Origin of the sequence: Azospirillum brasilense (assembly GCF_008365405.1) — a bacterium.
Taxonomy (GTDB): domain Bacteria; phylum Pseudomonadota; class Alphaproteobacteria; order Azospirillales; family Azospirillaceae; genus Azospirillum; species Azospirillum brasilense_D.
In genome coordinates, this window is sequence record NZ_QOKV01000016.1 from 55,938 (window position 1) to 112,221 (window position 56,284).

A 56,284-nucleotide genomic window follows, 5' to 3' on the forward strand; every position below is an offset into this window, starting at 1 on the left:
GGATGGAGGCGGACAGTTCGTTGGCTGCTGCGGCGACGGTCTGGGCGTTCGCCAGCGCCTGGTTCGCCGCGGCGGCGACGGTTTGGGAGTTGTCGCTGACCATTCCGGCGGATGCGGCCATCGCCTCGGCGTTGCTGGCCATCTGTTCGGCGTGCCGGGCGACCTGCTCCACGGCGGTGCGGGTTTCGCGCTCCACCGTGTCGGCCATGGCGGCCAGGGCTTGGCGCCGCTCCTCCTCGCCGGCCGCGCGGGCGCGTTCCTGTTCGGCGCGCAGGCGTTCGTTGTCCAGGCCGGCTTCGCGGAAGACGCGCACGGCATCGGCCATCTGGCCGATCTCGTCGCCGCGCCCCTCGAAACCGACCTCCGCCCGCAGGTTGCCGGCGGCCATGCCGGTCATGGTCAGCCGCATCCGGTCGATCGGCCCGACCACGGCCCGCCGCAGGAAGACGATGGAGGCGGCGATCAGAAGGAGCGTGATCATGGCTGTCGTGACCAGCAGGGTCTTCAGTGTGGCGGCGGAGGCTTCGATGTCGGTGACCGCCGCGTCGAGGCCGTTCAGCCGTTCACCGCGCACCTCCTCCATGGTGGAGAGGAGCCGCTCCATCTCCTTGTCCATGCTCTCGGCCACCGCGTCGAATTGCCCCATCATGGCGTTCCCCGCCGCCGGGCCGCCGTCGACGTAGGCGCGGGACATGCGCTGGCCCAGTTCATAGAAGGGGGGGAAGGCGGCCTGGGTGGCGGCGATGCTCCGCACCATCTCCGTCAGCCCCAACTCGCGCGCGATGGCATGGGCGCTCTCGGCATGCCGGGCGAAGGCCCTCGCGTGCTCGTCCGCCTTCGCCGGCCCGTCGTCCAGCCCGTCCAGCCCGCGCGTCGCCGACACGTCGGTCAACCACTGCTGCACCTGCGCCACGTCGTAACGGATGTTGGCGATCAGCTCGCTCAGCGGCACCACCTTGCGGCTCACCTCGTCGGCGGTCTGGCGGACATGGGACAGGTGCCGTTCCTGCCACGATGTTTCGGTCCCGACGAGGAATGTTGCGATCGCCATGACGACAAAAACAAACACAGAGACCAGCGTTGTCTTTCGTTTGATGGTCATGGCGTGCAAGAAGTTCATAACAATGCTCCATTCCATATATTGCTGCCGCGGACTTGCCGCTGTCGGATGTGTCGAATGGACAATTCATCCAATCAAACTTGGAATCAAGTTTACCGTTGATCCTATTACGAAGCCCTGATGTACGCTCGCCTTATGAACAAGGTCTGTAGTCCGCGTGAGCGGGCCATGCGCGATGATTGGACGCTTGGACACGAGGATTCGTTCGAAAGAATATTGTGCGGAGGTTCCGGTTTTATTTGTGCTCGAATGTATGAAATGTGCAACCTGCATCGCCTGATTTTATGTCCAGGTTCTGGTGATTTTGTTGCTTCATGCAAAGAAAAAGGCCCTCCCCCGCGAACGGGGGAGGGCCTTCGATGCGCGCCGGATGGCGTGTCGGTTTAGCCGGCGGCCTTCGCCTTGGCCTCGATGCGGCGGCGGTGCAGCACCGGCTCGGTGTAGCCGTTCGGCTGTTCGCGGCCCTTGAAGACCAGATCGCAGGCGGCCTGGAAGGCGACGCTGCCGTCGAAGTCGGCGGCCATCGGGCGGTAGAGCGGATCGCCGGCGTTCTGCTTGTCCACCACGGCGGCCATGCGCTTCATCGTCTCCATGACCTGCGCCTCGGTGGTGATGCCGTGGAGCAGCCAGTTGGCGATGTGCTGGCTGGAGATGCGCAGCGTGGCGCGGTCCTCCATCAGCCCGACGTTGTTGATGTCCGGCACCTTGGAGCAGCCCACGCCCTGGTCGATCCAGCGCACGACGTAGCCGAGGATGCCCTGGGCGTTGTTGTCCAGCTCCTGCTGGATCTCCTCCTCCGACCAGTTGGGCCGGTCGGCCAGCGGGATGGTCAGGATGGCGTCCAGGCTGGCGCGCTCGCGGCGGGCCAGCTCCTCCTGGCGGGCGGCGACGTTGACCTGATGGTAGTGCAGGGCGTGCAGCGTGGCCGCGGTGGGCGAGGGCACCCAGGCGGTGTTGGCGCCGGCCTGCGGGTGGGCGACCTTGGCGGCCAGCATGTCGGCCATGCGGTCGGGCATCGCCCACATGCCCTTGCCGATCTGGGCGTGGCCCTTCAGCCCGCAGAGCAGGCCGGTGTCGACGTTCCAGTCCTCGTAGGCCTTGATCCAGGCGGACGACTTCATGTCGTTCTTGCGGATCATCGGGCCGGCTTCCATGGCGGTGTGCATCTCGTCGCCGGTGCGGTCGAGGAAGCCGGTGTTGATGAACACCACGCGCGCCGCCGCGGCGCGGATGCACTCCTTGAGGTTCACCGTGGTGCGGCGCTCCTCGTCCATGATGCCCATCTTCAGCGTGTTGCGCGCGATGCCCAGAGCGTCCTCGACGCGGGCGAACAGCTCGTCCGCGAAGGCGACCTCCTCCGGCCCGTGCATCTTCGGCTTCACAATGTAGACCGAGCCGGCGCGGCTGTTGAGGCGGGCGCCCTTGACGTCGTGCAGCGCGATCAAGGAGGTGATCATGCCGTCGAGGATGCCCTCCGGCGCCTCGCTGCCGTCCTTCAGCAGGACCGCGCTGTTGGTCATCAGGTGACCGACGTTGCGGATCAGCATCAGGCTGCGGCCGGGCAGGGTGATCGTCTCGCCGTTGCGGCTGGTGTAGCTGCGGTCGGGGTTCAGCCGGCGCTCCACCGTGCCGCTGCCCTTGGGGAAGCTGGCGGTCAGGCTGCCGGTCATCAGGCCCAGCCAGTTGCGGTAGGCCAGCACCTTGTCCTCGGCATCCACGGCGGCGACGGAGTCCTCGCAGTCCTGGATGGTGGTCAGGGCGGATTCGAGCACGAGGTCGGCGACGCCCGCCGCGTCGGTCCTGCCGATCGGGTGGCTGCGGTCGATGCGGATTTCCATGTGCAGGCCGTTGTCGGCCAGCAGGATGGCGGTCGGGGCGGACGGCTCGCCGGTGTAGCCGACCAGACGTTCCGGTTCGGCGAGGCCGGTGGCGCGGCCGTCCTTCAGCGCGACGACGAGGCGGCCGTTGTCCACCGTGTAGCCGGCGGCGTCGGCGTGCGACCCGTCGGACAGCGGGGCGGCGCGGTCCAGCACGTCGCGGGCGAAGGCGATGACCTTCTCGCCGCGCTTCGGGTTGTAGCCGGCGCCGCGCTCCGCCCCGTCCGCGTCGGGGATGGCGTCGGTGCCATAGAGCGCGTCGTACAGGCTGCCCCAGCGGGCGTTGGCGGCGTTCAGCGCGTAGCGGGCGTTCATCACCGGCACGACGAGCTGCGGGCCGGCGGTCGTGGAGATCTCCGGATCGACGTTCTCGGTCGTCACGGCGAAGTCCGGGCCTTCCGGCAGGAGATAGCCGATCTCCTTGAGGAACTCGGTGTGGGCGGCGCGGTCCAGCGGCTGGCCGCGGCGGCTGCGGTACCACTCGTCGATCTGGGCCTGGAGCGCGTCCCGCTTGGCCAGCAGCGCGCGGTTGCGCGGGGCCAGATCGTGGAGAATCGCGTCAAGGCCCGACCAGAATTGCTCCGGCGTCACGCCGGTGCCCGGCAGGGCTTCGTTCTCGATGAAGCGGTGAAGCTCCGTGGCAACCTGCAAGCCGCCAACCTGAATGCGTTCCGTCACCATTGCTGCTCTTTCCTTCCGAAATCGTAGACACCGCGGTTTTTCGGTTTGTCGTTCTTTGGCTGACGTTTTTTCACCGCAAGCCCGCTCCGGTGTCCGGCGCGGGTTTCGCGCGACAAGGTACACATTCGCGGCGTCGCGGTCTTCCCCCGAATTGCCGCGCTGCGGCGGTTGCGCGGGGAACTCCCCCAAAGGCCCGCCAGCGCCTATGTTGGGTGGCATGAGCATATCCGGCCATGCACCCCCGGCGGCGGGCACGCCCGCGCGGGAGCCGCTGTCCGGGCTGGTGGAGCGGGTGACCTTCCACAGCCCGGAGACGGGATTCTGCGTGCTGCGGCTGAAGGTGCGCGGGCAGCGCGACCTCGTCACGCTGGTCGGCCACGCCGCCACCATCGGCGCGGGGGAGTTCGTGCAGGCCAGCGGCGCCTGGGTGAACGACCGCAACCACGGGCTCCAGTTCAAGGCCGACTTCCTGCGCGCCACCCCGCCGACCACGGTGGAGGGGATCGAGAAGTATCTCGGCTCCGGCCTGATCCGCGGCATCGGGCCGGTCTACGCGAAGAAGATGGTCAAGGCCTTCGGCGAGGCGGTGTTCGACGTGATCGAGCAGGAGCCGGACCGCCTGCGGCAGGTCACCGGCATCGGGCCGAAGCGGGCGCAGCGCATCATCGCCGGCTGGGCCGACCAGAAGGTGATCCGCGAGATCATGATCTTCCTGCACAGCCACGGGGTCGGTACCTCGCGCGCCGTGCGCATCTTCAAGACCTACGGGCCGGACGCCATTCGGCTGATCACCGAGAACCCCTACCGGCTGGCCCGCGACATCCGCGGCATCGGTTTCAAGACGGCCGACGCGGTGGCCGCCCGGCTGGGCATCGAGAAGACCGCGATGATCCGGGCGCGGGCCGGCATCGGCTATGCCCTGGCCGAGGCAACCGACCAGGGCCATTGCGGCGTGCCGGTGGCCGAGCTGATTCCCATGGCCGTGAAGCTGCTGGAGATCGACGCCGCCATCCTGGAGGAGGCGGCGGAGCTGGAGCGGCAGGACGGCGCGGTGGTCGCCGACAGCCTGGGCGGCGAGCCCTGCCTGTTCCTGGCGAGCCTGCACCGGGCGGAGCAGGCCATCGCCGACCGGCTGCGCCGGCTGGCCGGTGGACCCGTGCCCTGGCCGGAGATCGACGCGGAGAAGGCGATTCCCTGGGTGGAGGCGAAGGCCGGGATCACCCTGGCCGAGGGGCAGCGGGAGGCGCTGCGCCAAGCGGCCACGTCGAAGCTGCTGGTCATCACCGGCGGTCCGGGGGTGGGCAAGACGACGCTGGTGAACAGCATCCTGACCATGCTGAAGGCCAAGAACGTGTCGATCGCGCTGGCCGCCCCGACGGGACGCGCCGCCAAGCGGCTGAGCGAGAGCACCGGCCTGGAGGCACGGACCATCCACCGCCTGCTGGAGACCGACCCGCAGGCCGGAGGCTTCAAGCGCGACGAGACCAACCCGCTGGACTGCGACCTGCTGGTGGTGGACGAGACCAGCATGGTCGACGTGCCGCTGATGAACGCCCTGCTGCGCGCCGTGCCGGGGCGGGCCGCGCTCCTGCTGGTCGGCGACGTGGACCAGTTGCCCTCGGTCGGGCCGGGGCAGGTGCTGGGCGACGTGATTGGCTCCGGCGCGGTGCCGGTGGTGCGGCTGACCGAGATCTTCCGGCAGGCGGCGACCAGCCGCATCATCGTCAACGCCCACCGCATCAACGCCGGCCAGATGCCGGAGACGCCAAGGGCCGGGGAGGACAGCGACTTCTACTTCGTCGAGGCGGCGACTCCGGAGGCCGGGGTGGCGAAGCTGATCGAGATGGTGCGCGACCGCATCCCCCGCCGATTCGGCGCCGATCCGGTGCGCGACGTGCAGGTCCTCTGCCCGATGAACCGCGGGGGCCTCGGCGCGCGCTCACTGAACATCGAACTGCAGAGGGTGCTGAACCCACCCGGCGAATCCCGAGTCGAGCGATTCGGCTGGACCTTCGGTCCCGGCGACAAGGTCATGCAGGTCGAGAACAACTATGACAAGGAGGTCTACAACGGCGATCTCGGCATCGTATCCGTCGTCGATCCGGAAGAAGGGACGCTGATCGCGACCTTCGATGGACGCCCGGTGACCTATGATTTTGGAGAATTGGACGAGATCGTCCTGGCCTATGCGACGACGATCCACAAGAGCCAGGGGTCCGAATACCCGGTGGTCGTCATCCCGGTGGTCACCCAGCATTACACGATGCTCCATCGCAACCTGATCTATACCGGTGTGACGCGGGGTAAGCGGCTGGTGGTCATGCTCGGTCAGCGCCGCGCGCTCGCCATGGCGGTGCGCGGGACGCAGGGGCGGCGACGCTGGACGAAACTGGGGGAATGGCTGTCGCCTCTATGACCCTTGGCGGAAGACAACCATGTCGGGATTTTGTCACAAGCGTATGCGCGCGGGGTTTGCGGCGCCGATCCCGCTGTGCGGCGTGCGCCCTGCGGAACGCTGTAGAAAATGTCTTAAGCTGTTCAATTGGCGAAAGAAATCTCCTCCGCTCCAGGGGCGGGGCGGACGCGGTGGCCCACAGCCGGGCGGAGTCGGCACCGGGCGTCTTCGGGACCGGTACCCCTTCCGAATGGACGCGTTTCCCCCTGGCCGAATGTCGCAGGAAGGGTCGTCTGGCCTTTGGCGTGCTTGACGGATGGCTCGTACCCTGTGACAAAGATAATTCGGCATCCTTTATGAGCTTGAAGACACATGTTCGACCGCCCGCCCCGCCAGGGCTACCGCGCTCCCGAGATCACCAAGGCCAACGTCACCGCCACTGTGAAGTGGTTCAACCCCACCAAGGGGTTCGGCTTCGTGTCCCCCGAGGACGGTTCGCCCGACGCCTTCCTGCACGTCTCCGCGGTTCAGGCCGCCGGCTATGACGCGCTCGACGAAGGCGCTACCATCGTTTGCGACCTTGCCCGCGGCCCGAAGGGTCCGCAGGTTGCTTCCATTCAATCCGTGGACACGTCCACCGCGTCCCGCGCGCCGGCCCGTCCGGCCCGCGCGGGCGCTGGCGGCGGCTTTGGCGGCGGCGGCTATGACCGTGGCGGCTACGGCGGCGGCGGCGGCGGTTACGACCGCGGCGGCTGGGGCAACGACGCCGGCGGCGGCGAAGAGGTCGACGGCACCGTCAAGTGGTTCAACGCCGACAAGGGCTTCGGCTTCATCACGCCGAGCACCGGCGGCAAGGACGTCTTCGTCCACGTGAACGTTCTGCGTCGCTCCGGCATGCAGTCGCTCCAGGAAGGCGATCAGGTGCGCGTGACCGTCCGCCAGGGCCAGAAGGGTCCGGAGGCCGGCAAGGTCGAGTACCGCTAAGCCGTCTTCAGTCTCTGAAGAACGGCCGGGGCGCTTCCGCAAGGAGGCGCCCCGGTTCGTTTTCGGGCCTCTGATGCCGTCGCCCAAGGTTCCCGCATCGTTGCGGCGAATCCCCATCTTGCCCAAACCTTGTGCATGCTGCGACATTGCCCGGGCGGCATGGACCCGCGGGTCCCGGAACACGGCGGTGTCAGGGGGCTTGCCGACCGCGCGGAACGGCAATCGCCGGTGCGATGGATGTCCCGTCCGCCGGGCGTCCGGACCGAGACTGTGGGGGAGGGTGAAGAGGTGAGGGAAGGCATGAGGAACGATCCGCCGGGCTTCCGGCCCCAGGACGCCGCGACGCTGCGGTCCAACGCGCTGTTCGGGCGCCTGCCCGACCGGTCGCTGGAGTTGCTTGTCAGCACGGCCCAGGTGCGCACGGTGCCGCGCGGCACCACCCTGTTCGTTCAGGACGAGGATGCCGACCGCTTCTTCGCGCTGCTCGACGGTTGGGTAAAGCTCTACCGGCTGACCCGCGACGGGGCGGAGGCGGTGGTGACCATCGTCGCCCCCGGCGAGACCTTCGCCGAGGCCGCCATGTTCGCCAGCGGCAAGTTCCCGGTCTGCGCGGAGGCGGTCGCCGAGTCGCGCGTCATGACCCTGACGGCGGAGGGCTTCGCCCGCTGCCTGCGCGACGACGAACAGATCGCCTTCGCCATGCTGGGGTCCCTGTCGGTGCGGCTGCGCCACCTCGTCCAGCAGATCGAGCAATTGCAGGTCCAGCCGACCGCCCAGCGGGTCGGCAGTTTCCTGCTGCGCTTCTGCCCGGAGGGCGGTGGCGCCACCAGCTTCGCACTGCCCTTCGACAAGGCGCTGGTCGCGCGGCGCCTCGGCATGCAGCCGGAAACCTTCTCCCGGGCGCTGGCGAAGCTGCGCGGGGTGGGGGTGGAGACGCAGGGCGGGACAGTGTCCGTCGCCGACCTGGACGCGCTGCGCCGCTTCTGCAACGCCGACTCCGGGGGCGGCGAGCACGGCGGTTGACGGGCCGGGCCGGGCTGGGCGCAGTCTGGGGTTGTCATCGTCCGCGATGCCTTGCCGATGAAGGGTTGCGGCGGGCCGCAGTGGCATGTTCACGCGCGGCGGCCCTGTGATATCCTCCCGCGACCGGAGGCTGCGGGTGGCGCGGAGGGAGTTCGATGAGCGACGAGTTTCTTTTCGCCGACGACGAGCCGGGTATCGAGGCCGAAACGGCGAAGGAAGCGGCGCCGGAGCCCGCCGAACCCTGGATCATCCTGATCGTCGACGACGATCCGGCCATCCACGCGACCACCAAGATGGTGCTGCGCGGCTTCACCTTCGAAGGCCGCCCGGCGCACTTCCTGTCCGCTGGAACCGCGGCGGAGGCGCGCAGCCTGCTGGAGCAGAATCCGGCCATCGCCGTGGTGCTTCTGGACGTGGTCATGGAGTCGGACGACGCCGGCCTGCGGCTGGTGCGCATGATCCGCAGCGAGTTGAACAACCGGCGCGTGCGCATCATCCTGCGCACCGGCCAGCCGGGGCAGGCGCCGGAACGCGACGTCATCCTGAACTACGACATCAACGACTACAAATCGAAGACGGAGCTGACGGCGCAGAAGCTGTTCACCTCGGTCGTCGCCGCCCTGCGCGGCTATCAGGATATCACCGCCATCGAGGACCACCGCTGGGGGCTTGAGCGCATCCTGGACGCCTCCTCCGCCCTGCTCGACAAGCGGACCATGGCGGAGTTCGTCCGCGGCGCGGTGTCGAAGATCGCCGAGATCTGCCCGCCCTGCGACGGCATCGCCCTGTGCAGCCGCTGGACCGAGGAGGAAACCGGTGGTGCCGCGCGCGACCCGCTGGTGCTGGGGGCCGGCGGCATCCACGCGGCGGCGGAGGGCAAGCCGGTGCGCGCCGCCCTGCCGGCGGAGGCGGCGGAGGCGGTGACGCAGGCGCTGGCCGACGGGCGGAACCGCTATGAGCGGGAGCGCAGCCTGCTGGTCTTCCGCTCCACCTCGCGGCACCACGACACGGTGTTCCACATCAACCACCGGCGCCCCCTGACGGAGGACGAACGGCGGCTGCTGGAGGTCTTCTGCTCCAAGGTCGCGGTCGGCTTCGACAACGTGCATCTGTACGAGGAACTGACCGCGCTGAACCGCAACCTGGAGAGCCAGGTGGCCGACCGGACCCGCGAACTGGTCGCCGCGACCGAGGCGGCGGAGGCCGCAAGGGCGGAGGCCGAGGCCGCCAACCAGGCCAAATCGTTGTTCCTGGCGACCATGAGCCACGAGATCCGCACCCCGATGAACGGCGTCCAGGGCATGCTGGAACTGCTGGAATACACGCCGCTGACCCCCGAGCAGCAGGAGCTGGTCACCGTCGTCCGCGATTCGGCGGGGGCGCTGCTGACCATCATCAACGACATCCTGGACTTCTCGAAGATCGAAGCCGGGCGGCTGGACCTGGAGCACGCCCCGGTGTCGCTGTCCGCGGTGGTGGAGGGCGTGGCCGAGACGCTGGCCCCGGCAGCGCGGCAGAAGGATCTGGCGCTGGTCACCTACGTCGATCCCGACCTGCCGCCACTGGTCATGGGCGATTCGGTGCGCATCCGGCAGGTGCTGTTCAACATCGCCGGCAACGCCGTGAAGTTCACCCCCTCCGGCTCGGTGCGCATCCGGGCCGAGCTGGCGCGGTTCGAGGACGGGCGGGCGACGATCCGGATCACCGTGACCGACACCGGAATCGGCATCGCCAAGGAGGCACAGACCCAGCTCTTCGACCCCTTCACCCAGGCGGAGGCCTCGACCACCCGTCGCTTTGGCGGGACCGGGCTGGGGCTGTCGATCTGCCGTCGACTGGCCGAGCTGATGGGCGGCGAGGTCGGGGTGGCGAGCGAGCCGGGCCGCGGCTCCACCTTCTGGTTCACCTTCACCGCCGATCTCGCCGCGGACCGCGACGCCGCGGGCGTCGGGGCTCCGCCGCTGGCCGGGCTGTCGGTGCTGCTCCTGGCCGCCGACGCGGAGGAGCGGCGGTTCCTCGCCCGCTACTTGAACACCGACGGTGCCGTTCTGCTGGACGCGCCGGATGCGGCGGCGGGGATGCAGGCCCTGGCGCCGGGGGCGCCCTGCGACGTCGTGCTCACCACTTCGGAAGCGGATTTGCAGGCGCTGGACACCGCAGCGCCTGGGCTGGCGCGCGGGCGGGTGCTGCTGGGGGGGCTGGGCGCCTTGATCGACGCGGTCGGGCTGGCCCGACCGGTGCGCCGCGGCCATCTGGTGCGCGCCGTGCTCGCCGCCGCGGGTCGCGGGCCGGCGGTCGAGACCGATGCGGGGCATCCCGGACCAACGGCGGTTTCTTTGGCGGAGGATGGAGCGGCGCCTCCACCCCGCATCCTGGTGGCCGAGGACCATCCGACCAACCGGCAGGTCATCCAGCGGCAACTCGCCCTGCTCGGCCAGACGGTGGACTTGGCGGAGGACGGCGTCCAGGCGCTGGCCCTGTGGCGTGACGGGAATTACGCGCTGCTGCTCACCGACTGCCAGATGCCGGAGATGGACGGCTTCGAGCTGACCCGGCTGATCCGTGCCGAGGAGGCGGCGGGCGGTCGTCCCCGCCTGCCCATCATCGCGGTCACCGCCAACGCCATGGCCGGCGAGGCGCAGCGCTGTCTGTCCGCGGGGATGGACGACGCCGTGTCGAAGCCGGTGGAGATCGGCCAACTGCGCCGCTTGCTGGACCGCCACTTGCCGTCCATGACCGCGTCCGAACCGGCGCCGGTTCCCTCGGCATCCGCCGCGACGCCGGACCCCCGCCCCGACGCGCCACCCATCGACGTGGGGGTCCTGGCGACCCTGTTCGACGGGGACATGGAGTTCGTCGGGCAACTGCTGCAGGAGTTCATCGTCTCCAACAGCGCCAGCCGCGACCGCCTGGTCGCCGCCCATGAGGCGGAGGATTGGGACGGCGTGCGTCAGGCCGCCCACAAGCTGGCGGGGTCCTCCCGCACGGTGGGCGCGCGCGATCTCGCCATGGCGAGCGATGCCATCGAACTGTCCTGTGTGGAGCGGCGGCTGGACGGCATCGGTTCGCTGGTCGCCCGCGTCGACCATGAACTTGGCCGCGCCGCCGCGTACATTCATGGCATGGCGCCGGCTTAGCGAACCGGCGCCGGCCCAATCAGTCGATCAAGCGGCTCCTCAAGCGGCTCCTCAAGCGGCTATTGGCCTCAGGGCGCGGTCGCGGACCAGCGCGTTGAACCTCTGCTCAAATCCGGCCTTCGCCTCGTCCGGCAGCTCGAAACGGATGTGGCAGCTCTGGGCCTCGACCGTCACGACGGTGAAGGGCAGGGGCATGCCGAAGCCGTCGATGTGCAGCGTGCCGCGCGCACCGTTCGTGGCGCCGTCCCAGACCTGCAGCGCGGCGCCGCTGGAGGACAGGTTGTGCAGGCGGCAGATCCGGTTGCCGGCGGGGGTGTCGGCGCGGGCGGGCAGTTCCACCGCATAGCGGGCCTCGCGGCGGCGGTCCACCTCGCTCATCGACGTGCGGACGACCCGAACCAGGATGCCGCGCAGCTCGTCGATGCTTCCCGAGACGTCGTCGGCGATGACGCGCACGTCGGCGGCGCGGTCGCCGGTGGCCTTCGCCTCGCTGGAGACCTCGGCGATGCGGCGGGAGACCTCGCGCGCGGCGTCGGCGGTCTGGTTGACGTTCCGGCTGATCTCCTGGGTCGCGGCGGCCTGTTCCTCCATCGCGGCGGCGATGGCGGCGGCCACCTGATCGACCTCGGTTATGCTGTCGGTGATGGTGGAGACGGCGGCCACGGCCCCGCCGGTCGCGGCCTGGATCTCGCCGATCTGGGTGGCGATGTCCTCCGTCGCCTGCGCGGTCTGGTTCGCCAGATTCTTCACCTCGCTCGCCACCACGGCGAAGCCCTTGCCGGCCTCGCCGGCACGGGCGGCCTCGATGGTGGCGTTCAGCGCCAGAAGATTGGTCTGGCTGGCGATCGTCTGGATGAGCTGGGCGACGTCGCCAATCTTCTGCACGGCGTTGGACAGCGACTGGATGGTGCCGCGCGCCTGGTCGCCCTTCTCCACAGCGATGCGGGTGATGCTGCTGGCCTGCGCCACCTGTGTGCCGATCTCGCGGATCGAGGCGGCCAGCTCTTCCGAGGCGGCGGCGACGGTCTGGGCGTTGCGCAGGGCCTGTTCCGCGGCGGCGGCAACCGACTGGCTGTTCGCCCCGACGGCGTCCGCCGACCGGGCCATGGCCGCGGCGTTGCCTTCCATCTGCCCGGTGCGCTCGGCCACCCGGTCCACGGCGTTGCGGGTTTCGCGCTCCACCGTCTGGGCCATGTTCTCCAGCGCGTCGCGCTTGGCGATCTCGGCCTGCTCGCGCTGGCGTTCCTGTTCCTGGCGCATGCGCTGATTTTCCAGCCCGTTGGCCTTGAACACCTCCACCGCGCGGGCCATCGCGCCGATTTCGTCACGCCCGTCGCTGCCCGGGACGGCTTCGGCATAGTCGCCGTCGGCGATTCGCCGCATGGCCGCGGTCAGGCGCCCCACCGGGCCGGTGACCCGGCGGACCACAATCATCACGCCCAGCAGCACCATGGCGATGCCGACCGCCAGCAGCGTCCAGGCGGTCGTGCTGGCGGTGCCGTGGGTCTTCTGGGCCGCCTCGTAGTTCTCGCCGGCGACGCGCACCTGGAGGTCGATCAGCAGGCCGATGCGGTCGGTGACGGGATCGATGGTCTGGTACAACTCCTTCCGGACGAAGCCGTCCAACGCGCGGCCGTCCTTGTCCAACAGGATGCCGATCAGCCGCTCGATCAGGATGTCGGCCTTGGCCATGTCCGGCTTGATCTGATCGACCAGCGCCCGCTCCTCGGCGTTGAGCGTGTTGGCCAGATAGGCGGACCAGTGCGACCGTATGTCCTCCTTCGCCTTGCGGGTCGACGCCAGGCTCTCGTCCCAGGTGAAATTGCCGTTGCGGGCCTTGTGCGAGGCGTCGACGATGAAGACGGCGTAGGCGTCCGAGATGATCTTCAGGTTGCGCAGCGGCAGCACCCGGTCGTCATGCACCGACCGCAGATCGGCGTTCGCCATGTTGAGCGCGCGCAGCCCGACGACGTCGCTGACGGCGAGCAGAAGGCCGAGCAGGTTCAAAACCACAAGAAGAAGAACTTTGATGGAGAGGCGCATTGCAGACTTCCCGCGGATTTCGACAGGCACCCGCTGTTTCCCATCGTCGTGCGACGGTGCGGGTTTCAGAGGCGTCAGGCGTGGATGGAACGAAAAAATCGCCGTCCGCGGGATGGGCGCGGACGGCGATTTCTTGCTTTTGCTCTGCACAACCGGCCGCGCGATCCGGGCCCTGTCCGAACATCCGGCGGGTGTTTACGGTCGGTGCCTCGTCTTCAACCCCTCGGGCGTCAGTGGACCTTGACCTCGTTCCCGTGATCGCGGCGGTAGATGTGCACATGGTAGGCGGCCATCGGATTGCCCCGGACATACTCCAGCAGACGGCGTTCCATGTCCGGCGTGGCGTTGCGGATCAGCATCTGCCAAGCCGGCTCCATCGTGGCGCGCTGGGTCTCGTCGTGCGGCAGCATGATGAAGCCCGCCCATTCTGGCCGGAAATCAGCGAGATAGCTTTCGGCATAATGCCGCATCATGGACGCGTCGTTGACGTTGACCGACTTCATGTTCTCGAAGCAGACACGAAGCTGCATGTTCCGTCTCCCTCGTTTCGCAGGTCTCGATACAACGGATATGTGCAGCGTCCGTCCCTTCCGCATCCATCGGGCGGGCGGAAAATTTGGGCGGGGGCGGCGAGATAACCGTGCAACGAAGAAAACCCCTCCCCGCGGAGCGGGAAGGGGTTCCAGTCATGGCGGATAGGAGAGGGAGACGACCGGCGGACCAGCGGCGAAGGCCGTAGGACCGCCGGTGCGTTCCTCAACCAAACTTATAACTGATGCCGTAGCCGCCCCGCGGGTAGTCCCACTGAATATTTTCCTTGTCCTGGCAGACCACGCGGCAGGTGCCGCATTCCAGGCAACCGTCGGTGGCCAGCGTCACGCTGCCCGTCTCGTTCTTGCTGTAGCAGGCCGCCGGGCAGCAGACGGTGCAGGCCTGGGACTCGCAGGACTTGCAGACCGCGTCGTTGCGGATCTGGATGTGCGGCCGGCTCTCGTCGACGATGTAGCGGTTCTGGTACAGCTTCTCTTCGATCTTGACCACGATGCTCATCGCACGGCCCTCACCAGCTTGATTGCGTCGCCGACCAGACCCATGATCGAGCGCTTCTTGACGAAGGACTTCATGATCTCCTTCTCCTTCGTCTTCTTGTCCACGCTGTCCACGGTGAACCAGCTGTGGGCGGCGGCGGTCAGCGTGTCGGGGTAGGCGCCGAAGAACTGCTTGTTCTCGTGCATGATGCCCGGCAGGTTCCGGTACTTCTTCAGGTCCTTCATGATGAAGCTGTCGTCCAGCTTCTTCTTGTAGCCGGCGAGGTTGGCGGCGTTGTAGGGCTTGCCGGCCTGCTTCAGCTCGATCACCGTCTCCGCCGCCATGCGGCCCGACGCCATGGCGAGGTTGGAGCCCTCGCGGTGGGCGGCGTTGTTGAAGTGGGCGGCGTCGCCGACCACCATCCAGCCGTCGCCGTAGAGTTGCGGAACCGCCTTGTAGCCGCCCTCGGGGATCATGTGGGCGGCGTATTCCTTCATCTCCGCCCCTTCGATCAGCGGCTTGATGACGGGGTGGTTCTTCAGGTCCTCCAGCATCTTGTAGGGCGGGATGGCGCCCTCCTTGAAGTCGGAGATCAGGCAGCCGATGCCGATCGTCAGCGATTCCTTGTTCGTATACAGGAACGCCGTGCCGACCATGCCCTTGGTCACCTTGCCCATGATCTCGATGACCACGCCCTCCTCGTCCTTCAGGCCGAAGCGCTGCTGGATCAGCTCGGGATCGATGAACAGGATTTCCTTGACGGCCAGCGCGACGTTCTGAGGCGCCAGCTCCTGCTGGAAGCCGGTGCGGCGGGCGAGCAGGGCGTTGACGCCGTCGGCCATGATGACCACATCGGCGTGGATCTCGCCGCCCTCGCGGTCGGTGCGCACGCCGATCACCTTGCCCGCGGCGTCGCGGATCAGCTCCGTCACCGTGGTCTCGCAGATCTGCAGGCCGCCGGCCTCACGGATCTTCTCGGAAAACCACTTGTCGATGTTGGCGCGGATGATCGTGTAGCGGTTCGGCTTGTCGCTGTTGAAAGCCTCCGACCGGTAGTTGGTGCCGATGTAGTTGTCGTCTCCGAGCAGCCAGATGCGCTGTTCGATGATGTGGCGCTCGGTCGGGCAATCCTCGCGGAAGTCCGGGATGATCTTCTCCAGCTCGGCGGCGTACATGATGCCGCCCTGGACGTTCTTGGCGCCGGGATACTCCCCGCGCTCAAGCTGAAGAACGCTGAGGCCCTGCTTGGCCAGCGTGTAGGCCGCCGCGTTGCCGGACGGGCCGGCACCGATGACGATGGCGTCGAACTTTTCGACCATGGTCCTTGTGGCTCCTGTTCGTCCGGGAAATCAGCCGGCCAGCCGGTTGACCGAGAGGCGCTTGCCGAAAGCGTCGGTCAGGGCCGGCAGGATGGTCAGCGCGTCGCCGACCAGCCCGAGATGGGCGAAGTCGAAGATCGGCGCGTTGGGGTCGGTGTTGATGGCCAGGATCAGGTCGGACTTCTCCATGCCGACCCGGTGCTGGATGGCGCCGGAGATGCCGGCGGCGATGTAGAGCTTCGGGCGCACCGTCTTGCCGGTCTGCCCGACCTGCCGGTCGAAGCCGGTCCAGCCGGCCTGGACCAGCGGGCGGGTCACCCCGACCTCGCCGCCCAGAACCTTGGCGAGGTCGAAGACCAGCTTCAGGTTCTCCGGCTTGCCCAGCCCCTTGCCCGCCGCGACGATGATGTCGGCGAAGGCGAGCTGCGCCTCGTTCTGCTCGCGGTCGGCGATGAAGCTCAGCACCTTGGTGATGACGTCGGTCTCACGCAGGTTCGGGAACACCTCGACCACGCGGCCGGTGCGGCTGTCGTCGCGGTCGGGCATGGACATCACGCGCGGGCGCACCGTGGCCATCTGCGGCCGGTAGGCCAGCGTCTGGATGGTGCAGAGCAGCGTGCCGCCGAAGGTCGGGCGGGTGGCCGCCAGCGACCGGTTGTCCATATAGATGTCCAGCTCGGTGCAGTCGGCGGTCAGGCCGGTGGCGAGCGTGGTGGCGATGGCGCCGGCAAGGTCGCGGCCCAGCGTGGTGGCGCCCAGCAGCACGATCTCCGGCTTGTAGGTGTTGACCACGTCGGTCATCACCCGCGTGTAGGGATCGGTGCGGTAGTCGGCCAGGACCGGGTCGGTCACCTTGTAGACGACGTCGGCGCCGTAGGTGAAGGCGTCGCCGCAGATGGCGTTCAGCTCCGGGCTGTCGGCGCCCAGGACCACGGCCCCCACCTCGACCCCCAGCTTGTCGGCGAGCTTGCGGGCCTCGCCCACCAGCTCCCAAGACACGGAATGGACGGAGCCGCGCTCCTGCTCCACGATCACCCAGATGCCCTTGTATTCCTTCAAGTGCTCGGGCAGTTGGAACTTGCGTCCCTGCGGCTTGCTTGGTTCGCTCATCGGGATGTCTCCGGCGGAGGATTCGTCAGGAACGGCGCGTCACAGCCCGGCGGCGGCGCGGGCGAGCAGCTCGTCGGCGAGTTTCGGCTGGGCGCCGAGGATGGCCTCGACCGCGGCGGCGGCCTGGGCCTCCGCGGTGGGGGTCTCGGCGCCGGGGGACTCGACCTCGACCATCGTCGCCTTCTGGGCGCGCGGCTTCGGGACGAAGACCTTCGACACGACGGTGGGCGAGCCCTTCAGCCCGACCTTCGTCTCTTCGGCGCCGGTGGTGTCCTTGTTCCAGGTCTTCAGGCCGTAGCGGGCGGCGCGGAACATGTCGTCCATCTTGCCGAAGCGGATGGTGTTCGTGCCTTCCAGCATCGTGATCATGCAGGGCAGGGCAGTCTTCAGCACCTGAACGCCGCCCTCGGAGCGGCGGTGCACGACGATCTCCTTGGCGCCCTGGTCGATCGCTTCGATCTTCGTGATGTAGGTGAGCTGTTGGAAGCCCAGCCGCGTGGCGATGCCCGGACCGACCTGCGCGGTGTCGCCGTCCACCGTCTGCTTGCCGCAGAAGACCAGATCGACCGTCTCCTCCTCCGACAGCTTCTTGATGGCGGAGGTCAGGGCGTAGGAGGTCGCCAGCGTGTCCGACCCGGCGAACTTGCGGTCGGTCAGCAGCACCGCGTCGTCGGCGCCCAGCGACAGCGCCTTGCGCAGCGAGGTTTCGGCCATCGGCGGCCCCATGGTCAGGACGGTGACGCGGGCGCCGACCTTGTCCTTGATCCGCAGCGCCTCCTCCAGCGAGAAGAGGTCGAAGGGGTTGATGATGGCCGGGACGCCCTGACGCATGATCGTGTTCGTCACGGGGTGGATGCGGATCTGGGCGCTGTCGGGCACCTGTTTGATACAGACAACGATGTGCATCCCGGTCTCCTTGACATTCCGCCGCCTGTCGCGCGGCGTGGCTATGGTCCTACCAGCAAGCGGCGTGCCAGATTTGTGCAGAGCGGTAAGTTGTTGTGATCAATGATTTTTATGGCTGTTGAGAGATTGTCGCAAAAACGACAAAGAACCGACGTGTCGGCTTCTCAACAGGGGGCTTCCGTCGCGGCCCGACCCGTTCCCGGCCCCCCGTCCAGCTTCTGTCGCGTACCGGACAAAGCCGACAACGGCCGAAAAACAGGACGGCCTGCGGACGCTCGCCGGGGGGCGGGTCCGCAGGCCGTCCTGGACACGAAGGATGAAACGGATCAGGTCGGCAGCAGGGAGTCCAGCGGGACGAAGCGGTCGGCCATCTTGCGCGCTTCCTCCTGATGGACCTTGAAGGTCTTCTCGGCGATGGCGTTGGACGCTACGAAGTCCTGGTAGGCGCGCTCCAGATGGGCATGGTAGCGGGCGGCCATGCCGTCGTCGTCCAGCCCTTCCATGCCGGTGTCGGCGGACAGGTAGTCGTGGAAGCGCTGCAGGATGTGCAGGCGGTTCACGTTGACCACGCGCTGTTCGTAGGTGACGCCGAGGAAGCGCAGGAAGTCCTCCGCGGTCTCCAGATCCTCCAGATCGTCCTTGAAGCTCATGGCGGGGTCCTTTCCGTTCAGATGACGTAGTGATCGGCGCGCGCGCCGATTTCGTGATTGCGGTCGCCGCAGGTGTCCTGGTCGCACAGGTTGCCGCAGCTCCGGCAGACGATGCCGTCGAGCGGCAGGTCGTCCAGCCGGATCGCGCTTAGCGGCGGGGCGGGGCGCGTGGCCTCTTCCGCGGCGTGAGCTTCCAGCCGGGCCTCGATGCGGTTGATGTGGTCGATCAGGCAGGCGATGGCCTTGCCGACCGGGTCGGGCATCAGATGGTGGTCGAGGTCGATGCCGTGGGCGGCCAGCCGGCGCTGGGTGTCCGGACGGACGACGCGGCCGGGGATGCCGACCACCGTCATGCCCTCCGGCACGTCCTTGGTCACCACCGAGTTGGCGCCGACGCGGCACTGGGCGCCGACGGTGATCGGCCCCAGGATCTTGGCCCCGGAGCCGACCAGCACGCCGTCGCCCAGCGTCGGGTGCCGCTTGCCCTTGGTCCAGGAGGTGCCGCCCAGCGTCACGCCGTGGTAGAGCGTCACATCGTCGCCGACCTCCGCCGTTTCGCCGATGACGACGCCGGCCCCGTGGTCGATGAAGAAGCGGCGGCCGATGGTGGCGCCGGGGTGGATGTCGATGTTGGTCAGCGCGCGGGCCAGATAGGACAGGAAGCGCGCCGGCCAGCGCAGCCCCCGCCGCCACATGGCGTTGGACAGCCGGTGAACCACCAGCGCGTGGATGCCGGGGTAGCAGGTCAGCACGTCGAGGACGTTGCGCGCCGCCGGGTCGCGGTCGAAGACGCAGGCGACGTCCTCGCGCAGCAGCCGCCACAGGCTGGTGTCTTTCATGGCGAGGTCCGGGTGGGCGTCGATCGCGGCCATGGGGTCCTCCGGATCACGAAGAGACGACGCTCCAGCGCGTGGCGTCGTCGTGGAAGGCGCGCAGCTCCTCCGCCGTCGGGGCACGCTTGGCGCGGGTGGCGAGCGCGCGGACCCGCGGCAGGACCGCCTGGGCGGTGGCGTCGTCGCAGGCGATGCCGAGTTGGCCGTAGGCCATCTTCACCCCCGCCGTGCCGGAATGCTTGCCCAGCACGATGCGGTGCTCGCGCCCCACCTCGGCGGGATCGAAATTCTGGTAGGTGGCGCGGTCGCGCAGCAGCCCGTCGACGTGGATGCCGGCCTCGTGCGTGAAGACGGCGTCGCCGACGATCGACTTGTTGACCGCCACCGGCCGGTTGGAGGCGCGCTCCACGAGGTCGGAGATTGCTCCCAGCGCGCGGGTGTCCACCCCGCAGTCCTGGCCGTAGAGCACCTTCAGCGACACCACCACCTCCTCCAGCGGGGCGTTGCCGGCGCGCTCGCCCAGCCCGTTGACGGTCGTGTTGACGTGGGTCGCCCCGCCGAGCACGGCGGCCAGCGAGTTGGCGTTGGCAAGGCCGAGGTCGTCGTGGGCGTGGATCTCGATCTCCAGGTCGGTGGCCCGGCGCAGCCGTTCGATGCAGGCGCGCGTCTGGAAGGGATCGAGCACGCCCAACGTGTCGGCGAAGCGGAAGCGGCGGGCGCCGGCCTCCTGCGCCACCGTCGCGGCGGCGATCAGGAAATCCATGTCGGCGCGCGAGGAGTCCTCGCCGCCCAGGCTGACCTCCAGCCCATGGTCGCGGGCCGTCTTGACCTTGCGTTCGATCTCCGACAGGGCCCAGGCGCGGCTGCGCTTCAGCTTTTTGGTGATGTGGATGTCGGAGACGGGCATCGACAGGTTGACGGTACCGACGTTGCAGTCCAACGCCGCCTTCAGGTCGGTGTCGTGCATGCGGCACCAGACCATCAGCCGAGCCTTCAGCCCCAGCGCGGCCACGGCGCGGATGCCCTCGCGCTCCTCCGGGCCCATGGCGGGGATGCCGATTTCCAGCTCCGGCACGCCGGCCTCGTCGAGCGCGCGGGCGATGGCGATCTTCTCGTCGAGCGTGAAGGCGACCCCCGCCGTCTGCTCCCCGTCGCGCAGCGTCGTGTCGTTGATGATGGTGGAACCGGCCATCGGCATGACGTGAGCCTCGATGCGTATGCGTCGCGGTGGTTGCCCCCTCCCTAACCCTCCCCCGCTTCGCGGGAGAGGGGACTGCCGCCGCTCTGCCCCCTCCACCGCGACAGCGGGGGAGGGATGGGGAGGGGGCAGGAGGGTGTTGTGTCGCAGACCGGGCCGGGGAACCGTGTCCCGGCGGGTGTCGTCGGGCGGGTTGCCGGGGCGCGGGTCCGGCCCGGCCTGCGATCTCGGTGTTACGAGTAAACGGGTGCGAACTCCTTCGGGGCGCCCGCCTGCGACCAGTAGGGCGACAGCGAGCGCAGCTTCGCGATGATGCCGGGGACCACCGCGATCACCCGGTCGATCTCCTCCTCGGTCGTCTCGCGCGACAGGGAGAAGCGGGTGGCGCCGTGGGCGGCGGTGTAGGGCACGCCCATGGCCCGCATCACGTGGCTCGGCTCCAGCGACCCGGAGGTGCAGGCGGACCCCGACGAGGCGGCGATTCCGGCCTCGTTGAGCAGCAGGAGGATCGCCTCGCCCTCGATGTACTCGAAGGCGACGTTGCAGGTGTTGGGCAGGCGGTTGGCCGGGTTGCCGGTGACGAAGCAGTTCGGAACGGCGGCCAGGATGGCCTGCTCCAGCTTGTCGCGCAGCGCCTTCACCCGCGTGTTCTCGTCGGTCATGTGCATGAGCGCAAGCTGTGCGGCCGCCCCCAGCCCGACGATGCCCGGCGCGTTCTCCGTGCCGGCGCGGCGCGAGCGTTCCTGGTGGCCGCCGCGCAGCATCGGGCGGAAGCGCAGGCCGCGCTTGACATACAGCGCGCCGATGCCCTTGGGCGCGTGAAGCTTGTGGCCGGACAGCGACAGCATGTCCACCGCGCTGGTGGCGAGCGTCATCGGGATCTTGCCGACCGCCTGAACCGCGTCGGTGTGGAACACCGCGCCCACCGCCTTGGCGAGCTGGGCCAGTTCCTCGATCGGGAAGATCGTCCCGGTCTCGTTGTTCGCCCACATGATGGAGACGATGGCGACGTCCGGCCCCAGCGCCGCCTTGTAGGCGTCGAGGTCGAGGTTGCCCCGGTTGTCCACGCCGATGCGGTGGACGGTGTAGCCGCGCTTCTTCTCCAGATAGTCGCACAGCGCCAGGACGGCGGGATGCTCGACCACGCTGGTGACGATGCTCTTCTTCTTTGGGTAGGCCTCCAGCACCGACAGGATGGCGGTGTTGTCGCTCTCCGTGCCGCCGGAGGTGAAGACGATCTCGCTGTCATGGGCGGCGCCGAGCAGCGCCTGCACCTGCTTGCGCGCCCATTCGATCTTGCCGCCCACCGCGGCGCCGAAGCCGTGCATGGAGGAGGGGTTGCCGAACTGCTCGGTGAACAGCGGCAGCATTTCCGCCAGCACGTCCGGATCGACGCGGGTGGTGGCGTTGTTGTCCAGGTAGATGCCTTGTGCGGTCATGGCTCAGGCCCCCGCCGGCAGGAGGGAGGCGGGCTTGACGCGGACGAACTCGCCCAGCGCCTCGACCAGCTTGGCCTGCACGCCCATCATGGTGCCGGCGGACTGCGAACAGCCGGAGCAGGCGCCGGTCAGCCGGACGTAGATGTCCTTGCCGTCGATGTCCACCAGCTCCACGTCGCCGCCGTCGCGCTGGATCTGCGGGCGCAGCTCCTCGATGGCGACCATGATCTTCTGCATGCGCTGCACGTTGGTCAGTTTGGGGGCGGTGAGCTTCGCCGGAGCGGCCTCGGCCTTCGGGGCCAACGGCTTGATGGCGTCCAGCCCGACCGTGCCGGGGGCGTGGGACTTGGGCGGGGCCAGCGCGCCGGTCTTGGCGAGCACGGCCTCCAGCACCTCCTCGATCTTCTCGTGGCAGGTCTGGCAGGAGCCGCCGGCCTTGGTGTAGTGGGTGACCTCCTCCAGCGTGGTCAGGCTGTTGACGGTCACCGCGCGCTCGATCATCGCCGCGTCGATGCCGAAGCACTTGCAGACCAGCTCGCCTTCCTCGTGGTCGTCGACCCACTCCTCGCCCTTGAAGTTGGCGATGGCGGCGCGGAGCGCCTCGGCGCCCATGACCGAACAGTGCATCTTCTCCGGCGGCAGGCCGCCCAGATACTCGGCGATGTCGCGGTTGGTGACGACGAGGGCCTCGTCCACCGTCTTGCCGATGATCATCTCCGTCAGCGCCGACGAGGACGCGATGGCCGAGCCGCAGCCGAAGGTCTGGAACTTCGCGTCCTCGATGACCTGGCTGTCGGGGTTGACCTTCATCATCAGCTTCAGGGCGTCGCCGCAGGTGATCGACCCGACCTCGCCCACGGCGTTCGCCTCATCCAGCGCGCCGGCGTTCTTCGGGTTGAAGAAGTGTTCCTTGACCTTGTCGGTGTAGTTCCACATGACGCCTTGCCTTTCCCGTATGACCGGGTTGGGGGAGTGTGTTCGGGGTTAGTGGGCGGTGCCGCAGCCGCCGGCCGCCGGCGCGGAGGAGCAGCTTCCCCCCGGCCCCGCCGAGAAGGACTTGCCGCAGCCGCAGCTGCCCGTCGCGTTCGGGTTGTCGAACTTGAAGCCTGCGCCCTCGACCCCTTCGACGAAATCGACCACCACGCCGGTCAGGAAGGGCTGGCTGGTCGGATCGACGAAGATCGTCACCGGGCCGAAGGTCAGCACGGCGTCCTCGTCGCCCGCCGTGGCCTCCAGCCCCATCTGGTACTTCATGCCGGCGCAGCCGCCGTCGGCCACCGCGATGCGCAGGCCGGCCGCGGCGCCGCCGGACTTCGCCAGCACGCGCTCCAGGGTGTTCACCGCCGCATCCGTCAGGGTCACCATGTCTGCCGCCTCCAAATGCTCCGTCGGGCATGCCGACCGTTCCTGGTCATAGGATCAGCAAGCGGCGTGCCAAATTCTAAGTCTTTGATTTTGATAAATTGTCAGGTGGGGCGGCTGGTGTTTTCCCGACAATTGTCGGGTCGGAGGCATGTCGGCTTTGCGACATCCTGCGACGAAAGGACGCACAATTTATTTATGGGCTTTTGCGAAGCCCGCTTGCGGCCCATACAGAATTGTCGGTCGGGCGCACAGTGTCGGATAACAACGGAAGGGAAAGGGTGATGGAGCGGCCGGTCGAACTGCGGATGTCCAACGGGCGCATGGCCTTCGGCGAGGTGCCCGAGCACATCGACGAAAAGCTGCAGGAGGCGGTGAAGGCCCGTCCCGACGCCGCGGCCTGCGAGGCCCTGCTGTGGGAGGCCCACCGGATGGGGCCGCGCGTCCTGCCGGTCTTCTACGCACTCTACAAATTCTACTTCAACCGCAAGCGCTTCGCGGACGCGAAGCGGGTGGCGATGATCGGGCTGGACGCGGCGGCGCGCGAGGGAGTCTACGCCGGCGACTGGCAGAGCCTGCGCGTGGACAGCACGGATTGGACGAAGGAGGGGCCGCCGCGCTTCACCCTCTTCACCCTGAAGGCGCTGGCCTTCATCGGCCTGCGCAGCGGGCGGGTGGAGGAGGCGAGGGCGATCCTCGCCAAGCTGACGGAAATCGATCCGCAGGACCGGGTCGGCTACGGCGTCATCGCCGCGCTGGCGAAAGGTCTGGGGGAGGAGTGACTTGGGAAGGGGGTGATTGACGGTTTGGTTTCGTCAGTCACCCGACCCGAAGCACACGGCCTCCGCGCCGCAATCGCGGCAGACCGGGGCGCCGCAGGGGATCAGCCCATCCCGCGCGCAGAGGAAGCGGTAGAGAAAAGCCTTCCAGCGGGTGCCGGTGGCGTTGAGCCGGGCCAGCGGTTCGAAATGGCGCTCCATCAGCGCCGCGAGATGGCTCGGGCCAGCCAGTCCCAAATTCCGCCACAGCTCGCCCTCGTCGAGCATGGCCCGCGCGACGATCATGGCGAGCCATTCCTCCTCTTCGATGCCCAGCGAGCGGTGGGCGAGCAGGAGGGCGGCAATGTCGTCCACCTCGCTGCGAAGCAGCGGGGGCAGGGGGGTGGGAGAGCTGTCGGGAACCGGCAGGCCGGCCGCGAAGGCGCCGGGGAAATAGCGGTCGAGAAGCTGGCCGAGCGCCCGGTCGCCCAATCCCAACGCGCCCGGACCCGCCGGCCAGCGGCGGGACAAGATGCAGGCGAACAGATGCGCGTCGAAGACGTTGCAGCGTCCCTGGCGGTCGGTCAGCCAGCGATACAGCCGCGTTGTGTCGCCCACCCCCGGCGGGGCGGCGTGCAGGATGCCCATGGCTCCGTTCTCCGGGGGGGCGGCCGTCAGGCCGCTTCAGACAGGTTCAGGTAAGGTGGGCGGCCCTCAGGCCGCCTGGGGCAAGTGGGTGATGCAGTTCTTGGAGCAGACCTTGCCGCAGCTCTCGCAGCCGATGCAGTTGCCGGCGTTCTTGACGCTCATGACCTTCTTCTCGGCCTCGTCGTCGAAGGCGTCGACGATGTCGCCGTCCTCGGTGATGCCGATCAGTTCCAGCACGTCGCGGCCGCAGACTTTGAAGCAGCGGCCGCAGCCGATGCACATCTTCTGGTCGACGCTTTCCACGAATTTCGGCGTCCAGGCGGCGCCGCCGCGGGTGGTGCCGGTCACGAACTCAGCCATCGTCTGCTCCTCAATCGGGCTTGGTGTGGGGTTGTTTGTCGGGTTGCGGGCGCTGCCGTTGCCCCCTCCCTAACCCTCCCCCGCCTTTGGCGGTGGAGGGGACTGCCGCCGCTTCGCGGAAGGCACCCTCTCCCGCGTGAGCGGGGGAGGGTCGGGGAGGGGGCGGGAGGATGCTCAGGCGGTCGCCGTCTCCAGCGCCTTCAACTCGGCGCGCTTCTCGGTCAGGGTCTTGTAGGCGTCGTAGGTCTCCTGGGCGACCTGGAGGATGGACTGCCAGTTCTGCGGCAATTCCTCGGACAGGTCGTGCAGGTCCATCTTCTTCTGGGTCGCGCGGGCGTTTAGCTTCTTGACCTCGTCCTTCAGGGCGTCGATGTCGGACATGGCGGAATCCTCACAGATCGGCGACGTCGGGATACTTGCGGATCAGCGCCACGGCCTCGTCCACGACCTTCGCGCCGTCGGCGGCCAGCTTCTCCAGCGACGGGAAGCCGAAGCGGTGGACGTCGCGCAGATGCTTCGACACCACGACCAGCCGGCCCGTGGTCAGCACCATGCGGCCGAAGCCCTCATGGCTCATCTTCATGATGGGGGAGGCGATGTGGCCGGTCTGCTTCTCGACCGTGATGCCGACGGCCTTGTAGAACAGCTCCAGCCGCCACAGCGTGTCGGGGTCCGGGTCGCCCATGATCGGGATGGCGGCGCGGGCTTCCTTGTCGAGGATGAAGGGCGCGAGGATCGTCTCGTCGCTCTTGCCTTCCCAGGCGCCATAGCTGTCTTCGGCGCGGAACAGCATGACCAGGGTCTTCAGAAAGGCCTCGGCGAGATCGCTCCCGGCGGCCACGGTGGTGTCGGTCATGCTCTCAATCCTCCTCGTCGAAGGCCAGCTCCTGCGGCTGGCCGGCGTTCAGGGCCTTGCGCAGCCAGGGCGGCGGGTTGCCGTTGATGGTTTCGACCAGACGGTCGAGCAGGGCGGTGATGGTGTCCGTGGCCTCCACCTTCACGGGGTGGATCTTCTTCGCCACCACGCGGGCGGCGGCGGAGGCGCCGATGGCCGACAGGTAGACGATGGCGCAGTCGGCCAGCGCGTCGAGCTTCGGGATCAGCTTGTCCTCATTCCCGTCCTCGAACATCGAACCGCCGAACTGGCAGGTCTCGACCATCGTGTAGCCGGCCTTGTCCACCTCATAGACCACGATGTTCTTGGCCCACCCGAAATGCGCATCGACGTGCTGCATGTCCTGGGTGCAGAAAGCGACCTTCATGGAACCTCCTTTGCGGGGCCGGCCCTCCTCGGCCTGGCCCACCACACTCAGCCGGCGCTGCATCCGCATGATCCGCTCCCGCAGTGCTGGCCGTGTTCATGCCCGTCCCCATGAGGATGGCCGTGAGGATGACCGTGAGCATGGCCGTGCTCGTCGTGGTCCATCTCGCGGGACAGGAACAGGTTGCCGATCTCGAACAGAAGCTCGCGGGTGCCGCGGTAGCCGACATGGACCTTCAGCCCGGCGCCCAGCCGGTCGAACATGGGAAGCCCCATGCGGTGCAGCGGCACGCCGATGCGCGCCGCCCCCTGCCGCCCGTGCGAGTTCGACACGATCAGGTCGGCGTCGCGGGCCAGCGTCTCCACGTCGGAATGGTCGCCGACCATGACGGTCGCGGCCTTCAGCTTCTCCAGCACGGCGGTCTGGGTGGGGGAGACGGCGGCGATCACCTCCGCCCCCATGTCCGCCAGGAAGCTGGTGACGGCGTAGAGCAGGTCCGGCTCCAGCGCCACGGCGATCCGCTTGCGGCTGTAGAAGAAGTGCCCGTCCAGCATGCCATCCACCAGCGTCTCGCGCTGGCGCCGCAGCTTCGCCGGCACGGGGCGGCCCGACAGCTCCGACAGGGTGCGGACGAGGCGGTCCGACGCCTCCAGCCCGGTCAGCCGGTCGAAGAAGACGCTGCGCACATCGGTCTTCAGCTCCAGCGCGGCGGCGGCGACGCGCATGTGCTCGCCGACCACCAGCGTGAGTTCCGACGCGCCCATGGACGCGATCTGTTCCACCGTCACGCCGCCCAGCGAGGTCGCCGTGAAGTCGTCGGGCTGGCGGCCCGACATGGACAGCGACAGGTCGGGCAGGAAGATCGGCGACAGGCCGAAGCTTTCGATGATGTCGCGCAACTCCTCGACGTCGCCCGGCGACAGGTGGCAGCCGGCCAGCACATTGATCTGGCCCTTCACGGTCGTTTCCGACGGCTGGACCACCTCCTCGACGATGCCGGTCACCGCGGCGGAGAAGCCGTCCTCGAACCCGCCGGAGAAGTCCGGGGTGTTGGCGAAGACCAGCTTCAGCCCGGCCAGGGCGGGGTTGCGCTGGCGGAACAGCGAATACTGGCCGGCCATGTCCTCGCCCTTGGTCTCGGTCACGCCGGTGGTGGCGACGCCGATCAGCGCGGGCGCGTTGCGCTCGTGGATGGTGCGGACGGCCTGCTCCAGATTCTCGTAGCCGCCGAGGATGGTGGAGACCTGATCCATCGCCGTGGTCTGGAGCGGGATGGCCTCGCGGAAATGGCGGACCAGCAGGACCAGCCCGAAGGCGGTGCAACCCTGGCTGCCGTGGAACAGCGGCATGCAGCGGTCCACGCCGAGGAAGGCGAGCGCCGCGCCCAGCGGCTGGCTCATCTTCAGCGGGTTGGTGGAGGCCGCCTTGGCGGAGTGGGGGAAGCGCTGGATGGTGCCCATGGCGGTTACGCTCCCACCGGCCTGGAGTCCGGTTTGGCATCCGGTTTCACGTCCCAGGGGGCGGCCAGACGCACCTGCCGCCAGATCGGGTTGGACAGGGTCTTGTCGATTTCCTCACACAGGTTGACGATGCCGTCATAGCCCGCGTAGGGGGTGTGGCGCTCCTGGTTCAGGTCGAGCCACGGCACCTTGGCCTTCAGCGCGATGAACTGCGACCGGCCGCCGGACATCATGATGTCGGCCTCGCTGTCGCGCAGCATCTTGTAGATGTCGCGGGGCTTCAGGTCGTCCCACTGGTGGAACTCCTCGCCCTTCATCTTCTTGATGCGCTCCTTGTCCTCCTTGGTCGACTTCTTGGTGGAGGTGCCGACGATGGTCAGCCCGGCGCCTTCCAGCGCGGTGACCATCGACCAGCTCTTCACACCGCCGGTGAACAGCAGGACGCGCTTGCCGTCGAAGCGCGGCCGGTAAGGCTCCAGGCGCCGCCAGACGCGGCTTTCCTCGCGGGCGATGACGCCCTCGGTGCGGTCGATGATCGCCTTGTCGGCGCCGCGCTCCACCAGCATGCGGGCCATGGTGCGCAGCGTGTCCGACATGTCCGACACGCCGTAGAAGGAGCCTTCGAAATAGGGGATGCCCCAGCGCTCCTGCATCTTGCGCCCGACATTCACCAGCGCCTGCGAGCAGACCACCATGGTCAGCCGCGCCCGGTGGGCCTGCGCCACCTCGTTGTAGCGCCCGTCGCCGGAGATGCAGGACAGGATGCGGATGCCGATCTCGTCGAGCAGCGGCTTCACCAGCCACAGCTCGCCGGCCAGATTGTATTCACCGACGATGCAGATGTCGGTCGGGGTCGTGACCTCCGGCTCCACCGTGCCGATCACGTGGTCGAGCAGCGTCTCGCCGGCCAGCTTGTTGCCCAGGTTCTTCGATCCGACGAAGCCCGGCGCCATCACCGGGATCACCGGCTTGCCCAACTTCTTCGCGGCGAATTTGCAGACCGCCTCGATGTCGTCGCCGATCATGGCGGGGACGCAGGTCTGGTAGACGAAGACGGCCGGCGGGTCGTACTGCTGCACGATCTCCTTGATCGCCCGGTAGAGCTTCTTCTCACCGCCGTGGATGATGTCGAGTTCCGACATGTCGGTGGTGAAGCCGGTGCGGTAGAGCTGCGAGCCCGACGACTTGGTGCCGCGGTTGTCCCAGGAGTTGCCGAGGCAGGCGATCGGCCCGTGCACGAGGTGAGCGGCGTCGGCGATCGGCTGGAGCGCGATCATCGCGCCGTCATAGGCGCAGCCCCCGGCGGCAGCCCCCGGCTTCAAAGCCTTGGAGCACCCCTTCTTCCGCTCCTTCTCCGACTTGGCTTGGTTGGTGGAGCAACCCGGCTCGTTGAAGACGTCCTGGAGCTTTTCCTGGAGCATGACCTTCTCCCGCCATTGGCCGACATCGGCGCCCGTGGGTCAGTCGCCTGTGGGTCGGACATATGCAGGAGGTGTGCCAAAGAGTGAATTGTTTACATTCAATAAGTTAGGGAGAGTGGCCTCGTGTGCGATACCCGACAATCGCGGACTTTGTCGGGTATCGCACAGCGGAGAGCGAGGGCAGGGCCGTGTACGGCGCGCGCCTTCAACGGGCCAAAACCTTGGCGGCTTCCTTGGTTTCCGAAACCGCCGCCGCGATCTGGGTGATCGCTGAGTTGATGGCGCCGATGTTGTGGTCGACGGCGCTGACCGAGACCGACGCGTTCTGCATGTTGGTGGACATGTCGCCGGTCACCGCGCTCTGCTCCTCCACCGCCCCGGCGGAGACGGTGACGAACTCCATCAGGTTGCTGGTGGCCTGACGGATGTTGCCCAGCGACGCGACGACGTCGGACGAGACGGCCTGCATGCCTTCGATCTCCTTGGAGATCTGGGCGGTCGCGTTGGCCGACTGGTTGGCGAGATTCTTGACCTCGTTGGCGACGACCGCGAACCCGCGCCCGGCCTCGCCGGCCCGGGCGGCCTCGATGGTGGCGTTGAGCGCCAGAAGGTTGATCTGGCTGGCGATCGAACTGATCAGATCGACGATGCCGCCCATCGCCTTGGCGACCTCCGTCAGGCGCGCCGCTGCCCGGTCGGCGTTCCCCGTCTCGTCCATCGCGGTGCTCGCCGCCTGACGGGAGCGGATCATGCTGTCGGCGATTTCCCGGGCCGACGCCGCCAGTTCCTCCGCGCTGGCGGCGACGGTCTGGACGGTGCCTTGCGTCGCGCCGGACCGCTGGGCGGCGTCCTCGGCCTGCCGGCCGGCGGCGGAGAGCGCGGTGTCGATCTCGGTGAAATTGTTGTCGATCAGCGCCTTCAACTGGTCCAGCAGTTCCACCTGGCGGGTGATGTCGGTGGCGAACTTGACGATCTTGGACAGTCGGTTGCTGGTGTCGAACACCGGGTTGTAGGAGGCCTGAATCCACACCACGCGGCCGCCCTTGCCGATCCGCTTGTACTGGGCGGCCTGGAAGCGGCCCTGCCGCAGGCTTTCCCAGAAGGCGCGATAGTCCGCGCCGCCGTGCTCGGCCGGATCGACGAAGGTGCTGTGGTGGCGCCCGGCGATCTCCGGCAACGTGTAGCCGAGCAGGGAAAGGAAATTCTCGTTGGCGGTGATGACGGTGCCGTCGGGAGTGAATTCGATCACCGCCTGGGACTTGGAGATGGCCTCCGCCTTGCCGCGCAGATCGATGTGTTCCAGATGGCGCTTGGTGACGTCCGTGCAGACCTTGACCACCTTGTACGTGACGCCCTGACGGTTCTTGATCGGGTTGTAGGACGCCTCGATCCAGACCTCCCGCCCACCCTTGCCGATCCGCTTGTACAGTGAGGATTGGAACTCGCCGCGGCGCAGGCGCTCCCAGAAATCCTTGTAATCCGGGCTGTTGTGGAGATTCGGATCGACGAATATCCGGTGATGCTTCCCTTTGATCTCCTCAAGGCCGTATCCCATGCATCGGAGAAATTGATCATTCGCCGACAATATGTTGCCAGATGTGTCAAAGGTGATTATGCCATTAGATTTGTCTAATGCGTTGGTTATTTCCATCGCTTCCGTGTCTGCCGACCTTAGAAAGGTTTTAAAGGGCATGTTGATTGTCCTTATGGCGCAAGAAGGGAATGATGATTTGAGGTTATCGCCAATTTATATAAAAAACAATTAATTGGCGTTTATGGGGTGCCGGGGAGTGCCGTATCGTTTTGGCAATCAATGTAATCGCCAAGATAGACAGTTTTGTTGATAGGTAATCGGATGCAATTTTTTGTTGATGTTGTGGGCATTCTGCCGGTGGTGGTCGCTAACGGCCCAAAGGCTTCGATGGCTCTTCTCTTCAACCGATGGGCATCGCGTGCGTTCGCGCAAAAGCAATACGGCCCGTCGCCGGTCGAATCCTTTCCATGGAAAGCTGTGAGAATGGCGCGCCTGCAAAGAGCGCGGGCCGAAACGGTCAATGGATTCCACCGGAAGTAACGCCTGTGCGGAACCGCGTCCCTGCGGTGGCAAGAAGCGCGGCTCCGCTGGGCCACGGTCAGGGAACGATCACATAGTCGGGGTTGGCGATGGCGAAGACGGCGTCGCGGTCCGGCTGGGGCGGGTAGATCCACTTGGTGTTGATCTCGCGCTTCACCGCCTTGCCGTCCTCGCGGGTCAACCGGACCTGCCGGTCCCAACCTTCGGTGAAGAGCGCGCCCCACGGGCCGAGATCGAGGCAGGTCACGTATTTGGGCTGGCTGTAGGGGTGGGTGGGCAGGCCGACCAGTTCCGCCGCGGCGTTGTGGCCGGCGACGCGGCCCAGGCTGAGTGCGTGCTGGCAGGACATCGCGGCGACGTTGCCGAGATCGTCGGTGGCGGCCCGCGCCACGTCGCCAGTGACGAAGATTCCATCGCTCCCGGCCGCCCGCAGGAACGGGTCGGCCGGAACGCGTCCGAACCGGTCATGCTCGCTGCTGATCTGCGCGGCGAGAGGGTTTGCGCGGGCGCCCGCCGTCCAGACGACGGTGGCGGCGGCAATGCGCTCGCCGGTGGCGGTGGTCACGCCGTCGGCGTCGATGGCGGCGACCGCCGTACCGACGACGATCTCCACGCCGCATTCGGCCAGAGCCTGCTCGATGACGGGGCGCGGCACGGGGCCGAGGTCGGGACCGATGGCCGGGGCCTGCTCGACCACAACGACGCGGACCTTGGCGTCCGCACCAAGGATGGCGCGCAGCCGGTCCGGCATCTCCGCCGCGGTCTCGATGCCGGTGAAGCCGCCGCCGGCCACGACCACGGTGTTGCGCGCCGCCGTCTCCGGCTGGGCGGCCAAGGCCTTCAGATGGGCGTCGAGGGCGCGGGCGCTGTCCAGCTGGTCGACGTTGAAGGCGTGCTCGGCGAGGCCGGGAATGGGCGGGGTGAACAGGCGGCTGCCGGCGGCCAGGACGAAACGGTCGTAGGGCAGGGTGAAGAGGGGGCCGTCGGTGCCGGTGACGTCCACCGCACGACGGGCGGCGTGGATCGTTGTCACGACGCCGGGGACGTGGCGGACGCCCACGGCCTTGAACAGCGCCGCGAGGTCCGGCGCCATGCCCTCCAGCACCGCTTCGTAGAGGCGGGGGCGGATGTGGAGCTGCGGGGCCGGCGAGACGACGGTGATCGCGACGTTGCCGTCCCGGCCGGCCAGCGCCACGGCGCGGGCGGCGGAGAGGGCGGCCCACAATCCGGCGAAACCGGAGCCGGCGATGACGATCTGCTGGGTCATGATTGCGTGTCCTTTTGAAAGCCGGACAGGGGGAGCGTTCTGGCGCGCGGGTGCGCGGCAGCCATCCCGTCCGTCCGGCGGAGGTCCGGGAAAAGCTCAGGGCATCGGGTGAGGGGCGGTGAGGCCGGCTACGGTGGCCGACTATGGTGTCTGCCGTGTCCGAGACATTGCGCGGGCGCTGAGGCGCGCGTCGATCCAGGTCTGGACGTCGCCCTGGAACTCCGGCGGGGCCTTGCGCCCGAAGGTTTCGCCGACGCTGGCCAGCGTTTCCTTGGCCAGCGTGTCGCGCATCGCCTTCTCGGCCTTCAGCATCACGGCGTGGATGGCGCAGACGCCGGAGGTCGCCCAATCCGGCGGTCTGTCGTCGAAGACCGCGCAGCGCCCGCGGATCTCCTGGCACTCGAACAGCGGCTTCGTACCCTCGATGGCGTCGACGACGGCGAGGAAGCTGATCTCCGTCGGCGCCTTGGCGAGGCGGTAGCCGCCGCGCACCCCTTCGCTGGCCGTCACGATCCCGGCCTTCTCCAGCTTCGGGAAAATCTTGGCGAGGAAGGAGGGGGAGATGCCCTGCAATTCCGCCAAATCCCGGCTGCTCAGCGGCGTGTCGCCGGCGGCGGCCAGCCAGAGCAGGCAATGGATGCCGTACTCGACGCTTGCGGTGAGGTGTGCCATGGCGTGGCCCGTCCAACGGTCTCGAAAACACGGACCGTATCAATCCGCGTTCTCAAGCGCAAGACAGAAAACACGGATAATGTTTGTCCGCGTTTATGAGCGAGGTGGCAGGCCGGAAAAATGGAAAAGCCGGAGCCCACCTTGCGGTGGGCTCCGGCTCTCCGGGGAAGCGGCCGGGCGGGGGGATGGAGACCCCGCGCCGGCCGGGGGAGGTCAGCGCACCAGATCGAACGAGTAGTCGGTCTCGCCGACGATGTTCGTGTTGGCGTCCATGTCCTCGAAGATCCGATCCAGGATGCGCACCAGCACGTTCAGAGCGCCCTGGTAGCCCCAGGTCGGGTAACGGTGATGGTGGTGGCGGTCGAAGATCGGGTAGGTCAGGCGGATGAGCGGGATCTTGGTGTCGCGCTCCAGATACTTGCCGTAGCTGTTGCCGATGATGTAGTCGACCTTGTCGGTGAACAGCAGCGAGCGCAGGTGCCAGAGGTCCTTGCCGCCGTAGGCCTTGCCGGACTTGCCGAACGGCGAGCCGTCGAGCACCTTCTGAACCTGCTTCTCCCACTTCTTCGAGCCGGAGGTGGACAGGATGTGCACCGGTTCGGCGCCCAGCTCCATCAGGAACTTCGACATGCCCAGGCAGAAGTCCGGGTCGCCATACACGGCGAAGCGCTTGCCGTGCAGGTGGGTATGGCTGTCGGCGATGGCGTCGACGAGACGGCCGCGCTCCAGCTTCAGCTCCGCCGGGACCGGCTTGCCGGACAGCTCGGCCAGCTTCATCAGAAGCTCGTCGGTGCCGGTGACGCCCATCGGGTAGTTGTACTTGGCGACCTGCTGGCCCTTCTCCTTGATGAACTGCAGGGACTGCGGGGTGCAGTATTCCTGCATGGAGATGGTGGCCTTGGCGTGGACGGCCTCCTTCGTGGCCTCCAGCGGGGTGCCGCCGTCATACATGCGGTATTCGCCGTCGGCCGGGGTGTCGAAGTTGTCCGACACGTCCGACAGGATGGTCATCTGGATACCGAACAGGCCGGCGATGCGCTTCAGCTCGCGGTTGTTGCCGACCGCGAAACCGTCGAAGCCCGGGATCAGGTTGATCGTCTCGTTCTTCGGGGTGTCGAAGTTCTCCGACGTGCCCCAGAAGTGGGTCAGGACGCCCTTGATCATGTTGTCGTAGCCGACGATGTGGCTGCCGACGAAGGCCGGGGTGTGGGCGAAGGGAACCGGGAAATCCGCCGGGACGCTTTCCTTGTTCTTCGCGTTGTTGATGAAGCCGGACAGGTCGTCGCCGATGACTTCCGCCATGCAGGTGGTCATCACGGCGATCATCTTCGGCTTGTACAGCGCGTAGGCGTTGGCCAGGCCGTCGATCATGTTGTTCAGGCCGCCGAACACCGCCGCGTCTTCCGTCATCGACGAGGAAACCGCGGAGTTCGGCTCCTTGAAGTGGCGGGTGAGGTGCGTGCGGTAGTAGGCGACGCAGCCCTGCGAGCCATGGACGAAGGGCAGGGTGCCCTCGAAGCCCTGGGCCGCGAACATCGCGCCGATCGGCTGGCAGGCCTTCGTCGGGTTGATAACGACCGCCTCACGGGCGAAGTTCTTTTCCTTGTACTCTTCCGTCTTGGTCCACGCGGAAACCCGGGCGACCTCCTCGTCGGAGTGGCCGTACTCGAACTCCGTCTTCTTGCGCTCGAACAGCTCCTTGTATTCGGGCTGACGGAAGAGCGTGAAGTGGTCGATGACCTTGTCGGCGCTCTGGGAAACGGGGTGGGACATGCTCATTACTCCTATCTTCCAGAGGCCGCTTTAGAACGGAGCCTTCATGATGCCCCAGACGGGGTTGTTGATGGCCAGATCCATGTCGCGGGCGAAGATCGCGAAGCCGTCGTAGCCGTGATACGGACCCGAGTAATCCCAGGAGTGCATCTGGCGGAAGGGCAGGCCCATCTTCTGGAAGACGTACTTTTCCTTGATGCCCGAGGCGACGAGGTCCGGACGCATCACCTCGACGAACTTCTCCAGTTCGAAGGCGGTGACGTCGTCGTAGATCAGCGTGCCTTCCTTCACGTAGTGCTGAGTGCGCTGATAGTCGTCGTTGTGGGCGAACTCGTAACCCGTGCCGACGATCTCCATGCCCAGGTCGTGGTAGGCGTCGACCACGTGGCGCGGACGCAGGCCGCCGACGTAGATCATCACCTTCTTGCCTTCGAGCCGCGGCTTGAACTTGGCGATGACGGCGTCGACCATCGGCTGGTACTTGGCGATGACCTTCTCCGCGTTCTCCTTGATGGTGTCATCGAAGAGAGCGGCGATCTTGCGCAGGGACTCGGCGATCTGCGACGGGCCGAAGAAGTTGTATTCCATCCACGGAATACCGAACTTCTCTTCCATGTGGCGCGCGATGTAGTTCATCGAGCGGTAGCAGTGGATGAGGTTCACCTTCGCCTTCGGCGTGTTCTCCAGCTCGGCGAGCGTGCCGTCGCCCGACCACTGGGCGATCACGCGCAGGCCGATCTCTTCCAGCAGGATGCGGCTGGCCCAGGCGTCGCCACCGATGTTGTAGTCACCGATGATGGTGACGTCGTACGGGGTGGAGACGAAGCCTTCCTTCGGCTCGGTCTTCTCGAAGATCCAGTCGCGGATGACGTCGTTGGCGATGTGGTGGCCCAGCGACTGGGAGACGCCGCGGAAGCCTTCGCAACGGACCGGAACGACCGGCTTGCCCAGCTCCTCGGACTTGGCGCGGGCGACCGCCTCGATGTCGTCGCCGATCAGGCCGATCGGGCACTCGGACTGGATGGAGATGCCGTTGACGAGCGGGAACAGCTCGTTGATCTCCTCGATCACCTTGTGCAGCTTCTTGTCGCCGCCGAAGACGATGTCCTTCTCCTGGAAGTCGGAGGTGAAGTGCATCGTGCCCCAGCTGTCCACGCCGGTGTCGCCGACATAGTAGTTGCGGCGGCCGGACCAGGAGTAGTAGCCGCAGCCGACCGGGCCGTGGGAGATGTGGATCATGTCCTTGATCGGACCCCACACCACGCCCTTGGAACCGGCATAGGCGCAACCACGGATGGTCATCACACCGGGGATCGACTTGATGTTCGACTTGACGCCGCAGTCCTTCGCCTCGGCCTCCAGCACGTTCAGGTGCTTGGCGCGGCGCTTGCGCGACTTCTCGGGATACGCTTCGAGAACCTTGTCGACGAGACCCTTGACGTCGACGCCTTCGTTCACGGACAGGCTCATGGTGCCAGTCTCCTGCATGCTCTCATTGTCCGCGCCACTTCAGCGCGGGACCGAGCCCCCTCTCTCCCACCCCGCGCACAAAGGCGGGGTGGGCTGGGGAGGGGGCCAGTTCAGACCTGTGCCCCGTCAGGGACCCAGGTGTCAGGCCTTGGCGGCTTCCTTGGCCTGGAGTTCGGCGAGCTGCTGCTCCTCCGACTTCATGATGCCGAAGTCCATCAGCATCTCTTCCAGCTCTTCCATCGTGATCGGCGTCGGGATGGTGCCCTTGCCCTTGTTCGCGTGGACCTTGGTGGCGAGCTGGCGGTATTCCTGGGCCTGCTGGCTGTCCGGCGCGTACTCGATCACGGTCATGCGGCGCAGCTCGGCGTGCTGCACGATGTTGTCGCGCGGCACGAAGTGGATGAGCTGGGTGCCGAGGCGGGCGGCCAGGGCCGAGGCCAGGTCGATTTCCTTGTCGGTCTGGCGCTCGTTGCAGATCAGGCCGCCGAGGCGCACGCCGCCGCTGTGGGCGTACTTCAGAATGCCCTTGGCGATGTTGTTGGCGGCGTAGAGCGCCATCATCTCACCGGACATGACGATGTAGATTTCCTGGGCCTTGTTCTCGCGGATGGGCATGGCGAAACCGCCGCACACCACGTCGCCCAGCACGTCGTAGGAGACGTAGTCCACGTCGTCGTAGGCGCCGTTCTCTTCGAGGAAGTTGATCGAGGTGATCACGCCGCGGCCGGCGCAGCCGACCCCCGGCTCCGGACCGCCGGACTCGACGCACTTGATGCCCTTGTAGCCGATCTTGAGAACGTCCTCGAGCTCCAGATCCTCGACCGAGCCGGCTTCGGCGGCGAGGTGCAGCACGGTGTCCTGCGCCTTGGCGTGCAGGATCAGGCGGGTCGAGTCGGCCTTCGGATCGCAGCCGACGATCAGGATCTTCTGATCCAGCTCGACCAGCGCGGCCAGGGTGTTCTGGGAGGTGGTGGACTTGCCGATACCGCCCTTACCGTAGAACGCAATCTGGCGCAAAGACATGGGAGGTTACTCCTTTGCTTGGGTCTACAGGGTGTCTTCAATTCCGGGGCGGCCTGCCCAGCGGCCGCTTCGACCCTCTCTCTGCATCCCCCGTGCCAGTTCGCAGAAAATTTTTAAGCTATTGAAAATAAACAAGAAATTGGATTGCGGACGAGCGCGGTCCGCTTTGTCGGGCCTGTGACATACCCGACAAAGCCCGACATTTTGTCGGGTCTCTCGCAATGAAACGGATGGGATGGGTGGATGACGCCCGAACGGCGCCTTTGCGGCGTCAGGCGGCGGCGTGGTTCAGCGCGTCGCGGGCGACGACGAGGCGCAGCGCCAGCGCCTCCAGCTCGTCGCCGTCCTGGCCCATGTCATAGAGAAGCTGGGCCAGCGACTGGCCGCGGGCGAGCAGGCGGCGCGCCTTGGCCGGGTCGGCGGGGCGGGCCAGCAGGATGCCGACCAGCCGCTCCCCGGCAATGCCGGCCAGCGCGCGGCTGCGTTCGGCCAGACGGCGCTCCAGCGTGTCGAGCACCGCCGGCCGCCCGGCATGGTCGAGGTCGGTGCAGAACTGGTGCAGGGAGCGGAGCTGGCGCAGCAGCGCCTCGAACAGCAGCTCGTCGAGGTCGCCGCCGTTGGCGGCCTTTCCGACAAGATCGAACAGTGTGTCGGAAAGCCGCCACGCTGCCGACAGACAGTCGTTCATCGCCTTGCGGTCGGCGGGCTCGACGAAGGCGTTGGCCTCCTCGCGGTGCTCCTCCTGGTCGTCGAGGTTGCGCATCGCGACGACGAGCAGCCCGTCCACCGACGCCAGTGTGGCGAGGCTGGCGTGCAGGGCCTTGATGCCGCGGTCGGCGCCGAAGCCGTCCATGGCCTCCGCCGCCCGGCGCAGCGCGTGGCGGGTGAGGCGGCGCGACTGATAGACGACGTCGCGCAGCGCGACGGTGGCGCCCAGAGTCTCCAGCATCAGCCGCCGCGCCTCGAAGCGCAGCAGGGCGTGGGCGAGGCTGTCCATGGCGCCGGCGGTGGCGCCCGCCGGCTCGTCCTCCATGCTCGCCACCGACGCCTCGCCGCGGACCAGCCGGTCGGCGTCGGCGCGGGCGTCCGCCTCGATGGCCGACACCACCGACAGCACGGCTCCGCGTCCGGCACCGCGCAGCAGGGCGACCAGGGTGCGCAGGGCGGTGGCCACCTCCAGCGCGCCGGGCAGCCCGTCCTCGGCGCCGCCCTTGTTGTGGACGACGCGGTCGATCAGATGGTCGCGCAGGCGGGGCAACAGGACGTCCAGGATGATCGGCGCGGTGGGGCGCAGCAGCGCCTCCAGCAGGCGGCCCTGTGGCTGGCCGAGCATGGCAGCCAATGGATTGACCGGCTTGGGCACCAGACGCGGACGATGGGGCTCCAGCAGGGCCAGCACCTCGTCGCCGCGCAGCGGGGTGATGGTGCCGCGCAGCAGCCGGGCGAGCGTCACGGCGTCGCGGGCCTCCCTGGCGCCGCGCAGCGGAACCGGCGCCCGACCCGCGCGCATCGGCATCTTTTCCGAGACGGCGGAAGGAAGAAGAACGCGCGGGGGCTGTGCCGCCCGGTTGCGCGTCTCCTGTTCCTTTCGCTTCATCGGCCACATGGCCTTGCCTCGTCTTGCGATGCTCTGAATCCCGTTCGATCAACTATGGTGTCGTCTCATCATCCGTTCAAACGGATATTTTTAAGATATTTGGAGTAAGCCAAAAGTTACTATGGTTGTTTAATAGAATTGTTTTTGAATTCGAAATGTATTGCGGAGTTGACGGCCGTGCCCCGCGATGACGCGGCCCTTGGCGGACGCGCCGGTTCGCGGTATCCATGAAAGAATTGTGGATTTGAGAGCGCGATGGCGGACGGTTCGGCGAGCGGTGGCTTGAGGGATGCGCGGGGGCGGCTGATCGATCCGGATTCGCCGCTCGCGCTGAAGGCGCACCGCACCAATCTGTTGAACGTGACGGCGGAGGCGCTGTGCGCGGAGGCTTTCAATGACGAGCCGCGGCGTCTGTGCATCGGCGGCACGCGCAGCGAGCACGCCGTGCTGTTCGAGGCGCTCGATGAGAGCCCGAACAGCCTGATCGCCGCCGACGTCTTCCAGCACCACATGGCCTTCACCTTCGGGCTGAACCCGGACTTCTCAGGGGCCGAGGGCGCGGACGGGCGGCGGCGCTACCGCGCCAGCTACCTGCGCCTGCTGAAGGGATGGCTGTTCGACAGCAACAACGCCGAGGGTGCCGTGCTGAAGGGCTGGGTGGAGAGCCGCTTCGGTCTGCTGCCCACCTATCACAAGGAACCGATCCTCCGTTTCGCCTCCGACGCGTGGCGGACCTACGGCGAGGAGAAGGTCGCCACCCGCTTCCACAACAACAACATCAACCTGCAGCTCGACCTGCTGTACGAATATTGCCAGTGGTGGATGCGCCGCGGCTGGCCGGACGCGCCGATGCCGTCCCGCGCCAGCCACATCCGGCTCTACCGCGGCGTCAACGATTTCGAGGAGCACCACATCGTCGCGCGCCCCGACAAGCGCACGGCGGTCCTGCGCCTCAACAACCTCAGCTCCTTTTCCATCGAGCGCGACATCGCCGGCCAGTTCGGGGACTACATCCTCGAAACCTGGGTGCCGCTCACCAAGGTGGTCTTCTTCCGCGACATCCTGCCCCGCTACCCTTTCAAGGGAGAGGGCGAGTATCTGGTCGTCGGCGGGGACTACAGGGTGGGGGTGTCGCTTCTCTGACAACCGATCACGGGACAGATCCGGCCCATGACTGACCATTCCATCCGCTCGCGCGCGCTGGGCGCCTATCTCGGGCTGGCCTGCGGCGACGCGCTGGGCGCCACCGTCGAGTTTCTGACAAAGGGCGAGATCGCCCACCAATACGGCGTGCACAAGCACATCAAGGGCGGCGGCTGGCTGAAGCTGGCCGCCGGGCAGGTGACCGACGACACCGAGATGTCGATCCATCTCGGCCGCGCCATCCTGGCCGCCCCGGAGTGGGACGCCCGCCGCGCCGCGGAGGAGTTCGCCGTCTGGCTGAAGGGCGTTCCCGTCGATGTCGGGGACACGACACGGCGCGGCATCCGCCGCTTCATCATGCACGGCACCCTGTCGGAGCCGGAGAGCGAGTATCACGCCGGGAACGGGGCGGCGATGCGCAACCTGCCGGTCGCCCTGGCGACGCTGGGCGACGACGCCGCCTTCGAGCGCTGGACGGTGGAGCAGGCGCACATCACCCATTGCAACGCCATGTCCGACGCGGCGACCCTGACGCTCGGCCACATGGTCCGCCGTCTGGTGCTGGGCGGCGACGTGCGCGACGTGCGCGACGAATCGAACAAGCTCATCGCGAAGCACCGGCAGTTCAAGTTTCAGCCCTACCGGGGCCTCGCCACCGCCTACATCGTCGATACGATGCAGACGGTCATGCACTACTATTTCCAGACCGATTCCGTGGAGTCCTGCGTCGTCGAGACCGTCAACCAGGGCGGCGACGCCGACACCACCGGCGCCATCGCCGGCATGCTGGCCGGAGCCACCTACGGGGTGGAGACCATCCCGCCGCGCTGGCTGCGCAAGCTCGACCGCGGCGTCTACGACGAAATCTGCGCCCAGGTGGACGGGCTGCTCGCCCGCTCCCCGGCGCTCAAGCAGGGGTGATTTCGACCATGGCCGACGTGATCTTCTTCGAAAAGCCCGGCTGCGCCGGCAACAACCGCCAGAAGGCCCTGCTGGCGGAGGCCGGGCACACCGTCCACGCCCGCGACCTGCTGTCCGAACCCTGGACGGCGGACCGCCTGCGCCCCTTCTTCGGCGACCGCCCGGTGGCCGAGTGGTTCAACCGCGCCGCCCCGGCGGTGAAGAGCGGGGAGGTCGATCCGGACGCGCTGGACGAGGCCGCCGCCCTGGCGCTGATGCTGAAGACGCCGCTGCTGATCCGCCGCCCGCTGATGCAGGTCGGTGACCGTCGCGACTGCGGGTTCGAGGCGGAGCGGGTGGACGCCTGGATCGGCCTAGCCGCCGGCGCGCCGGAGGGCAAGCTGGAAGGCTGCGCCCGCGCCGGGATGCCGCCCTGCCCACCACCCGCAAAGGGATGACGGGACAACCCGGACTGTCGTAGGTTTGCCCCCGTCCTGTTTGAAACCCGACATTTCAGCGATGGGGGCCGATCCATGTGCGAACTCCTGGGCATGAGCGCCAACGTGCCCACGGACATCTGCTTCAGCTTTCGCGGCCTGATGCGCCGCGGCGGGCAGACCGGTCCGCACCGCGACGGCTGGGGCATCGCCTTCTACGAGGGGAAGGGCTGCCGCGCCTTCCACGACCCGGCGCCGAGCTGCGAGTCGGAGATCGCGCGGCTGGTCAGCAGCTATTCGATCAAGTCCTGCGTGGTGATTTCCCACATCCGCCGCGCCAACCGCGGCCGGGTGTCGCTGGAGAACACCCACCCCTTCACGCGGGAGCTGTGGGGCCGCGTCTGGACCTTCGCGCACAACGGCCAGCTCAAGGGCATCAAGGACCGGACGCTGACCTTCTACGAGCCGGTCGGGACGACGGACAGCGAGCACGCCTTCTGCTGGCTGCTCGACCAGATCCGCATGCAGTATCCGGAGCCGCCCAAGAGCAGCGGTGCCCTGATGCGGCTGATCCGCGACCTCGCCACCGACCTCGGCGGGCTTGGCGTCTTCAACATGCTGCTCAGCGACGGGCGGTACCTGTGGTGCCATTGCGCGACCAACCTCGCCTGGCTGACCCGCAAGGCCCCCTTCGGCCCGGCGACGCTGATCGACGAGGACATGAGCGTCGATTTCGCCAAGGAGACGACGCCCAACGACGTGGTGACGGTGGTCGCCACCCGCCCCCTGACCCGCGACGAGGATTGGACCGTCATGAAGGGCGGCGAGATGGTCGTGTTCAAGGGCGGCAATCGGGTGCGCTGACCGGGGATTGTTCTGATCTGTGCAACGAAGATTGGCGAAATCGGGGCTCAATCGATTGGCGTAAGCGGGCTTATGGTCACCTCCGAGACAAACCGAAGCGGTGACGGTGCCGGACCGGCGCCCCGCTTCCCGGACAGGAAGACGTGACCATGAAGATCCTTCGCATCGACTCCAGCCCGCTGGGCGACGCCTCCGTTTCGCGCCAGCTCACCGGCTCCATCGTCGCGGCGCTGCTCCAGGCGACGCCGGACGCCGAGGTGTCCGCCCGCGACCTCACCGTCGCCCCGCCGGACCACCTGACCGGCGAGCTGATGCAGGTCGTCAAGTTCCGCAACCTGGAGGGCCTGACCGCCCGCCAGCAGGAGGAGCTGGCCCTGACCGATGCGCTGGTCGACGAGTTCCTGGCCGCCGACGTCGTGGTGATCGGCGCCCCGATGTACAACTTCACGGTCCCGACCCAGCTCAAGGCCTGGATCGACCGCATCGCCCAGGCGGGCCGCACCTTCCGCTACACCGAGACCGGCCCGGTCGGTCTGGCCGGCGGCAAGAAGGTCTACATCGCCTCGACCCGCGGCGGCGTCTACTCGACCAACGCGGCGATGAGCGCGCTGGACCACCAGGAGGCCTTCCTGCGCACGGTTCTGGGCTTCCTGGGCGTCACCGACGTGACGGTGATCCGCGCCGAGGGCGTCGGCATGGGCTCGGATGCCCGCGCCAAGGCGCTGGCCGCCGCCCAGCAGGAGATCGACGCCCTGGCGACCCCCGTCGCGGCGTAAGGGACGTGGTGTTCCCTCTCCCGTCCCGGGAGAGGGAAGGGGCCCGCGCGATGCGCGGGAAGGGTGAGGGTGCGTTCAAGGATCAGTGCTTCGATCCTCGCACGACCCTCACCCGGCCCTTCGGGCCACCCTCTCCCGGGGCGGGAGAGGGGCTTTTCGTCACGCCCCCATCGCTTCCGCGATCCGCCGGATCGCCTCGTCCAGAGGCAGGTCGAGGCGGGTGATGTTCTGCAGCTCCAGGAAGCGCGCCTCGTTCTTCGACAGCTCGCCCTCGATCACCGCCCAGTGCTTGTCCGACGAGCGCTTGGCGATCTGGCGGGCGAAGGTGCGCTGGATTTCCTGGTCGAAGCGGCAGCCGAGATAGAGAAAGCTCCGGCCCGCCCGGCGCTCCTGTACGACGGCGGGAATCGGCGTCTGGATGTCGATCTCCGTCAGGATCTCGACGAAGTCGCTGTCGGAAATCAGGTAGTTCCCCGCCGGGCTCGCACTGCCCGACGGCTTGTAGAGCAGGGTCTCCCAGACCGACGCCGCCGCGGCCTCGACCTCCGCTCCGCCCGGCGCGTAGTATTTCACCCATTCGCCGACGCCCTGCGGGTGGGACAGGCCCTGGATCTGGCCCCAGCTCCGGTCCGGAGCGGCAGTCAGCAGGCTTTCCAGCGTGTTGTCGTACCAGACATCGACGATCATCGGCGGGGCGGGCAAGGAAGCCAGCCACGCGTGGACCGGCGTGGCCGGGACCTCGCGCTTGAAGATCTCGTTCAGGATGCCGTCCAGCGTCTTGCGGTGGCGCCGCGATTCGATGAACTGGGCGACGGCGGGCAGCTGGCTGCGGATGCGGCCCGGAGCGGCGACCTTGGCGTTCAGCCGCTGCGCCAGTTCCAGCGAGGTGCGCGGGATCGGGCAGTCGGCCTCCGGCAGCAGCGCGAAGGCGCCCGGCCCGAGATAGGGCACCACGCCCCGCGCCTTCAGCGCCGCGGCGATGTCCGCGATGATGGTGTCGGTGTCCGTGCTGTCGATGACGGCGGTGTCGGTCATGCTAACCCCGTTCGGCTGGGTGGCGCGGCGGTTGTGCCGGCCCTTGCCCCCTCCCTGACCCTCCCCCGCTGGGCGGGGGAGGGGAGTGGCGCAGGGGAAGGAAAATTGCTTACAAATAGATCGCCGCGCCCGCCCCCGTGTTGACGGTGGCGTCCTTCAGCGTGTCCACGATGAACTGCACCTCGTCGGCGGTGACCTTGTGGTGCAGCGGCAGAGCCAGCACGCGGTCGACCGTCTTCTGGCAGACCGGGCAGTCGGCCCGGCTGGCGCCGCGCTCCTGGTAATATTGCTGGGTGTAGAGCGCCTGCCCGTAGTCCGACGCCTCGACGTCGTGCGTCGCCAAGTCCTCCAGCACCGCCTTGCGCCCCGAGGCGGTGAAGCGGGTGCCGAGGTGGACGGCGTAGACCATCGGGTGCACGTCGTCGGCGCCCGGCCCCTTGTAGGGCGGCTTGATGCCCTCGAAGGAGGCCATGGCCGCCTCGTAGTGGGCGACCACCTCCCGGCGCTTCGCCAGGATCTCTGGCAGGCGCTTCAACTGGACGAGGCCGAGCGCGGCGGTCAGGTTGCTCATGCCCGCCTGGAAGGGAATGGTGCGGGTGATGACCACCGTGTTGCGGTGCTCCATCTCGCGCCGGCGCAGGTAGCGGAGCTGGTGGGCGAGGTTGCGGTCGTCGGTGACGATCATCCCGCCTTCGCCGGTCACCAGCACGCCGGGTTCGGAGAAGTCGAAGACCGCGCAGTCGCCGAAGCTGCCGACCAGCTTCCCCTTGTAGGAGGAGCCGATGGCCTCGGTCGAATCCTCGATCAGGATCAGCCCCTTGTCGGTGGCGAGCGCTCGCAGCTCGTCCCAGTGGGCGGGGTGGCCGTTGACGTTGCCGGCCAGGATGGCCTTGGTCCGCGGCGTGATCTTGGCCTCGGCTTTCGCCGGGTTGATGGTGTGCTGCCAGTAGTCGATGTCGACGAAGACCGGCTCCGCGCCGGCCAGCGCGATGGCGTGCTGCACCTGATGCCAGCCGAAGGGGGAGCAGAGAACCTCGTCCCCCGGCCCGATGCCGTAAGCCTTGAGCACCATCAGCGTGGCGATGGTGCCGCTGGACACCGCGACCGCGTGGGCGCGGCCGAGCCAGGCGGCGAAGGCGTTCTCGAACCCCTCCGTCATCCGCCCGTCGCTGAGGCTGCCGGAGGTGAGGATGCGGCTGATGACCGCCACCTCCGCCTCCGAAATGTCCGGATCGATCAGCGGGATGTAGTCGCCGAGTTCGCCGTCCTGGTCGTCTTCGGGCATCGTCATTCCGCGATCCTCATTCAGTCGTCCTCGTCCCGTTGCGCGATCACCACGCCGGTCGCCGTCTCCGGCTTGTTGGTGATGAGCCAGCAATGGTTGGTGCCGTCCACGAGGTAGAGGTTGAAGCCGGGTTCCTCCCGGAAGGCGTCCTCCGCCATCACCGCGGCGTGCGCCCCGGTGACGTTGGACAGGTCCGGGTTCGCCTCGCGCACGGCGCGGACCACGGCGTCGAGCCGGGTGCCCTCCGCGAAGAGGCTGCCGGCCAGGGCGGCGATGGCGTCGATCCGTTCCGGGGACAGGGCCATGGCGGTCACTCCGCGCCGCGCTTCTTGGCCTCGACGGTGATGGGCAGGCGGGTGTCCGCCGGCATCTCCGGCAGGTCCAGCGTCCAGCCGTTGGCGACCTTGACCCAGCCGCCCCACAGGCTCGGCTTCTCCATCTCGGTGATGGGCTCCTCCAGGTCCTTCTTGGCGACGTAGATCGTGTATTGCTCACCGGCCTTGCGCACCATCACCTTCATGTCACTCTCCAGTCGTCGTGTTCTTGGCTGTCGTTTGGTCAGGCCGCGATCCGCGCGTAGAGCGCGGGAAACTCGTTGATGACCGATTCCACCTCTTCCGCCGTGCTGCAGCGGCTGAGGGAGAAGCGCAGGCTGGCCGCGGCCTCCGCCGGGGTCAGGCCCATGGCGGTCAGGACGTGGCTCGGTTCGTTGCCGCCGGACGCACAGGCCGCCCCCATGGAGACGGCGATGCCGGCACGGTCGAGCCGCATCAGCAGTTCCTCCGCGTCCAGCGGGCGGCCCTGCGGGTCGGCGAAGCGGATGTTGCTGGTGTTGGACAGGCGGGCCGCCCCTTCGCCGTTGACCCGGCTGCCCGGCCAGGCGGCGAGCACGCCGCGCTCCAGCCGGTCGCGCAGGATCGCCATGCCACCGGCCTCCGCCACCGTGGCGGCGGCGCGGTCGGCGGCCATGCCGAAGCCGACGATGGCCGGCACATTCTCCGTCCCGCCGCGGCGGTGGCGCTCCTGATGGCCGTGGATCAGCGGGGCGAAGGGCACGCCCTTGCGGATGAAGAGGGCGCCGATGCCCTTCGGCCCGTGCATCTTGTGGGCGGACAGGGTCAGCAGGTCGGCGTTCACCGCGTCGACCCGGATCGGCAGCCGCCCGGCGGCCTGCACCGCGTCGGTGTGGAACAGGGCGCCGCGCGCCTGGGCGATGTCGGCGGCGGCGCCGACCGGCTGGATCGCCCCGATCTCGTTGTTCGCCCATAGGACGGAGACCAGCGCCGTGTCGGGCGTCACCGCGTCGCGCAGGTCGGACAGCGCGATGGTGCCGGTGCCGTCCACCGGCAGGACGGTGACCCGCCAGCCCTGCCGTTCCAGATCCTTCGCCAGCATCAGCGTCGAGGGATGCTCGATCGCCGTGGTGACGAGGTGGCGGCGCTCCGGACGCTCCGCCGCGACAGCGCGCAGCGTGCCGAGCAGGGCCGTGTGGTTGGCCTCCGTCGCACTGGCGGTGAAGAGGATGTCCGCCGCCTTCGCGCCGACCAGCGCCGCCACCTGGGCGCGCGCCTCGCCCACCGCCCGCTTGGCCGCCATGCCGGCGGCGTGCGGGCTGGAGGGGTTGCCGAACTCCCCGGACAGGTGGGGCAGCATCGCCTCCCGCACCTCGGGCGCCAGCGGGGTCGTCGCGTTGTTGTCGAGATAGATCATGGGTCCATCGCAGGCCGTGGCACGGAGGAGGCGGTCAGTCCATCACGCCGGGAACGCCGCGGCGGCGGCCGTCGGCGGGCGTGATCTCCTCCTCCAGGCAGCCGACGACGACTCCGGCCGGGAACTCCACCAGATAGACGGGGATTTGCGTGCCCTCGGCGTGGCCGATGCGCACGATGGTGCCGGGCGTGCCCTTCGGGGCGAGCAGCGCGCCGTCCTCGGCGTTGGGGTGGCTGCCGTCGTTGTGGAGGTCCACCGCGGCAACGACTGCCAGACCCCAGTCGTAGAGCGGTTCGCGGGGCGGGATGAAGCCGGGCTTCTTCGCTTCGGTGACGGCGTCGCTCATCGCGTGCTCCTTAGGCAAAAAGGTCATTGCGGGTCGTTGCAGCGGGCGTCGACCAGTTCGAGTTCCTTGGCGCGCATGCCGACGATGATGCGCTTCTCGTAAAAATCGATTCCGTAGATGTAATACATCTGCAGGTAGGTGCCGATCGACTTCACATAGCCGATGTCCCCGGTGCGGATCAGGAAGTCGCCCATCGGGCGTCCGGGATAGGTGCCGTCGTTGCGCACGTCGCGAAGCGCGCGGACTTTCTGGCCCTCCTCGAAGGCGGGGCGGTCTTCCAGTTCGATCGGTTCGTTCGGATCGCGGGCGCGCTCGCGCATTCGGTGCTCCTTGCTCCGGTCAGTCGGGGGCGTCAATCGGGGATCAGGTCACCGGTGGCGGGCAGTCCGGCGCGGCGCTTCTGCGCCACGGTGCGGACATCGTCCACCGGGTCCTCGGTCAGCGGGGCGAGGTCTTCGGGCGGCAGGCGGCTGGCGACGACGAAGCGCACGCACCAGTCGGCGTCGCGGATCAGGGCTGCCAGCTTTTCCGGCGGCAGGCGGCGGGCGACGACCATGCGCACGCGGGCGCTGTCGTCCCAGGCCATGCTCATCAGCCAGTCCAGCCCGATGCGGTTGGCGACCTCCAGCCGGATTTCCGGGTCCTCGTCGTGCATCATCGCCGGCAGCATGCCCTCGGGCACGCGGCGGGCGACGCGCAGGCGCACGGAGTAATCGGGGTCGCGCATCAGCGGCGAGAGGTCGGCGTCCTCCAGCCGGGAGGCGACGGCGATGCGCACCTCGCGGTCGGGGTCGCCGCGCATCTTCAGCAGCAGGCGGCGGGGCAGGCGGCGGGCGACGGCGGCGCGCACCGTCTCGTCCGGGTCGTCCATCAGCCGCGGCACGATGAAAATCGGCGCGAAGCGGGCGGCGTTGGCGCGGACCTCGAAATAGGGATGGTCGAGATGCTCGCCGGCCAGATCGTCGTTCCATTGGAAGAAGCGCTGGATGCGCTTGGCGTAGCGGTCCTGCACGCAGGCGCGCAGCGGTTCGCAGCGCCCCTCGGCCAGACGGTCGCGGCAGGCGCAGCCGTCGCAATCGACGGGGTTGCCCAGCCAGTCCAGCGCCTTGTCGATGTCGTCGCTCATGCGTCGTCGTCCTCCGGCCCGGCTTCGTCTCGGCCGGCTTCATGGCGATCAGCGGCGGCGAGCAGGCGGGTGGTTCCGAAGCGGTCCTTCGGGTCCAGGTCCCGGACCTTGTTCAGGGCCTCGCGCCCTTCGGCCAGACGGCCCAGGCGCAGATTCAGGTAGCCGACCGCGGTCAGGGCGAACAGGAACAGGCGCGGAGCCGGCTCCAAACCTGTGAAGTCGGCCCCCACTGTCTTGGAAGAGTTTGGGCCGACCATGCGCCAGTCGGTGTGGTTCAGGCCGATGGCGGCCATGGCGTGGCCGAGCATCCGCTCGCCGTAGAGCAGGGCGGTGTCCAGGTTCGCCTTGTAGAAGTGGAACTTGTAATGGCCGAGATCGACCAGCCGGTGGCCTGGCGCCAGCTCAGCGGCGCGGGCGAGGTAGCGCTGCGCCGCCTCGGCGTCGGTGTGGTTGGCGGCGGCGAGATGCAGGAACCGCTCCGCCTCGGGCGGCAGGTCGCCGCCGTAGTAACGGCGGTTGAGCCAGCCTTCATCCACCTCGTCCAGCATGGCGGTGCGCTCCATGGACACCCTCTCCCGTGATGGGACGGGAGAGGGGTTTCGGGCGATCAGGCCGGGACGCAGCAGTCGGCCGGGCAGACCGAGGCGCACTGCGGACTGGAGAACTGGCCCTTGCACTCGGTGCACAGGTCCGCGTTGATGGCGTAGGCGCCCTTCTTGAAGCTGATGGCGTTGTTCGGGCACTCGGCCTCGCAGGCGCCGCAGGCGGTGCAGTCGGAAGCCTTGATCTTGTAAGCCATGACACTCTCCTTGGGTGTGGTGGCGGCTGTTGCGGTGGGCCGCCGGGTAAGTCCGTGGGGTGATCGGGTGTTCGGGTGTCAGGCGCGCAGGGCGGTGAAGGCGCCGGTGCGGATCACCGCGTCCTGCCCCTCGCGGGCGTTGATCGCACCTTGGCCGAGGCGCTCGGCGTAGTCCTTGAAGTAGGTCAATGCCGACTCTTCGATGTATTCGAAGGCGAAGCGGTCAACCGGCTCGATGCCCGCGCCCTTGAGGCTCGTCGACGGGCAGCCGCCGATCTTGGCGACGAAGACCGCGGTGCAGTCGTTGATCGCCGACAGCACGCCGCCGAGCGCGTCCTCGTCGCCCGAGCCGCCTTCGCAATACTGGTCGACGCGGCGGTGGCCGACGAACTTGGCGCCTTTCGGACCGACCTCGTAGATCTGGAATTCCTTGGCGTGGCCGAAATGCTCGTTGATGCGCTCGCCGCCCTTGGTGGCGACGGCGATCAGGATCGGCTGCACCTCGGTGCCGACCGTCTCGGCGACGTCGGCCTGCGCGGCGGCCTTGGCGGCGTGGCGACCGGCGCGCTCGCCCTCGACATGCTCGCGGTAGGTGCGGGCGGCCTCCTGGTCGTACTCGACCTCGCCCATCGCCTCGATCTGGTCGATGGTGAATTCGGAGCCGCGGTCCTCGCCCAGCAGGCCGACCGCGTCGGCGCGGCACTGGCGGCAGTGGCGCATCAGCTTGGCCCCGCCCTCGCACTGGTCCTGCAGGACCTTCAGCTCCTGCGCGGTCGGGCCGCGCTGGCCGGTCAGGCCGAAATGCGTGCCGTGCGCCGGGTCGGAGATCAGCGGCATGATGTTGTGCAGGAATGCGCCACGCGACTTCACGGCCTTGTTCACGTCCATCAGGTGCTCGTCGTTGATCCCCGGGATCATGACGGAGTTCACCTTCACCAGGATGCCGCGCGAGGTCAGCATCTCCAGCCCGAGCATCTGCCGCTCGTGCAGGATCTTGGCGGCGTCCAGGCCGGTCCAGCGCTTGTGGTCGTGGAAGATCCAGGGGTAGATGTGCTGCCCGACCTCGGGATCGACCATGTTGATGGTGATCGTAACGTGGTCGATGTTGTAGTTGGCGATGGTGTCCACATGGTCGGGCAGGGCCAGGCCGTTGGTGGACAGGCACAGCTTCAGGTCCGGGGCCTTCTTCGCCAGCATCTCGAAGGTCTTGAAGGTGTTCTTGCCGCCCGCCGCCAGACTGTCGCCGGGGCCGGCGATGCCGATAACCGAGAGCTGCGGGATTTCCTTGGCCACCGCCATGATCTTGCGGAGCGCCTGGTCGGGGGTCAGCTTCTCGGAGACCACGCCCGGCCGGCTCTCGTTCGAGCAGTCGTATTTGCGGTTGCAGTAATTGCACTGGATGTTGCAGGCCGGCGCCACCGCGACGTGCATGCGGGCGAAATAGTGATGCGCCTCCTCGGAGTAGCAGGGATGGTTCTTCACCTTCTCCCACACCTCCGGCGCCATGTCGGCGGGGCCGTCCGACGACCCGCAGGAGGAGGACGCGCAGCCGGAGGCGGCGGCGGGCGGCGCCTCGGCGGAGGTCTTCAACTCACCCACGCCCAGGATGCTGTCGAGCGAAATAACGTTGGCCATCGTCCACTCCCTTCCCAGCCGCGCCGTCGGCGCCCTTGGTCAGGTCGTTAAAAGCAAGTTCGGGGCCAACCTGATGAATTGTGTAATTTCAGTAGTTTAGGCGTCGGTGTGGGGCTTGTGGGCCGTGTCGGCAATCCGACAAAGGCGGACAAAGCCCAACAATGGCCGACAATGACGCGCCCTGTCAGGGACCCGACACGTGAGGCTAATGGGGTGATGGAGTGGCATCGATTTCCCTCTCCCGCCCCGGGAGAGGGGGGCGCGAAGGCGCCGGGTGAGGGTCGTGCGGGGATCAGCGGCTCAATCCTTGCCGGCACCCTCACCCTCCCACCGCTGCCGCGGCGGGTCCCTCCCTCTCCCGGGGCGGGAGAGGGCCGGTCACGCGCTTCCGACCTGGAAGGCCAGGACATGGTCCTCGTCCGGCCGCCGCGGCTCTCCACCGAAGCCGATCAGACCGCTGCCGGTCAGTTTCGTCGAATCGCGGCGCAGCAGCAGGGAAGGGGAGCCGCCTGTGCGGATGAAGGTGCCGTTGGTCGAATGGTCGGTCAGCAGGAAGCCGCCACGGCTGAAGTCGATCACCGCGTGCTGGCGTGAGGTGCGGCGCGACGGGATGCGCAGGCCGCAACTCTCGTCACGCCCCACCGTGACGCGCGGCAGCAGGGGAGTCAGCGTCGCGTCGGTGCCGCGCCCGGACAGGCGCAGGGACGGCAGGCCGCGCCCGCTGCCGGGAACCGATGTGGTCAGGGCGACGGTGGCGTTGTCCTCGGCCTCCGGCGGGGCGCTGCCGTCGCGGACCTGGTGGACGCGGACCGGGGCCGCCTTTCCTTTCACCGCGACGCTGTTCAAAAGGCGGGTTCGCTTGCGCAGCGGCGGGGAGAGGCGGTCGACCAGATCGTCGGTCGCCAGAATCTCGCCGGGGCGGGCGATGGATTCCAGCCGGGCGGCGACGTTGCAGGCGTCGCCGTAGAGGTCGCCGGGGCCGGCGATCACCGGGCCGAAATGCAGCCCGGCGCGCAGGCGCAGCCCGAACTCCCCTTGCCGGTCCATCATGGCGAGCGCGGCGCGGGTGGCGCCGTCGCTCATGGGGAAGCAGGCCAACAGCCCGTCGCCCAGGCTTTTCACCACCGTGCCGTCGTTCTCCCCGACGATCCGGCGCAAGCCCAGAAGCACCCGCTGGGTCAGCGCCGCCGCCTTGCGGTCACCCGCCAGTTCGTAGAGCAGCGTGCTGTCGGCGATGTCCACGAAGAGGAGCGCGAAGGGCTTTTCCATCTCGTGCGAAGGCCCGGATCTGGAGGTTGCGGGACGCAGGGTACAGCGTACAGCCGATGTCCCACCGTCATATCACAACCGTTCGTAACGGTTACAGGGATCTTGGGACCCGCAGGCTGCGCCGGCGTCTTGCCGCAGCCGAAACACCAGACGGCCCTCAGGGGTTATATTGCCCATATATTTATTCCCTTATAAGATGCGTGACGGAGCGTTGGCCGCGGTTGGAAAGTGTGCTGCCGCCAGCAGGGCTTTCGTGGAGTGGATCATGACGGTATCGGGTGTGACGTCGGCGGCTTCGTCGTTTTCGGTCCTGTCCCGCTCCACCGGAGCGTCCCCATCGCCCGAGGCGACCGCCGCGAGCGGCGGTGCCGCGTCCGATTCCGTGTCGCTGAGCGGGCTGGGCGGGGCGCTTCGCGGCGACGGCTTGGCCGCCTTCGGCGCGCTTTCGGACGCTCAGCGCCAGCAGTTGGCCGATCTCGTCGACAGCGGGAAGATCAGCGGCGAAACGGTCAACGATGCCCTCACGCAGCGGCTGAAACAGGCCCGCGTCAGTGCCATGGGTGCGACACAACGCATGTACAACAACGATCACGCCGCCCTTTTCCTCGATGAGACGACCAGCAGTGACGACCTGCGCGGCGCCTTGTCCCAGACGCTGGCCCGGCGGTCGTCGCTGATGGACAAGCTGGTGGCGGCGATGAGCGAGGACGAGCAGGCGGCGGCGTCGAACGACTTGGCGGCGCGGACGATGAATCCGCTCCTGGCGAAGGACCGGATGGGGATGTCGCGCTACATCATGCCGGGCTTCTTCTCCATGGACTTTTCCGATTCCCGCCTGAACTCCACCAGAAAGCAGGGGGATGCCACCTACAGCCTGAAGGCGTTGGGCGTCGATCTCGACGCGATCGACAAGGCGCTGCGCAAGACCGGCGAAGAGGACGCCGCCGCCATCCTGTCGGAGCGGGCGGGCTTGCCGGCCTCCCGAAAGGTGGCGGCCGATCAGGATTATTCGGTGGACGACGCCCTGGTGAAGCCTTTGACCGCGCCATCGGGCGGTTCGTCGCCGGATGCCCGCGACTACCCGAACCCCCTCGACTACGGCAAAAAGCTGCGCGAGTTTCTCCAGGCGTCTTTCGCGGAAATGCGCAAGGTCGGTGAGTTGGGAGGGCACACGGTGTATCAGGTCGACCGTCCCGACCATATCCAGCGCCCCCAGGACCTCCCCACGCCGTCATCAGCGGGCGCCCCCATTGCTCAGGGAGAGCCGGTGGGGCGCCATACATGCTTGGTTTGGCCACCTGTTACTGATTGGCCCGTTGTTGCCCGGAAGGGAATGCAGCCGCCAAGTGACTCCCCACCCCTCAGAAGCGCTTGATCTCGATGTTGTACTTGCGCAGGGCGTAGCTCACCTGACGGGTGGTCATGCCGAGCAGGCGGGCGGCCTTGGCCTGCACCCAGCCGGTGCGCTCCATCGCCCAGAGCAGGCGGTCGCGCAGCGAGCCCGACTCCGGTTCGTCCAGCGGCACCTCGGCGGCGGGCGGCGGCGCGGCATTGGCAACCGATGCCGGCGCGGGAGCCGCGGCGGCGGGTGCGCTCGCCTCGGGCAGGGGCAGCGGGATCAGGGGAACCGGAACCACCGGCTGGGCGGCGCCGCAGACCGGCGACGGCCCGGCGGAACAGCCCGACGCGCAGGCCGGCCACGCGCCGCCGCCGGCACCCATCGGTTCCGGCACCGGGACGGGCATGGCCGGGGTCTTCGGTGCGTTGGCCGGCGCCGGACCGCCGGGGCGTCCGGGAGGCACGCGGTTGACGGACCCCGGCCCCATGGACGGGGCGAGCCCGCCGACCGAGGCGCCCAGCGTGCGGTACTGGAAGAGGACCGAGGAGTTGCAGAGGTTGAGGCTGCAGGATAGGGACTCGGTGCGGATGATGCCGTCGCGCGACTGGGTGGCCGCGCGCTCGATACAGTTCTCCAGCTCGCGCACGTTGCCGGGCCAGGTGCAGCGGTTCAGCACCTCCAGAGCCTCGTCCTCCATGACCAGGGTCATGCCGTTGTCCTTGGCGAACTTCGCCACGAAATGGCGGGCCAGCGGGCCGATGTCCTGGCGCCGCTCGCGCAGCGGCGGCAGATGGATGGTCACCACATTGATGCGGAAATACAGGTCGGCGCGGAACTTGCCGTGGCCGACCGCCTCCTCCAGGTTCAGGTTGGTGGCGCAGATCAGCCGGACGTCGGTCTTGATGGTCTTCGACCCGCCGACCCGCTCGAACTCCTGCTCCTGCAGCACGCGCAGCAGCTTGGCCTGGAAATTGGGGGAGATGTCGCCGATCTCGTCGAGGAACAGCGTGCCGCCCGACGCCAGCTCGAACCGGCCCTTGTGGTCCTTCTGTGCGCCGGTGAAGGCGCCCTTCTCATGGCCGAACAGCTCCGATTCCAGGAGCGATTCGGGCAGGGCGGCGCAATTCACGCGGATGAAGGGGGCGTCCTTGCGCGGCGACATGGTGTGGATGGCCCGCGCGATCAGCTCCTTGCCGGTGCCGCTCTCGCCGCGGATCAGCACGGTGGACTTGAAGGGCGCCACCCGGTGGACCTGGGCCATCACCTCCAGCATGTTGGGGCTGGTGCAGACCACGTCGTTGATCGGGGCGGCGAGGGGGCGCAGTTCCTTCTGCATGCGGAAGGTTTCCCGCATCATGAAGCGGCGCTCCTCCGCCACGGTGCGGTGCAGCCGCACGGTCTGGCCGATCAGGTTGGCGACCATGGTCAGGAAGCGCACGTCGCTGCCGAAATGGCCCTGCGGGCCTTCGTCGGAAATGCGGTCGATGGTCAGCACGCCGACGACCACCCCCGCGGCCTTGATCGGCACGCCGACCAGCGAGGCCACCTGCTCGTCCAGGTCCTCGCGCCCGCCGGTGCGGTTGAGGAACAGCGGTTCCTCCGCCAGGTTCGGGACGACGGCGGGCATGCCGGTCTTCAGGATGCGGCCGGTGATTCCTTCCCCGTCGCGGAATTCGATCTGGGCCGCGGCCTCGTTCGACAGGCCGTTCGCGGCGACCAGCCGCAGCACATTGTCCTCGCCGACCAGATAGACGCGCCCGCGGTGCATCTGCAACTGGTAGGCCAGCGCGCGGAGCACCTCGCGCAGGGTCTGCTGGAGGTCGAGAGAGGAACCGAGGATCTTGCTGACCTCATAGATGGTCAGCAGTTCCAGGTTCGACGTGGACTGGCGCATTGCACCCGGCATGATCGACACCCCCTGCTCAACCGGGACTCCGGACGCCGCGCACCGGCGCGCCCGTCGCATTGATCCCGGCACGGCGCCTTGAACCGTTCCTCCCGGGGTGGGGTGTGCGCTCGTTGCTGATCGGCGCCTTTGACCACCGGTGCGCCCGCCGCGCGTGCTTCCGTGACAAGCCGTTCGCGCTGCGGACTGTCGAAAGTTTCGGAAACTCTCGGTCGAAAGGCAAGCCCTTTTGCATATCAGTTGCTGCGGCGCACAATGACTTATGGCTGCGGCAGAACGGCGCAACCCTTGAGAAAACTGGTGTTTCGGCCGGAAATGAACTAATAACTGACTGGTCAGTAATATTTTCTCCACCCTGGAGGACGGAATGCCGGAGGATGTTCCCGCCGCTCCGCGCTGGCGCCGCCGGAAGGAGGCGCGCCCCCGGGAGATCGTCGACGCGGCCCTGACCGTCTTCGGCGAGCGAGGCTTCGCGGCGACGCGGCTGGAGGACGTCGCGGCGCGGGCCGGTGTCAGCAAGGGCACGCTCTATCTCTACTTCCCGAACAAGGAGGAGCTGTTCAAGGCGGTGGTCCGCGAGGCCATCCTGCCCAACCTGGACATGGCCGAGCGCCTGCTGGCCGGGGCGCTGGGGCCGAGCTTCGCCGTTCTGGAAACGCTGCTGACCCTCTTCGCGACGCGCATCCTGAAATCCCGCGCCGGGGCCATCCCCAAGCTGGTCATCGCGGAGGCCGGCAATTTCCCCGATCTCGCCCGCTTCTATCACGACGAGGTGATCCGCCGCGCCTTCGCCCTGCTGGCGGCGGTGCTGGAGCGCGGCATG

Annotated in this window: 52 protein-coding genes and 1 pseudogene (2 of these 53 only partly in view); 12 read left to right on the forward strand and 41 right to left on the reverse strand. The window is 67.7% G+C overall.

All coding sequences use genetic code 11. The annotated features are described in order from the left end of the window. On the reverse strand, positions 1-1,051 hold the 5' portion of the coding sequence (locus DS837_RS21875) for a methyl-accepting chemotaxis protein (RefSeq protein ID WP_247890071.1). It extends 944 nt beyond the left edge of the window; 1,051 of the gene's 1,995 nt are visible here — the first part of the coding sequence; its start codon is at positions 1,049-1,051; the stop codon falls past the left edge of the window. A gap of 452 nt (positions 1,052-1,503) precedes the next feature. Further along, complete coding sequence (locus tag DS837_RS21880; RefSeq protein WP_211102385.1) at positions 1,504-3,675, reverse strand: malate synthase G; 2,172 nt, start codon at positions 3,673-3,675, stop codon at positions 1,504-1,506. 220 nt (positions 3,676-3,895) lie between these two features. On the opposite strand from DS837_RS21880, the gene recD2 reads away from it, so the two are divergent. From recD2 to DS837_RS21900, 4 genes are all read left to right on the forward strand, one after another. Further along, positions 3,896-6,094, forward strand: coding sequence for an SF1B family DNA helicase RecD2 (recD2, locus tag DS837_RS21885; protein ID WP_247890072.1), 2,199 nt, complete (start codon positions 3,896-3,898; stop codon positions 6,092-6,094). Positions 6,095-6,445: 351 nt separating this feature from the next. Further along, positions 6,446-7,057, forward strand: a complete 612-nt coding sequence (locus DS837_RS33135; RefSeq protein ID WP_145679138.1) for a cold-shock protein — start codon at positions 6,446-6,448, stop codon at positions 7,055-7,057. 300 nt (positions 7,058-7,357) lie between these two features. Further along, entirely contained in the window at positions 7,358-8,080 is a 723-nt protein-coding gene (locus DS837_RS21895; protein ID WP_149166688.1) for a Crp/Fnr family transcriptional regulator, read from the forward strand. 155 nt (positions 8,081-8,235) lie between these two features. Continuing rightward, positions 8,236-11,217, forward strand: a complete 2,982-nt coding sequence (locus DS837_RS21900) for a DUF3369 domain-containing protein (RefSeq protein ID WP_149166689.1) — start codon at positions 8,236-8,238, stop codon at positions 11,215-11,217. A 51-nt stretch (positions 11,218-11,268) separates the two neighbouring features. Here DS837_RS21900 and DS837_RS21905 read toward each other — a convergent pair whose 3' ends face one another. From DS837_RS21905 to DS837_RS21965, 12 genes are all read right to left on the reverse strand, one after another. After that, positions 11,269-13,260: a methyl-accepting chemotaxis protein gene (locus tag DS837_RS21905; protein WP_149166690.1), complete on the reverse strand. Its 1,992-nt coding sequence runs from the start codon at positions 13,258-13,260 to the stop codon at positions 11,269-11,271. 230 nt (positions 13,261-13,490) lie between these two features. Further along, positions 13,491-13,790: a hypothetical protein gene (locus DS837_RS21910; protein WP_145622447.1), complete on the reverse strand. Its 300-nt coding sequence runs from the start codon at positions 13,788-13,790 to the stop codon at positions 13,491-13,493. A 226-nt stretch (positions 13,791-14,016) separates the two neighbouring features. Further along, positions 14,017-14,310, reverse strand: a complete 294-nt coding sequence (locus tag DS837_RS21915; RefSeq protein ID WP_014239763.1) for a ferredoxin family protein — start codon at positions 14,308-14,310, stop codon at positions 14,017-14,019. Then, on the reverse strand, positions 14,307-15,608 hold the full coding sequence (locus DS837_RS21920) for an FAD-dependent oxidoreductase (protein ID WP_149166691.1): 1,302 nt from the start codon (positions 15,606-15,608) through the stop codon (positions 14,307-14,309). Before DS837_RS21920 ends, DS837_RS21915 begins: the two co-directional genes overlap by 4 nt. Positions 15,609-15,638: 30 nt before the next feature. Next, positions 15,639-16,718: an electron transfer flavoprotein subunit alpha/FixB family protein gene (locus tag DS837_RS21925; RefSeq protein ID WP_137102558.1), complete on the reverse strand. Its 1,080-nt coding sequence runs from the start codon at positions 16,716-16,718 to the stop codon at positions 15,639-15,641. A 39-nt stretch (positions 16,719-16,757) separates the two neighbouring features. Beyond that, the gene (locus DS837_RS21930; protein WP_149166692.1) at positions 16,758-17,624 is read right to left on the reverse strand and encodes an electron transfer flavoprotein subunit beta/FixA family protein; all 867 of its coding nucleotides are present in this window, start codon (positions 17,622-17,624) and stop codon (positions 16,758-16,760) included. Between the two features lie 326 nt (positions 17,625-17,950). After that, positions 17,951-18,274: a nitrogenase-stabilizing/protective protein NifW gene (gene nifW / locus DS837_RS21935; RefSeq protein ID WP_149166693.1), complete on the reverse strand. Its 324-nt coding sequence runs from the start codon at positions 18,272-18,274 to the stop codon at positions 17,951-17,953. A gap of 17 nt (positions 18,275-18,291) precedes the next feature. Next, positions 18,292-19,146: a serine O-acetyltransferase gene (cysE, locus tag DS837_RS21940; protein WP_211102381.1), complete on the reverse strand. Its 855-nt coding sequence runs from the start codon at positions 19,144-19,146 to the stop codon at positions 18,292-18,294. A gap of 13 nt (positions 19,147-19,159) precedes the next feature. After that, complete coding sequence (gene nifV, locus DS837_RS21945) at positions 19,160-20,305, reverse strand: homocitrate synthase (protein ID WP_145689071.1); 1,146 nt, start codon at positions 20,303-20,305, stop codon at positions 19,160-19,162. Between the two features lie 233 nt (positions 20,306-20,538). Next, a complete protein-coding gene (nifS, locus tag DS837_RS21955) occupies positions 20,539-21,744 on the reverse strand; it encodes a cysteine desulfurase NifS (RefSeq protein ID WP_149166694.1) in 1,206 nt (401 codons plus the stop codon). Positions 21,745-21,747: 3 nt separating this feature from the next. After that, entirely contained in the window at positions 21,748-22,680 is a 933-nt protein-coding gene (nifU, locus tag DS837_RS21960; RefSeq protein WP_149166695.1) for a Fe-S cluster assembly protein NifU, read from the reverse strand. A 48-nt stretch (positions 22,681-22,728) separates the two neighbouring features. Next, the gene (locus DS837_RS21965) at positions 22,729-23,109 is read right to left on the reverse strand and encodes a HesB/IscA family protein (protein ID WP_014239772.1); all 381 of its coding nucleotides are present in this window, start codon (positions 23,107-23,109) and stop codon (positions 22,729-22,731) included. Between the two features lie 281 nt (positions 23,110-23,390). Here DS837_RS21965 and DS837_RS21970 point away from each other — a divergent pair, with 281 nt between their 5' ends. Continuing rightward, on the forward strand, positions 23,391-23,888 hold the full coding sequence (locus tag DS837_RS21970; protein WP_149166696.1) for a hypothetical protein: 498 nt from the start codon (positions 23,391-23,393) through the stop codon (positions 23,886-23,888). A gap of 33 nt (positions 23,889-23,921) precedes the next feature. Here DS837_RS21970 and DS837_RS21975 read toward each other — a convergent pair whose 3' ends face one another. From DS837_RS21975 to DS837_RS22040, 14 genes are all read right to left on the reverse strand, one after another. Beyond that, a complete protein-coding gene (locus tag DS837_RS21975) occupies positions 23,922-24,512 on the reverse strand; it encodes a nitrogen fixation protein NifQ (RefSeq protein ID WP_149166697.1) in 591 nt (196 codons plus the stop codon). Positions 24,513-24,578: 66 nt separating this feature from the next. Beyond that, the gene (gene fdxB, locus DS837_RS21980) at positions 24,579-24,872 is read right to left on the reverse strand and encodes a ferredoxin III, nif-specific (RefSeq protein WP_094305894.1); all 294 of its coding nucleotides are present in this window, start codon (positions 24,870-24,872) and stop codon (positions 24,579-24,581) included. 174 nt (positions 24,873-25,046) lie between these two features. Continuing rightward, the gene (locus tag DS837_RS21985) at positions 25,047-25,253 is read right to left on the reverse strand and encodes a CCE_0567 family metalloprotein (protein ID WP_149166698.1); all 207 of its coding nucleotides are present in this window, start codon (positions 25,251-25,253) and stop codon (positions 25,047-25,049) included. Between the two features lie 10 nt (positions 25,254-25,263). Then, a complete protein-coding gene (locus DS837_RS21990; protein ID WP_149166699.1) occupies positions 25,264-25,728 on the reverse strand; it encodes a NifX-associated nitrogen fixation protein in 465 nt (154 codons plus the stop codon). A 4-nt stretch (positions 25,729-25,732) separates the two neighbouring features. Continuing rightward, positions 25,733-26,134: a nitrogen fixation protein NifX gene (gene nifX, locus DS837_RS21995; protein WP_149166700.1), complete on the reverse strand. Its 402-nt coding sequence runs from the start codon at positions 26,132-26,134 to the stop codon at positions 25,733-25,735. A gap of 47 nt (positions 26,135-26,181) precedes the next feature. Next, complete coding sequence (gene nifN, locus DS837_RS22000; RefSeq protein WP_149166701.1) at positions 26,182-27,594, reverse strand: nitrogenase iron-molybdenum cofactor biosynthesis protein NifN; 1,413 nt, start codon at positions 27,592-27,594, stop codon at positions 26,182-26,184. Between the two features lie 5 nt (positions 27,595-27,599). Then, the gene (nifE, locus tag DS837_RS22005) at positions 27,600-29,015 is read right to left on the reverse strand and encodes a nitrogenase iron-molybdenum cofactor biosynthesis protein NifE (protein WP_149166702.1); all 1,416 of its coding nucleotides are present in this window, start codon (positions 29,013-29,015) and stop codon (positions 27,600-27,602) included. Between the two features lie 205 nt (positions 29,016-29,220). After that, entirely contained in the window at positions 29,221-30,708 is a 1,488-nt protein-coding gene (locus tag DS837_RS22010; RefSeq protein WP_211102383.1) for a methyl-accepting chemotaxis protein, read from the reverse strand. A gap of 439 nt (positions 30,709-31,147) precedes the next feature. Then, positions 31,148-32,356, reverse strand: a complete 1,209-nt coding sequence (locus DS837_RS22015) for an NAD(P)/FAD-dependent oxidoreductase (RefSeq protein ID WP_149166704.1) — start codon at positions 32,354-32,356, stop codon at positions 31,148-31,150. A gap of 141 nt (positions 32,357-32,497) precedes the next feature. Then, positions 32,498-33,028, reverse strand: coding sequence for an RrF2 family transcriptional regulator (locus tag DS837_RS22020; RefSeq protein ID WP_149166705.1), 531 nt, complete (start codon positions 33,026-33,028; stop codon positions 32,498-32,500). Between the two features lie 213 nt (positions 33,029-33,241). Then, a complete protein-coding gene (gene nifK, locus DS837_RS22025) occupies positions 33,242-34,801 on the reverse strand; it encodes a nitrogenase molybdenum-iron protein subunit beta (RefSeq protein ID WP_149166706.1) in 1,560 nt (519 codons plus the stop codon). A gap of 30 nt (positions 34,802-34,831) precedes the next feature. Next, positions 34,832-36,271: a nitrogenase molybdenum-iron protein alpha chain gene (gene nifD, locus DS837_RS22030; RefSeq protein WP_014239785.1), complete on the reverse strand. Its 1,440-nt coding sequence runs from the start codon at positions 36,269-36,271 to the stop codon at positions 34,832-34,834. Between the two features lie 141 nt (positions 36,272-36,412). Next, positions 36,413-37,294, reverse strand: coding sequence for a nitrogenase iron protein (gene nifH, locus DS837_RS22035; protein ID WP_149166707.1), 882 nt, complete (start codon positions 37,292-37,294; stop codon positions 36,413-36,415). Positions 37,295-37,565: 271 nt separating this feature from the next. Then, positions 37,566-38,804, reverse strand: coding sequence for a hypothetical protein (locus DS837_RS22040; protein WP_247890073.1), 1,239 nt, complete (start codon positions 38,802-38,804; stop codon positions 37,566-37,568). A 342-nt stretch (positions 38,805-39,146) separates the two neighbouring features. Here DS837_RS22040 and DS837_RS22045 point away from each other — a divergent pair, with 342 nt between their 5' ends. The 5 genes from DS837_RS22045 to DS837_RS22065 all read left to right on the forward strand — a co-directional run bounded on the left by DS837_RS22045 (position 39,147) and on the right by DS837_RS22065 (position 43,011). Continuing rightward, positions 39,147-40,034, forward strand: a complete 888-nt coding sequence (locus DS837_RS22045) for an NAD(+)--dinitrogen-reductase ADP-D-ribosyltransferase (protein ID WP_149166709.1) — start codon at positions 39,147-39,149, stop codon at positions 40,032-40,034. Between the two features lie 27 nt (positions 40,035-40,061). Then, the gene (gene draG / locus DS837_RS22050; RefSeq protein ID WP_149166710.1) at positions 40,062-40,955 is read left to right on the forward strand and encodes an ADP-ribosyl-[dinitrogen reductase] hydrolase; all 894 of its coding nucleotides are present in this window, start codon (positions 40,062-40,064) and stop codon (positions 40,953-40,955) included. A gap of 8 nt (positions 40,956-40,963) precedes the next feature. After that, complete coding sequence (locus DS837_RS22055) at positions 40,964-41,392, forward strand: ArsC/Spx/MgsR family protein (protein ID WP_103040329.1); 429 nt, start codon at positions 40,964-40,966, stop codon at positions 41,390-41,392. Between the two features lie 75 nt (positions 41,393-41,467). Continuing rightward, a complete protein-coding gene (locus DS837_RS22060) occupies positions 41,468-42,235 on the forward strand; it encodes a class II glutamine amidotransferase (protein WP_149166711.1) in 768 nt (255 codons plus the stop codon). A 149-nt stretch (positions 42,236-42,384) separates the two neighbouring features. Continuing rightward, a complete protein-coding gene (locus DS837_RS22065; protein WP_149166712.1) occupies positions 42,385-43,011 on the forward strand; it encodes an FMN-dependent NADH-azoreductase in 627 nt (208 codons plus the stop codon). A 159-nt stretch (positions 43,012-43,170) separates the two neighbouring features. Here the strand turns inward: DS837_RS22065 and DS837_RS22070 are convergent, their stop codons facing one another. From DS837_RS22070 to DS837_RS22125, 12 genes and pseudogenes are all read right to left on the reverse strand, one after another. Then, entirely contained in the window at positions 43,171-44,046 is an 876-nt protein-coding gene (locus DS837_RS22070) for an SIR2 family protein (protein WP_149166713.1), read from the reverse strand. 109 nt (positions 44,047-44,155) lie between these two features. Then, a complete protein-coding gene (locus DS837_RS22075; RefSeq protein ID WP_149166714.1) occupies positions 44,156-45,337 on the reverse strand; it encodes a DegT/DnrJ/EryC1/StrS family aminotransferase in 1,182 nt (393 codons plus the stop codon). Between the two features lie 14 nt (positions 45,338-45,351). Further along, positions 45,352-45,636 carry a hypothetical protein gene (locus DS837_RS22080; protein ID WP_149166715.1) on the reverse strand — a complete coding sequence of 95 codons (285 nt, stop codon included), beginning with the start codon at positions 45,634-45,636 and terminating at the stop codon, positions 45,352-45,354. Between the two features lie 5 nt (positions 45,637-45,641). Next, positions 45,642-45,851, reverse strand: coding sequence for a putative nitrogen fixation protein NifT (gene nifT, locus DS837_RS22085; protein WP_149166716.1), 210 nt, complete (start codon positions 45,849-45,851; stop codon positions 45,642-45,644). Between the two features lie 38 nt (positions 45,852-45,889). Continuing rightward, positions 45,890-47,041, reverse strand: coding sequence for a cysteine desulfurase family protein (locus tag DS837_RS22090; protein WP_149166717.1), 1,152 nt, complete (start codon positions 47,039-47,041; stop codon positions 45,890-45,892). A gap of 34 nt (positions 47,042-47,075) precedes the next feature. Continuing rightward, entirely contained in the window at positions 47,076-47,387 is a 312-nt protein-coding gene (locus DS837_RS22095) for a nitrogen fixation protein NifZ (RefSeq protein ID WP_149166718.1), read from the reverse strand. 23 nt (positions 47,388-47,410) lie between these two features. Next, positions 47,411-47,707, reverse strand: a complete 297-nt coding sequence (locus DS837_RS22100) for a nitrogen fixation protein NifZ (RefSeq protein ID WP_038528952.1) — start codon at positions 47,705-47,707, stop codon at positions 47,411-47,413. Positions 47,708-47,739: 32 nt separating this feature from the next. Further along, positions 47,740-48,513 (reverse strand): 4Fe4S-binding leucine-rich repeat protein, encoded by a 774-nt coding sequence (locus DS837_RS22105; protein WP_149166719.1) that lies wholly within the window; start codon positions 48,511-48,513, stop codon positions 47,740-47,742. After that, entirely contained in the window at positions 48,510-49,076 is a 567-nt protein-coding gene (locus DS837_RS22110) for a hypothetical protein (RefSeq protein ID WP_149166720.1), read from the reverse strand. Before DS837_RS22110 ends, DS837_RS22105 begins: the two co-directional genes overlap by 4 nt. A 44-nt stretch (positions 49,077-49,120) precedes the next feature. Beyond that, positions 49,121-49,345, reverse strand: a pseudogene (locus tag DS837_RS22115) (4Fe-4S dicluster domain-containing protein); the annotation flags it as partial. 45 nt (positions 49,346-49,390) lie between these two features. Beyond that, a complete protein-coding gene (gene nifB, locus DS837_RS22120; RefSeq protein ID WP_149166721.1) occupies positions 49,391-50,947 on the reverse strand; it encodes a nitrogenase cofactor biosynthesis protein NifB in 1,557 nt (518 codons plus the stop codon). Positions 50,948-51,325: 378 nt separating this feature from the next. Further along, on the reverse strand, positions 51,326-52,216 hold the full coding sequence (locus DS837_RS22125) for an adenylate/guanylate cyclase domain-containing protein (RefSeq protein WP_149166722.1): 891 nt from the start codon (positions 52,214-52,216) through the stop codon (positions 51,326-51,328). Positions 52,217-52,481: 265 nt separating this feature from the next. Here DS837_RS22125 and DS837_RS22130 point away from each other — a divergent pair, with 265 nt between their 5' ends. Then, entirely contained in the window at positions 52,482-53,591 is a 1,110-nt protein-coding gene (locus tag DS837_RS22130; RefSeq protein WP_149166723.1) for a hypothetical protein, read from the forward strand. Here DS837_RS22130 and nifA read toward each other — a convergent pair. Then, a complete protein-coding gene (gene nifA, locus DS837_RS22135) occupies positions 53,578-55,461 on the reverse strand; it encodes a nif-specific transcriptional activator NifA (protein WP_149166724.1) in 1,884 nt (627 codons plus the stop codon). The two genes, DS837_RS22130 and nifA, sit on opposite strands and share 14 nt — an antisense overlap. A gap of 367 nt (positions 55,462-55,828) precedes the next feature. Here nifA and DS837_RS22140 point away from each other — a divergent pair, with 367 nt between their 5' ends. After that, a protein-coding gene (locus DS837_RS22140) for a TetR/AcrR family transcriptional regulator (RefSeq protein ID WP_149166725.1) crosses the window boundary here: on the forward strand, positions 55,829-56,284 show its 5' portion. It continues 195 nt past the right edge of the window; the window shows 456 of its 651 coding nt (coding positions 1-456); its start codon is at positions 55,829-55,831; its stop codon lies off the right edge, out of view.

Coding starts and splice junctions, on each gene's coding strand:
- recD2 (WP_247890072.1), top strand. CDS start 3,896: ATGAGCATATCCGGCCATGCACCCCCGGCGGCGGGCACGCCCGCGCGG.
- DS837_RS33135 (WP_145679138.1), top strand. CDS start 6,446: ATGTTCGACCGCCCGCCCCGCCAGGGCTACCGCGCTCCCGAGATCACC.
- DS837_RS21895 (WP_149166688.1), top strand. CDS start 7,358: ATGAGGAACGATCCGCCGGGCTTCCGGCCCCAGGACGCCGCGACGCTG.
- DS837_RS21900 (WP_149166689.1), top strand. CDS start 8,236: ATGAGCGACGAGTTTCTTTTCGCCGACGACGAGCCGGGTATCGAGGCC.
- DS837_RS21905 (WP_149166690.1), bottom strand. CDS start 13,260: ATGCGCCTCTCCATCAAAGTTCTTCTTCTTGTGGTTTTGAACCTGCTC.
- DS837_RS21910 (WP_145622447.1), bottom strand. CDS start 13,790: ATGCAGCTTCGTGTCTGCTTCGAGAACATGAAGTCGGTCAACGTCAAC.
- DS837_RS21915 (WP_014239763.1), bottom strand. CDS start 14,310: ATGAGCATCGTGGTCAAGATCGAAGAGAAGCTGTACCAGAACCGCTAC.
- DS837_RS21920 (WP_149166691.1), bottom strand. CDS start 15,608: ATGGTCGAAAAGTTCGACGCCATCGTCATCGGTGCCGGCCCGTCCGGC.
- DS837_RS21925 (WP_137102558.1), bottom strand. CDS start 16,718: ATGAGCGAACCAAGCAAGCCGCAGGGACGCAAGTTCCAACTGCCCGAG.
- DS837_RS21930 (WP_149166692.1), bottom strand. CDS start 17,624: ATGCACATCGTTGTCTGTATCAAACAGGTGCCCGACAGCGCCCAGATC.
- nifW (WP_149166693.1), bottom strand. CDS start 18,274: ATGAGCTTCAAGGACGATCTGGAGGATCTGGAGACCGCGGAGGACTTC.
- cysE (WP_211102381.1), bottom strand. CDS start 19,146: ATGGCCGCGATCGACGCCCACCCGGACCTCGCCATGAAAGACACCAGC.
- nifV (WP_145689071.1), bottom strand. CDS start 20,305: ATGCCGATGGCCGGTTCCACCATCATCAACGACACGACGCTGCGCGAC.
- nifS (WP_149166694.1), bottom strand. CDS start 21,744: ATGACCGCACAAGGCATCTACCTGGACAACAACGCCACCACCCGCGTC.
- nifU (WP_149166695.1), bottom strand. CDS start 22,680: ATGTGGAACTACACCGACAAGGTCAAGGAACACTTCTTCAACCCGAAG.
- DS837_RS21965 (WP_014239772.1), bottom strand. CDS start 23,109: ATGGTGACCCTGACGGATGCGGCGGTGAACACCCTGGAGCGCGTGCTG.
- DS837_RS21970 (WP_149166696.1), top strand. CDS start 23,391: ATGGAGCGGCCGGTCGAACTGCGGATGTCCAACGGGCGCATGGCCTTC.
- DS837_RS21975 (WP_149166697.1), bottom strand. CDS start 24,512: ATGGGCATCCTGCACGCCGCCCCGCCGGGGGTGGGCGACACAACGCGG.
- fdxB (WP_094305894.1), bottom strand. CDS start 24,872: ATGGCTGAGTTCGTGACCGGCACCACCCGCGGCGGCGCCGCCTGGACG.
- DS837_RS21985 (WP_149166698.1), bottom strand. CDS start 25,253: ATGTCCGACATCGACGCCCTGAAGGACGAGGTCAAGAAGCTAAACGCC.
- DS837_RS21990 (WP_149166699.1), bottom strand. CDS start 25,728: ATGACCGACACCACCGTGGCCGCCGGGAGCGATCTCGCCGAGGCCTTT.
- nifX (WP_149166700.1), bottom strand. CDS start 26,134: ATGAAGGTCGCTTTCTGCACCCAGGACATGCAGCACGTCGATGCGCAT.
- nifN (WP_149166701.1), bottom strand. CDS start 27,594: ATGGGCACCATCCAGCGCTTCCCCCACTCCGCCAAGGCGGCCTCCACC.
- nifE (WP_149166702.1), bottom strand. CDS start 29,015: ATGCTCCAGGAAAAGCTCCAGGACGTCTTCAACGAGCCGGGTTGCTCC.
- DS837_RS22010 (WP_211102383.1), bottom strand. CDS start 30,708: ATGCCCTTTAAAACCTTTCTAAGGTCGGCAGACACGGAAGCGATGGAA.
- DS837_RS22015 (WP_149166704.1), bottom strand. CDS start 32,356: ATGACCCAGCAGATCGTCATCGCCGGCTCCGGTTTCGCCGGATTGTGG.
- DS837_RS22020 (WP_149166705.1), bottom strand. CDS start 33,028: ATGGCACACCTCACCGCAAGCGTCGAGTACGGCATCCATTGCCTGCTC.
- nifK (WP_149166706.1), bottom strand. CDS start 34,801: ATGTCCCACCCCGTTTCCCAGAGCGCCGACAAGGTCATCGACCACTTC.
- nifD (WP_014239785.1), bottom strand. CDS start 36,271: ATGAGCCTGTCCGTGAACGAAGGCGTCGACGTCAAGGGTCTCGTCGAC.
- nifH (WP_149166707.1), bottom strand. CDS start 37,294: ATGTCTTTGCGCCAGATTGCGTTCTACGGTAAGGGCGGTATCGGCAAG.
- DS837_RS22040 (WP_247890073.1), bottom strand. CDS start 38,804: ATGCGCGCGGGTCGGGCGCCGGTTCCGCTGCGCGGCGCCAGGGAGGCC.
- DS837_RS22045 (WP_149166709.1), top strand. CDS start 39,147: ATGGCGGACGGTTCGGCGAGCGGTGGCTTGAGGGATGCGCGGGGGCGG.
- draG (WP_149166710.1), top strand. CDS start 40,062: ATGACTGACCATTCCATCCGCTCGCGCGCGCTGGGCGCCTATCTCGGG.
- DS837_RS22055 (WP_103040329.1), top strand. CDS start 40,964: ATGGCCGACGTGATCTTCTTCGAAAAGCCCGGCTGCGCCGGCAACAAC.
- DS837_RS22060 (WP_149166711.1), top strand. CDS start 41,468: ATGTGCGAACTCCTGGGCATGAGCGCCAACGTGCCCACGGACATCTGC.
- DS837_RS22065 (WP_149166712.1), top strand. CDS start 42,385: ATGAAGATCCTTCGCATCGACTCCAGCCCGCTGGGCGACGCCTCCGTT.
- DS837_RS22070 (WP_149166713.1), bottom strand. CDS start 44,046: ATGACCGACACCGCCGTCATCGACAGCACGGACACCGACACCATCATC.
- DS837_RS22075 (WP_149166714.1), bottom strand. CDS start 45,337: ATGACGATGCCCGAAGACGACCAGGACGGCGAACTCGGCGACTACATC.
- DS837_RS22080 (WP_149166715.1), bottom strand. CDS start 45,636: ATGGCCCTGTCCCCGGAACGGATCGACGCCATCGCCGCCCTGGCCGGC.
- nifT (WP_149166716.1), bottom strand. CDS start 45,851: ATGAAGGTGATGGTGCGCAAGGCCGGTGAGCAATACACGATCTACGTC.
- DS837_RS22090 (WP_149166717.1), bottom strand. CDS start 47,041: ATGATCTATCTCGACAACAACGCGACGACCCCGCTGGCGCCCGAGGTG.
- DS837_RS22095 (WP_149166718.1), bottom strand. CDS start 47,387: ATGAGCGACGCCGTCACCGAAGCGAAGAAGCCCGGCTTCATCCCGCCC.
- DS837_RS22100 (WP_038528952.1), bottom strand. CDS start 47,707: ATGCGCGAGCGCGCCCGCGATCCGAACGAACCGATCGAACTGGAAGAC.
- DS837_RS22105 (WP_149166719.1), bottom strand. CDS start 48,513: ATGAGCGACGACATCGACAAGGCGCTGGACTGGCTGGGCAACCCCGTC.
- DS837_RS22110 (WP_149166720.1), bottom strand. CDS start 49,076: ATGGAGCGCACCGCCATGCTGGACGAGGTGGATGAAGGCTGGCTCAAC.
- nifB (WP_149166721.1), bottom strand. CDS start 50,947: ATGGCCAACGTTATTTCGCTCGACAGCATCCTGGGCGTGGGTGAGTTG.
- DS837_RS22125 (WP_149166722.1), bottom strand. CDS start 52,216: ATGGAAAAGCCCTTCGCGCTCCTCTTCGTGGACATCGCCGACAGCACG.
- DS837_RS22130 (WP_149166723.1), top strand. CDS start 52,482: ATGACGGTATCGGGTGTGACGTCGGCGGCTTCGTCGTTTTCGGTCCTG.
- nifA (WP_149166724.1), bottom strand. CDS start 55,461: ATGCCGGGTGCAATGCGCCAGTCCACGTCGAACCTGGAACTGCTGACC.